At 64.8% G+C, this 57,671-nt stretch carries 46 protein-coding genes, 1 tRNA gene and 1 pseudogene (1 of these 48 running past the window's edge); 36 read left to right on the top strand and 12 right to left on the bottom strand.

The annotated features are described in order from the left end of the window. A protein-coding gene (locus tag AC0KVN_RS00240) for an SDR family NAD(P)-dependent oxidoreductase (RefSeq protein ID WP_435567519.1) crosses the window boundary here: on the bottom strand, positions 1–570 show its 5' portion. It extends 165 nt beyond the left edge of the window; only the first 570 of its 735 coding nucleotides appear in the window; the start codon lies at positions 568–570; the stop codon falls past the left edge of the window. A 136-nt stretch (positions 571–706) separates the two neighbouring features. Here AC0KVN_RS00240 and AC0KVN_RS00235 point away from each other — a divergent pair, with 136 nt between their 5' ends. The 14 genes from AC0KVN_RS00235 (at position 707) to AC0KVN_RS00170 (ending at position 19,023) form a co-directional block, all read left to right on the top strand. Further along, the gene (locus AC0KVN_RS00235; protein ID WP_435567520.1) at positions 707–1,612 is read left to right on the top strand and encodes a dihydrodipicolinate synthase family protein; all 906 of its coding nucleotides are present in this window, start codon (positions 707–709) and stop codon (positions 1,610–1,612) included. After that, on the top strand, positions 1,582–2,802 hold the full coding sequence (locus AC0KVN_RS00230) for a mandelate racemase/muconate lactonizing enzyme family protein (RefSeq protein WP_483655205.1): 1,221 nt from the start codon (positions 1,582–1,584) through the stop codon (positions 2,800–2,802). The genes AC0KVN_RS00235 and AC0KVN_RS00230 overlap by 31 nt, the downstream gene beginning before the upstream one ends. A 46-nt stretch (positions 2,803–2,848) precedes the next feature. Continuing rightward, the gene (locus AC0KVN_RS00225) at positions 2,849–3,571 is read left to right on the top strand and encodes an IclR family transcriptional regulator (protein WP_004207194.1); all 723 of its coding nucleotides are present in this window, start codon (positions 2,849–2,851) and stop codon (positions 3,569–3,571) included. A gap of 163 nt (positions 3,572–3,734) precedes the next feature. Beyond that, positions 3,735–6,386, top strand: a complete 2,652-nt coding sequence (locus AC0KVN_RS00220) for a TonB-dependent receptor (RefSeq protein ID WP_435567522.1) — start codon at positions 3,735–3,737, stop codon at positions 6,384–6,386. A 7-nt stretch (positions 6,387–6,393) separates the two neighbouring features. Further along, positions 6,394–7,344: a 2-dehydro-3-deoxygalactonokinase gene (locus AC0KVN_RS00215; protein WP_483655204.1), complete on the top strand. Its 951-nt coding sequence runs from the start codon at positions 6,394–6,396 to the stop codon at positions 7,342–7,344. Further along, a complete protein-coding gene (locus AC0KVN_RS00210) occupies positions 7,341–8,576 on the top strand; it encodes an MFS transporter (RefSeq protein WP_435567524.1) in 1,236 nt (411 codons plus the stop codon). Before AC0KVN_RS00215 ends, AC0KVN_RS00210 begins: the two co-directional genes overlap by 4 nt. 19 nt (positions 8,577–8,595) lie before the next feature. After that, positions 8,596–10,017 carry a BNR-4 repeat-containing protein gene (locus AC0KVN_RS00205; protein ID WP_435567525.1) on the top strand — a complete coding sequence of 474 codons (1,422 nt, stop codon included), beginning with the start codon at positions 8,596–8,598 and terminating at the stop codon, positions 10,015–10,017. Positions 10,018–10,029: 12 nt separating this feature from the next. Continuing rightward, the gene (locus tag AC0KVN_RS00200) at positions 10,030–10,986 is read left to right on the top strand and encodes an alpha/beta hydrolase (RefSeq protein ID WP_435567526.1); all 957 of its coding nucleotides are present in this window, start codon (positions 10,030–10,032) and stop codon (positions 10,984–10,986) included. Positions 10,987–11,108: 122 nt separating this feature from the next. Beyond that, on the top strand, positions 11,109–13,328 hold the full coding sequence (locus tag AC0KVN_RS00195; RefSeq protein WP_483655203.1) for a S9 family peptidase: 2,220 nt from the start codon (positions 11,109–11,111) through the stop codon (positions 13,326–13,328). Between the two features lie 157 nt (positions 13,329–13,485). Continuing rightward, on the top strand, positions 13,486–14,511 hold the full coding sequence (locus tag AC0KVN_RS00190) for an aspartate-semialdehyde dehydrogenase (protein ID WP_435567528.1): 1,026 nt from the start codon (positions 13,486–13,488) through the stop codon (positions 14,509–14,511). A gap of 8 nt (positions 14,512–14,519) precedes the next feature. Beyond that, positions 14,520–15,203 (top strand): DUF2238 domain-containing protein, encoded by a 684-nt coding sequence (locus tag AC0KVN_RS00185; protein ID WP_435567529.1) that lies wholly within the window; start codon positions 14,520–14,522, stop codon positions 15,201–15,203. After that, positions 15,200–15,961, top strand: coding sequence for an alpha/beta fold hydrolase (locus AC0KVN_RS00180; RefSeq protein WP_435567530.1), 762 nt, complete (start codon positions 15,200–15,202; stop codon positions 15,959–15,961). The genes AC0KVN_RS00185 and AC0KVN_RS00180 overlap by 4 nt, the downstream gene beginning before the upstream one ends. 58 nt (positions 15,962–16,019) lie before the next feature. Then, a complete protein-coding gene (locus AC0KVN_RS00175; protein WP_483655202.1) occupies positions 16,020–17,843 on the top strand; it encodes a M2 family metallopeptidase in 1,824 nt (607 codons plus the stop codon). Between the two features lie 31 nt (positions 17,844–17,874). Beyond that, entirely contained in the window at positions 17,875–19,023 is a 1,149-nt protein-coding gene (locus tag AC0KVN_RS00170) for a GGDEF domain-containing protein (protein WP_004207181.1), read from the top strand. 36 nt (positions 19,024–19,059) lie between these two features. Here the strand turns inward: AC0KVN_RS00170 and AC0KVN_RS00165 are convergent, their stop codons facing one another. Continuing rightward, the gene (locus AC0KVN_RS00165) at positions 19,060–20,514 is read right to left on the bottom strand and encodes an AMP nucleosidase (protein ID WP_010338771.1); all 1,455 of its coding nucleotides are present in this window, start codon (positions 20,512–20,514) and stop codon (positions 19,060–19,062) included. A 93-nt stretch (positions 20,515–20,607) separates the two neighbouring features. Further along, on the bottom strand, positions 20,608–21,090 hold the full coding sequence (locus AC0KVN_RS00160; protein WP_010338770.1) for a peroxiredoxin: 483 nt from the start codon (positions 21,088–21,090) through the stop codon (positions 20,608–20,610). Between the two features lie 144 nt (positions 21,091–21,234). Between AC0KVN_RS00160 and AC0KVN_RS00155 the strand changes: the two genes are divergently transcribed. The 10 genes from AC0KVN_RS00155 (at position 21,235) to trxA (ending at position 35,518) form a co-directional block, all read left to right on the top strand. Next, positions 21,235–21,795, top strand: a complete 561-nt coding sequence (locus AC0KVN_RS00155) for a YqgE/AlgH family protein (protein WP_435567531.1) — start codon at positions 21,235–21,237, stop codon at positions 21,793–21,795. A 185-nt stretch (positions 21,796–21,980) separates the two neighbouring features. Next, positions 21,981–22,571: a hypothetical protein gene (locus tag AC0KVN_RS00150; RefSeq protein ID WP_235654749.1), complete on the top strand. Its 591-nt coding sequence runs from the start codon at positions 21,981–21,983 to the stop codon at positions 22,569–22,571. A gap of 119 nt (positions 22,572–22,690) precedes the next feature. Beyond that, positions 22,691–24,109 carry an adenosylhomocysteinase gene (ahcY, locus tag AC0KVN_RS00145; RefSeq protein ID WP_004207176.1) on the top strand — a complete coding sequence of 473 codons (1,419 nt, stop codon included), beginning with the start codon at positions 22,691–22,693 and terminating at the stop codon, positions 24,107–24,109. Positions 24,110–24,289: 180 nt separating this feature from the next. Continuing rightward, positions 24,290–26,638: a sensor histidine kinase gene (locus AC0KVN_RS00140; RefSeq protein WP_435567532.1), complete on the top strand. Its 2,349-nt coding sequence runs from the start codon at positions 24,290–24,292 to the stop codon at positions 26,636–26,638. A gap of 7 nt (positions 26,639–26,645) precedes the next feature. Beyond that, on the top strand, positions 26,646–27,089 hold the full coding sequence (gene tsaE, locus AC0KVN_RS00135; protein WP_376745008.1) for a tRNA (adenosine(37)-N6)-threonylcarbamoyltransferase complex ATPase subunit type 1 TsaE: 444 nt from the start codon (positions 26,646–26,648) through the stop codon (positions 27,087–27,089). Beyond that, a complete protein-coding gene (locus AC0KVN_RS00130; protein ID WP_435567533.1) occupies positions 27,086–28,072 on the top strand; it encodes an aminoglycoside phosphotransferase family protein in 987 nt (328 codons plus the stop codon). Before tsaE ends, AC0KVN_RS00130 begins: the two co-directional genes overlap by 4 nt. Continuing rightward, positions 28,069–28,776: a nucleotidyltransferase family protein gene (locus AC0KVN_RS00125; protein WP_435567534.1), complete on the top strand. Its 708-nt coding sequence runs from the start codon at positions 28,069–28,071 to the stop codon at positions 28,774–28,776. Before AC0KVN_RS00130 ends, AC0KVN_RS00125 begins: the two co-directional genes overlap by 4 nt. Then, positions 28,769–31,747: a double-strand break repair protein AddB gene (gene addB / locus AC0KVN_RS00120; protein ID WP_435567535.1), complete on the top strand. Its 2,979-nt coding sequence runs from the start codon at positions 28,769–28,771 to the stop codon at positions 31,745–31,747. The genes AC0KVN_RS00125 and addB overlap by 8 nt, the downstream gene beginning before the upstream one ends. Beyond that, a complete protein-coding gene (addA, locus tag AC0KVN_RS00115; RefSeq protein ID WP_435567536.1) occupies positions 31,728–35,138 on the top strand; it encodes a double-strand break repair helicase AddA in 3,411 nt (1,136 codons plus the stop codon). Before addB ends, addA begins: the two co-directional genes overlap by 20 nt. 32 nt (positions 35,139–35,170) lie before the next feature. After that, positions 35,171–35,518 (top strand): thioredoxin TrxA, encoded by a 348-nt coding sequence (gene trxA, locus AC0KVN_RS00110; RefSeq protein ID WP_257011054.1) that lies wholly within the window; start codon positions 35,171–35,173, stop codon positions 35,516–35,518. A 52-nt stretch (positions 35,519–35,570) separates the two neighbouring features. Here the strand turns inward: trxA and AC0KVN_RS00105 are convergent, their stop codons facing one another. The 4 genes from AC0KVN_RS00105 to AC0KVN_RS00090 are packed head-to-tail and all read right to left on the bottom strand — an operon-like array spanning position 35,571 to position 39,805. Next, positions 35,571–36,182: a glutathione S-transferase family protein gene (locus AC0KVN_RS00105; RefSeq protein WP_435567537.1), complete on the bottom strand. Its 612-nt coding sequence runs from the start codon at positions 36,180–36,182 to the stop codon at positions 35,571–35,573. Positions 36,183–36,199: 17 nt separating this feature from the next. Beyond that, positions 36,200–36,997 carry an inositol monophosphatase family protein gene (locus AC0KVN_RS00100; RefSeq protein WP_069336035.1) on the bottom strand — a complete coding sequence of 266 codons (798 nt, stop codon included), beginning with the start codon at positions 36,995–36,997 and terminating at the stop codon, positions 36,200–36,202. A 12-nt stretch (positions 36,998–37,009) separates the two neighbouring features. After that, the gene (argJ, locus tag AC0KVN_RS00095; protein ID WP_435567539.1) at positions 37,010–38,236 is read right to left on the bottom strand and encodes a bifunctional glutamate N-acetyltransferase/amino-acid acetyltransferase ArgJ; all 1,227 of its coding nucleotides are present in this window, start codon (positions 38,234–38,236) and stop codon (positions 37,010–37,012) included. A gap of 51 nt (positions 38,237–38,287) precedes the next feature. Further along, the gene (locus AC0KVN_RS00090; RefSeq protein ID WP_435567540.1) at positions 38,288–39,805 is read right to left on the bottom strand and encodes a glycosyltransferase family 39 protein; all 1,518 of its coding nucleotides are present in this window, start codon (positions 39,803–39,805) and stop codon (positions 38,288–38,290) included. Between the two features lie 254 nt (positions 39,806–40,059). Here AC0KVN_RS00090 and secA point away from each other — a divergent pair, with 254 nt between their 5' ends. Together secA and AC0KVN_RS00080 are read left to right on the top strand one after the other, a co-directional pair. After that, the gene (gene secA / locus AC0KVN_RS00085) at positions 40,060–42,792 is read left to right on the top strand and encodes a preprotein translocase subunit SecA (RefSeq protein ID WP_435567541.1); all 2,733 of its coding nucleotides are present in this window, start codon (positions 40,060–40,062) and stop codon (positions 42,790–42,792) included. A gap of 159 nt (positions 42,793–42,951) precedes the next feature. Then, positions 42,952–43,464: a glycine zipper 2TM domain-containing protein gene (locus tag AC0KVN_RS00080; RefSeq protein WP_435567542.1), complete on the top strand. Its 513-nt coding sequence runs from the start codon at positions 42,952–42,954 to the stop codon at positions 43,462–43,464. A gap of 75 nt (positions 43,465–43,539) precedes the next feature. On the opposite strand, the gene AC0KVN_RS00075 is transcribed toward AC0KVN_RS00080, so the two are convergent. Continuing rightward, positions 43,540–43,629 (bottom strand) — tRNA-Ser (locus AC0KVN_RS00075). Between the two features lie 135 nt (positions 43,630–43,764). Here AC0KVN_RS00075 and AC0KVN_RS00070 point away from each other — a divergent pair. From AC0KVN_RS00070 to AC0KVN_RS00025, 10 genes are read left to right on the top strand one after another with little or no spacing between them, the layout of a single operon-like run. Beyond that, positions 43,765–44,817 (top strand): lytic murein transglycosylase, encoded by a 1,053-nt coding sequence (locus AC0KVN_RS00070; RefSeq protein ID WP_435567543.1) that lies wholly within the window; start codon positions 43,765–43,767, stop codon positions 44,815–44,817. Then, positions 44,801–45,772 (top strand): septal ring lytic transglycosylase RlpA family protein, encoded by a 972-nt coding sequence (locus tag AC0KVN_RS00065; protein WP_435567544.1) that lies wholly within the window; start codon positions 44,801–44,803, stop codon positions 45,770–45,772. Before AC0KVN_RS00070 ends, AC0KVN_RS00065 begins: the two co-directional genes overlap by 17 nt. Before the next feature lie 47 nt (positions 45,773–45,819). Continuing rightward, a complete protein-coding gene (locus AC0KVN_RS00060) occupies positions 45,820–46,983 on the top strand; it encodes a D-alanyl-D-alanine carboxypeptidase family protein (protein WP_004207133.1) in 1,164 nt (387 codons plus the stop codon). Further along, positions 46,980–47,606, top strand: coding sequence for a dTMP kinase (tmk, locus tag AC0KVN_RS00055; protein WP_435567545.1), 627 nt, complete (start codon positions 46,980–46,982; stop codon positions 47,604–47,606). Before AC0KVN_RS00060 ends, tmk begins: the two co-directional genes overlap by 4 nt. Next, positions 47,603–48,574, top strand: a complete 972-nt coding sequence (locus tag AC0KVN_RS00050; RefSeq protein WP_270093294.1) for an AAA family ATPase — start codon at positions 47,603–47,605, stop codon at positions 48,572–48,574. Before tmk ends, AC0KVN_RS00050 begins: the two co-directional genes overlap by 4 nt. A 43-nt stretch (positions 48,575–48,617) precedes the next feature. Beyond that, positions 48,618–50,186: a methionine--tRNA ligase gene (gene metG / locus AC0KVN_RS00045; protein WP_435567546.1), complete on the top strand. Its 1,569-nt coding sequence runs from the start codon at positions 48,618–48,620 to the stop codon at positions 50,184–50,186. 3 nt (positions 50,187–50,189) lie between these two features. After that, positions 50,190–50,978 carry a TatD family hydrolase gene (locus AC0KVN_RS00040; protein ID WP_333884195.1) on the top strand — a complete coding sequence of 263 codons (789 nt, stop codon included), beginning with the start codon at positions 50,190–50,192 and terminating at the stop codon, positions 50,976–50,978. Next, positions 50,975–51,763 (top strand): MBL fold metallo-hydrolase, encoded by a 789-nt coding sequence (locus AC0KVN_RS00035; RefSeq protein WP_435567547.1) that lies wholly within the window; start codon positions 50,975–50,977, stop codon positions 51,761–51,763. The genes AC0KVN_RS00040 and AC0KVN_RS00035 overlap by 4 nt, the downstream gene beginning before the upstream one ends. Then, positions 51,763–52,422 carry a retropepsin-like aspartic protease family protein gene (locus AC0KVN_RS00030; protein WP_435567548.1) on the top strand — a complete coding sequence of 220 codons (660 nt, stop codon included), beginning with the start codon at positions 51,763–51,765 and terminating at the stop codon, positions 52,420–52,422. The genes AC0KVN_RS00035 and AC0KVN_RS00030 overlap by 1 nt, the downstream gene beginning before the upstream one ends. Continuing rightward, positions 52,419–53,723: an MFS transporter gene (locus tag AC0KVN_RS00025; protein WP_435567549.1), complete on the top strand. Its 1,305-nt coding sequence runs from the start codon at positions 52,419–52,421 to the stop codon at positions 53,721–53,723. The genes AC0KVN_RS00030 and AC0KVN_RS00025 overlap by 4 nt, the downstream gene beginning before the upstream one ends. Before the next feature lie 78 nt (positions 53,724–53,801). On the opposite strand, the gene AC0KVN_RS00020 is transcribed toward AC0KVN_RS00025, so the two are convergent. From AC0KVN_RS00020 to tnpC, 4 genes and pseudogenes are all read right to left on the bottom strand, one after another. Beyond that, positions 53,802–54,863, bottom strand: a complete 1,062-nt coding sequence (locus tag AC0KVN_RS00020; protein WP_483655201.1) for a phosphotransferase family protein — start codon at positions 54,861–54,863, stop codon at positions 53,802–53,804. After that, on the bottom strand, positions 54,860–55,834 hold the full coding sequence (locus AC0KVN_RS00015; protein ID WP_435567551.1) for an acyl-CoA dehydrogenase family protein: 975 nt from the start codon (positions 55,832–55,834) through the stop codon (positions 54,860–54,862). Before AC0KVN_RS00015 ends, AC0KVN_RS00020 begins: the two co-directional genes overlap by 4 nt. A 61-nt stretch (positions 55,835–55,895) precedes the next feature. Then, positions 55,896–56,135: pseudogene (locus AC0KVN_RS00010) on the bottom strand (transposase); the annotation flags it as partial. A 46-nt stretch (positions 56,136–56,181) separates the two neighbouring features. After that, a partial coding sequence (gene tnpC / locus AC0KVN_RS00005; protein ID WP_483655200.1) for an IS66 family transposase occupies positions 56,182–57,671 on the bottom strand: 1,490 nt, incomplete at its 5' end.

The raw sequence follows: 57,671 nt of genomic DNA, 5'->3' as shown, positions 1-57,671 counted from the left end.
ATCGGGCTGTTGGTCGAAGGAGGCGCGCAGCATTGCCGTGTCGATCGAGGCCGGGGCGACGCAATTGGCGCGCAGGCCGTCGGCCGCGACGTCCAGCGCAAAGCCCTTCATGAAGGTTTCGAGGCCGCCCTTCGATGCGGCATAGGCGGCAAGGCTGGGCGCGCCCATGCGGGCATTGATCGAGGAAATGAAGACGAAATTGCCCCGGCCCGCGTCCTGCATGGCGGGTGCGAAAGCCTGGACCAGGCGGACCGCGCCACCGACATTCACGTCATAGATCGCATTGAAGGCTTGCGGTGAGGAGGCGAAGATGTCCGCCTGTTCGGTCGCGGCGCCGGCATGGACGATGATGTCCGTCGGCCCAAGCCGTGCCAACAGGTCGGCCGCGCCCTGCGCAATGCCGGCGTCGTCCGCCAGGTCGCAGACCCACGCCTCGTCCCCCGCATCGGGGGCGATCCGGTCCATCGCGACGACATGGGCGCCCTCCGCCTTGAAGCGGACGCAAATGGCCGCGCCGATGCCGCCGGCGGCACCGGTGACGAGGGCGATCTTACCGGACAGGCGGGGCATATCTTCTCCATTCGTATTTATAAAAGCAACATATCATCTAGAGATGTGCTCGCAATGGCATAATTCTGATAATGTCAGATTGACGTGTTGCTAAATGAGCGATAATTAAAACGGAAACAGGAGAGGAAGGGGTTCCATGAAGGTCAGTGGCGTATATCCGGTTCTGCCCACGCCGTTCGACGCGTCGGGCGCTATCGACGATAGCGGCATGGATGCGATTGTCGATTTCGTCGTCGATTGCGGTGTCGACGGCGCAGTCTTTCCGGGCCTCGCCAGCGAATATGACATGCTCTCGCTCGACGAGCGGATCGGCCTCATTACCCGGATCGCCGCGCGCATCGATGGCCGCATCGGCTTCATCATCGGCGCGTCCAGCCCCGATATCGAAGAAAGCCTGGCGCTGATCCGTGCGGGCAAGGAAGCGGGGGCCGCTGGCGCGATGGTGATGACGCCGGGCGTGCTGGCCGGCGACAATGACGCGCTGGCCGCCCATTACCGCAAGCTTGGCGAGGCCGGCCTTCCACTGATGCTGCAGAACGCGCCCCGGCCGATGGGGGCGGGCCTGAGCGCAGAAGATGTCATCGCCGTCGTCGGTGCCGTCCCCGCCATCCACTGGGTCAAGGAAGAGAATATGCCTTGCGGCCAGCGGATCAGTGCGATCCGCGCCGCCGCGCCCGATCATCTGCTGGGCGTGTTCGGCGGTGCCGGTGGACGTTACATCACCGACGAACTGGCGCGCGGCGCGATCGGCACCATGCCGGCGGCCGAACTGCCCGAAGCGCATGTCGCGCTGATGGCCGCCCATCTGGCCGGCGACGGCGACGCGGTACGCACCCATTATGAACGGATGCTGCCGCTGCTGATGATGCAGGCAGTGTTCCGCTGGCGCCTGACCAAGGAAGTGTTGCGCCGCCGCGGCCTGATCGTAGACGCCTTCACCCGCGCGCCCGGCCCGGAACTGGACGAGGGCGACCAGCGCGAGCTTGACCGCATCCTTGCGCGGATCGACGATTGGACCGGTATCGGCGTGGTGCAGGGCTGAAGGATATGGGCGCGATGGATGATGTGATCGAGCGGCTGGACGTCTTCACCGTCACCATACCTCGCGATGTGCCCTATCTGGGCGCATTGGGGCCGGGCGAGGAAGTCAACGCGGCCGGCTATATCGTCCGGCGCCGCAATGGCACCATCTATCCGACGGTCGACCGATCGGTGGTGGTGCGTGTCACCAGTCGGTCGGGACTGGTCGGCTGGGGCGAGACCTATGGCCTGGTCGCGCCGGGGGCGATCCACGAACTGGTCGACGATGTCATCGCGCCGATCCTGGTCGGCCGATCGGCCCATGATGTCGAGGTGATCTGGGAAGATCTTTACGACCTGATGCGGGTGCGCGGCTATCAGGGCGGTTTCTGGCTGGACGCGATGGCTGCGGTCGACATCGCCCTGTGGGACATTCATGCCCGCGCCGTCGACCTGCCGCTCTGCCGCATGCTGGGCGGCCAGCGGCGCGAGACCATTCCAGCCTATGTCTCCGGCCTGCCCGAACCGACATTGGAGGCGCGCTGCGCGCTGGCGAAGCGCTTCGTCGACCAGGGGTTCGACGCGATCAAGTTCGCCGGCGTGGTCAGCTTCGACGGGATCGAGGCGGAGGCGCGGGCCTTGCGCGCGGCGATCGGCCCGGACGTCAAGCTGATGGTGGATCTTCACTGGATGTATTCGGCGGCCGAGGCAGTGGCGCTCATCCGCCGGCTGGAACCGCATGACCTTTATTTCGCCGAGGCGCCGGTCAAGCCCGAGGATGTGGCGGGGCTGGCCGATGTCGCCGCCCGCGTCGCGACGCCGATCGCGGCGGGCGAGGAATGGCGCAGCGTGTTCGATGCCCGGCCAAGACTGGAAGCGCGCGCGGTATCGATCGTGCAGCCCGAAATGGGGCATACCGGCATCACCCAGTTCATGCGTATCGCCCGGCTGGCGGAGGCGCATCATATCCGGGTGATGCCGCATGCGACCATCGGCGTCGGCATCTTCGCGGCGGCCAGCCTGCATGCCGCCGCAGCGGTGCGCGACCTGCCCTATCATGAATATCAGCATTCGATCCTGCCGCGTTCGGCGCAATTGCTCGACGGGCGCCTGTCCTGCACGGCCGGCGCCTTTGCCTTGCCCGAAGGGCCGGGGTTGGGGGTGGCGCCGAACGCGGCCTTCTGGAACCATGTAACGCGGGGGCGGCAATGAAAGATCTGGGCTGGCTAAACGCCATGGTCGGACGCTAGAAACGGCCATGCGCACGAAAATCAACGCCCAGCCCAACCAGAGCCTGATCGATGGGATCACCACGCTTCAGGCGCTCGCTTCCTCGCCCGAGCCGATCGGCTGTCGCGAACTGGCGCGGCAACTGGATTCCGATCCGACCAAGATCAACCGGTTACTCAAGACGCTCGCCTATCTGGGCATCGCGCGTCAGACCGCGAACCGCAAATATACCGCCGGGCCGGGCATGCATGTGCTGGCGGCGCAGAGCCTGTTCGCGTCGGGCCTGATCCGTCGCGCCCTGCCGGAGTTGGAGCAACTCCGCCGCTACGGTCATACGGTGGCGATGGGCGTGCTGTGGAACGACAGCGTCTCCTATCTCTTCCACGCCCCGCCGGGGATCGAAGCGTCGCGCGGCCTGGGCCGTATCGGCCTGTTGCCCGCGACGACCAGCGGCATCGGGATCGCGCTGCTCGCGGAACTGGAGGATGCCGATGTGCGCGAGCTGTATGAAGGGCGCGACATTCCGATGTTCCCCGACGGCATCGACAGCCTGCTCGCCAAGCTGAGCGAGGTTCGTGCGCTGGGCTATGCGCGCGTCCATGTGGCGGATGAGCGCGACCATCATATCGTGTCCGTGTCGATGGGCGATCCGGTCCATGCCGGCATCGCCATGTCCGGCTGGATTCCCGAGGGGGCGACGGCGCCGCTGGTCGAGGCCCTGCGCGAGGCGGCGCAGCGCATCGGGGAGTAAATGTTGCTTCATGTGATACAAATATGCCGCCATATCGATTTTATTCCGCAAAATTGGCCAATTAGATCGATATAAAAGCAACAAATTTCAGATTTCGGGATTGACACGTCGCTAATTGTGCAACAATTTCTCTCTCAGAAGCACAATGCTCGCACAGGAGGGGATGAAGATGCGCAAGGTAGCAAAATGCGCGAGCCTGTTGGTACTGGCCACCACGGCTGCGTTTCCGACGATCGTAGCCGCCCAGGACACCGCAGAGCCGCAGCCCGCCCAGGCGGCGGACGGCGCGGTCGCCGATATCGTCGTCACCGGCATTCGCCAGAGCCTGAGCAAGGGCATCGAGACCAAGCGCCAGGCTGTCACCTTCGTTGACTCGATCGTGGCCGAGGATGTCGGCAAGCTGCCCGACCAGAATATCGCGGAATCGCTCCAGCGCGTGTCGGGCGTGCAGATCCGCCGCTCGCTGGGCGATGGCACCAGCGTGTCGATCCGCGGCCTGCGTCAGAACCGGACCGAGGTGAATGGCCGGTCGCTGGTCAGCCCCTTTGGTCGTGGTCCCGGTGTGCCGGCCGATGCCGATTTCAATCCGCTGTCGCTTTATCCCGCCGAACTGATCAGCCGCCTGGAAGTCACCAAGCTGCTGTCGGCCGACCAGATTGACGGGTCGCTGGGCGGCACGGTCAACATCATCACCCGCAAGCCGCTCGACGCGCCGAACACGATGGTCGCCGGCCGGATCGAGGGCAGCTATGCCGACATGCTCGACCGCAAGGGTGTCAGCGGTTCGCTGCTCTATTCGCGCAATTTCGATGACCGGTTCGGCGTGCTGGTGAATGTGACCGCGTCCGACCGGCCGATCCAGGAAGACAGCTTCAACAGCTTCGCCGGCTTCCTGCCGCTGACCGGCGCGTTCGACCCCAATGGCGATGGCGTGGCCGACAATGATCCCAATGGCGACGGCCTGGCCGGCACCTATATTGCCGACCTCCGCTATCAGCGGCTGCGCGAACGCCGCAAGCGACTGGGCGCCAATGTCGTACTGCAATGGCGGCCGACCGACGAACTGGAGCTGTCGCTGGACACCGTCTATGCCGCCGGCAAGGCCAAGCGTCGCCGCAACTGGTTCGCCGTCGCGCTGACCAGCAATGGCGCGGACTATGTCGACTACAGCTTCTCGCCCAATGAGGTGCTGGTCGCGGGCACGGTCCGCCGGCCGCTGCAGGGCAATGACGAGCGGCTGACGATCAAGGATGACTCGCTCTCCAGCGCGCTCAACCTGCGTTATGAGAAGGGGCCGTGGACGATCAAGGCGGAGGGCAGCTATTCGGACGCCCAGCTCAATTACAACCAGACCTATGTCCGCACCCAGACGCGGGCATCCTATCTGACCTCGTTCGATTTCACCGGTGGCGGCGTGCCGCAACTGACCCTGCCGTCGGGCGTCGACCTGCTCGATCCGTCGCTCTACAATTATTCCAACTTCTTCGATAACCGCTTTGAATCCAATGCGAAGGAATATGCCGGCCGGGTTGACCTGCGCTATGCGATCGAAAGCGGCGTGCTCGACTCCTTCGAGGTCGGCGGCCGTATCGCCAAGCTCAAGACCGCGCGCAATTCGCTGCTGTCACAGCTCACCTCCTCGGTCCGCCTGACCGATCGGGATGCGGCGCTCTATGAGGTCGGCAGCTTCCCCGATCTGCTCGGTGGCAAGGCGCCCTTCGCCCAATCCTATCTGGTCGGCAATCCGTTTGGCACCGGCGCGGACTTTGCCTGCGAGGCAATATTGGGCAGTTGCACACCGCGCGTGCTGGACCCCACCGCCTCCTACAAGCTCGATGAAGTCACCAAGGCGGGCTATGTGAAGCTCAATCTGAAGGGTGACCTGGGCAGCATTCCCTTCTCCGGCAATATCGGCCTGCGTTACACCCGCACCGATCGCGATGCGGTATCCGCGCTGCGCCGCGCCGACGGGACGTTCCAGCCGGTCACTGCCTCGCCCTCCTATGAGGACTGGTTGCCGAGCGCGGTGCTGAAATTCGACCTGACCGACAAGCTGGTGGCCCGTGTCGGTGCGGCCAAGGTCGTCGGCCTGCCGGACTCGCAGGATCTGAGCCCTGGCCTGCTGCTCAACCGCATCGTCTATACCGGGACCGGCGGCAATCCGAACCTCAAACCCTTCCGGGCGGATCAGTATGACGTGTCGCTGGAATGGTATTTCCGGCAGGGTTCGGCGCTGACGGTCGGCCTTTTCTACAAGGATATCGGCTCCTTCCTGACCACCCGCTCGACCTTCGAGGATGTGCCGGGCGAGACCCAGCAATTCCTGGTCACCCGCAAGGTCAATGGCGAGGGCGGCAAGCTCAAGGGCGCGGAAGTGATGCTGCAGTTGCCGTTCAACTTCCTGGATGGCTTTGCCAGTGGCTTCGGCATTCTGGCGAACTACAGCTATATCGACAGCAGCACGCCGTTCGTGAATGCCCGCACCGGCGCTACCCTGCCGCTGGAAGGGCTGTCCAAGCATAATGCCAATCTGGTCGGCTATTATGAAAAGGACGGGTTCGGCCTGCGCGTCGCCTATAATTATCGCTCGGGCTACCTCGACAGTGTGACGGCGGGCGGCGAAGGCTCCTTCTTCAAGCCCTATGAGACGATCGACGCATCGATCCGCTATGATTTTGGCGCCTTCGGTATCTATGCCGAGGCCGGCAACCTGACCAACGAGAAGCAGATTCGCTATACCGGCGCGCCCGAAGCGATCGCCCTCTATGCCGAGCAGGGCCGCCGCTTCGCCATCGGCGCCAACTTCAAGTTCTGAGGACGGGATGACTATGCTGATCGCGGGCGATTGGGGATCGAGCAACATGCGCCTTCACCTGTGCCGGGTGGAGGAGGGGCGGCTGATCCCGGTCGAGACGGTGCGTGGCGAGGGCGCCAAGGATGTGGCCGATCATGAAACCGCCTTCCGCGCGGCGGCAGGCGACTGGATCGATCGTCATGGTCCGATGCCGGTGCTGTTGTCGGGCATGATCGGGTCGACCATCGGTTGGCGTGAGGCAGCCTATCTGCCTTGCCCGGCCGGACCGGAGGCGATGGCCGGGGCTCTGCTGCGGTTCGAGGCGGCGGGATGCCCTATCGCGATCGTGCCGGGCCTGTCCTGCCGCAACATGTTCGGCCAGCCCGATGTGATGCGCGGCGAGGAAGTGCAATTGTTCGGCTGGCTGGCGGGCGTGGCGGACGATGATGCCGAACGGCTGATCTGCCTGTCGGGCACCCACGCCAAATGGGTGCGGACGCGGGGACGGACGGTGCTGGATTTCGTCACCTCTATGCAGGGGGAAATGCGCGAGTTGCTGCTTGCCTATGGCCTGCTCGGTCGGTCGCTGGCAAAACCCTATGATCCGGCCGCGCCGACCGACATCGCCGCCTTCGATGTCGGAGCCGGGCTGGTGGTCGATGATCCGACCTTGGCGATCGAGCATGGATTGTTCGCGCTGCGCAGTCGCATCCTGATGGGGGAACTGACCAGCGACGCCGCGCCATCCTTCCTGTCTGGATTGATGATCGGTGCGGAGGTCCGCGACGCGGTCGCCGCCCATCGCGCGCGCGGCATGGCGGTGGAGACGATCGTCCTGGTCGGCGCGGAACTGCTGGTCAATCTCTATTGCCGGGTCTGCGACCGGCTGGGGATCGCGACCGAGAAGGCGGCGGGCGACGGCACCGCGCTTGCCGGCCTGTCGGCGATCGCCACGCGCATAGAGGCCGCCGCCGCATGATCGAGGGGAAGGCCCGCAAGATCAGATGGGCGATCCTGGCGATGCTGTTCGCCTCGACCGTGATCAACTATCTCGACCGGCAGGCGCTTTCGATCCTGGCGACGACGGTGCAGCAAGACCTGCATATGGATGACATCGCCTATGCGCGCGTCGTCCAGGCTTTCCTGATTGCCTATACCTTCGCCTATCTGATGGCCGGCCGGGTGACCGACTGGCTGGGCACGCGCCTGTCTTTGGCGCTGTTCGTGGGCTGGTGGTCGCTGGCGAACCTGCTGACCGGCTTCGTCCGGTCGGCAGGGGAGCTAGGCGCAGCGCGTTTCGCGTTGGGGCTGGGAGAGGCCGGCAATTACACCGCCGGGCCCAAGGCGGTTTCGGAACATTTTCCGCCCAAGGAACGGGGTATAGCGCTCGGCATCTATACGGCCGGCGCGATGATCGGCGCGACGCTGGCGCCACCGCTGATCGCCGGCATCGCGCTGCATTTCGGCTGGCGCGCGGCGTTCATCGCCACCGGTGCGGCGGGGCTTGTCTGGCTGGTCGTCTGGCTGATCGTCTATCCGCGCAGCACGCCGGAAGCCAAGGATGAGCGGATCAGCGAGGGGGCGCTGTGGGGCCGCATCCTGCGCGACCGGTCGGTCTGGCTGCTCGCCGGTGCCCGCGCGGTCGCCGATCCGGTCTGGTATTTCTACCTCTTCTGGTTCCCCAAATATCTGACCGATATCTATGGCCTGACCCTGATCGCGGTCGCCTCCATGGCGTGGATCGTCTATCTCGCGGCCGACCTTGGCAGCATCGGCGGCGGCTTCTTCTCCAGCCGGTTGATCGCGCGCGGCGTGGCACCGGCAACCAGCCGCATCATCGTGATGGGGGCCGCCGCGCTGGTGGCGCCGCTGGGCGCGATCGCGGCCAGCCATCCGGCCCTGCCGGTCCTGTTCGCGCTCGCCTCGGCCGTGGCCTTCGCCCATCTGGTGTTCCAGATCAATATCAGCACGCTGATCGTCGATCTCTATCCCACCCGCATCGTCGCCACCGTGTTCGGCGTGGTGGCGGCGGGCAGCGGGCTTGGCGGTCTGCTCTCCACGCAATTGGTCGGCCAGCTTGTCGCGGGCGGCGCGTTCGAACGCAGCTTCCTGCTGATGGCGCTGCTCCACCCGATCGCCTTTCTGCTTGCCTTCCTGGCGCTGCGCAGCGCGCGCCGATCCAACCGGGAAGGCCAACTCGTCCACGCATAACAACAAGTGGGAGAGGAAGATGAAGCGTTTCTATGGACTGGCAGGGGGACTGGCCCTTGCCGGAACGGCGTCGGCCGCGCTGCTACTGAGCGATGCGACGACGACGGGCGACGGCACGGGATCGACCAGCGCCGTCGCCAACTGGGTCAGTCTGGGCAGCCCGCTCCAGGCGACGGCGGAGGAGCCGATGGCCGCCGCGCTCGCCGCCAGCATCACCGTCGAACGGGTGCCGCGCGACGCGGATTCCTCCAACCAGGCGGCCTGGTGGGTACCGATTGCGCTGGCCCCCGACGGCACGCTCTATGTCGCCTTCGACAGTCCGCCAGCCTCCGGCGCGGCCGGTAGCCATGAGGTCAAGATCGGCAAGCGCGACAGTAGTGGCACCTGGACCTTCGCCGTGCTGCGCAATCCCGATGGCACAGTGTGGACCGAGGCGGACGATATCGGCCACAAGCAGCCGACCATCGCGGTCGACGGCGCGGGCGTGCTGCATGTCTGGGCAGACATGCACAATCTGTCGGATGGCATGCGCTATTTCCGCGCCGATGCGCCCGGTGGCATGAGCTTCAGCCGCCAGACCGATATCCCCGCTACCGGCCTCTATACCTATCCGGTCGCCAAGCGGGCGCCCAATGGTGACGTCTATCTGATGATCCGCAGCTATGATGCGGCGACCTATGATGGCGAAGGCGAACTGTTCCGCTGGGCGATGTCTGGCAGCAGTGGCAGTTGGAGCCATGTCGGCACCTTTGCCGCCGCCAATGACGCGGTCGTCTATCCCGACGACATGACATTCGGCAGCGACGGCAGCGTTCATCTGCTGTGGGAATGGGCCAAGTCGCTGCCCCGGTCGCTGCGCCATTATGGCAGCTATCTGCGCTATTCGCCGACCGGCGGCGGCTGGAGCTATGCCGATGGCACGGCGGCGACACTGCCGGTGGGCCTCGCCAATGCCAAGCTCTTCTTCCTGCCGCTTCAGTCGGGCGAGGTCTTCACCACCAACCAGACGCTCAAGGGGCTGCAGAGCGCCAAGCTGGCGCTCGACGATTATAACCAGCCGACAATCGCCTATCGCTATCGCCCGACCGACGGCAGCGGGGACGCCAATTTCGACGTCTGGCGCGTGCGCTGGAGCGGCACCGGCTGGACCAGCCGGGAAAAAATCTACACGGCCAGCAACAATGTGCCCGCGGCGCTGGGCATATCGCGCACGGCGGCGCAGGTCCGCGTCTATTTCGCTACCACCGGCGAAGGGCTGCGCCAGGGGCTGAAGACATCGACGGCGTCGGGCTGGACGATTACCGACCTCGCGCCCGGCAAGGCGATAACCCGGCTTGCCACGGTGCCGCTCTCGGCCGACACCGATATCATTTATGGCGTCGCGCCGACCGATGTGAACAGCACCACCGGCAGCATCTATCTGACGCAGGTCACGAACTGAAAGGGAGACGGGATGATCGGCAGTCGACGCGAATTTCTGGCGGCGGTGGCAAGTTCACCGTTGTTCGGCCGCTTTTCCGCGGCCACCGACGAGCCGACGCAGATCATCCCGCTCTGGCCCGATGGCGTGCCGGGCGGCAAGATACCGGCCATCACCGAAGTGGTGGACGACCAGATCGACACGCTGGGCTATCGCTACCGCGTCGGCATCCATGTGACGCGGCCGACCCTGTCCTGGTTCGCGGCGGCCAAGCCGACGGGCGCGGCGGTGCTGATCATACCGGGCGGCGGCTATTCGCGGGTCGGCATCGATCGGGAAGGCTATGAATGCGCGCGCTGGATGGCCGACATGGGTATCCATGCCTTCGTCCTGCGCTATCGCCTGCCGGCCGACCGCTGGGCAGCGGGCGCCGATGTCGCGTTGCAGGATGCGCAGCGGGCGATGCGGCTGATCCGGGCCGGGCGCAGCGGCGGCTGGACCGTCGATCCGCAGCGGGTGCTGGTGCTGGGCGGATCGGCCGGCGGCCATCTGGCCGGAAGCCTGTGCATGCGGCCCAATGACCGCATCTATCCGATGGCGGAAAGTGCGGACCATCTGTCGGCCCGGCCGGACGGGGCGATCCTGCTCTATCCGGTGGTGACGATGGCCGGCGCCACCAATGGCGGGAGCCGAAGGTCGCTGATCGGCGACAATCCGACCGACGCCCAGATTACCGCCTATTCGCTGGACAAGATCGTGGCGTCGACCACGCCGCCGATGATCCTGTTCCATTCGGTCCATGACCGCACCGTACCGGTCGACCAGTCGCTGACACTGTTCGGCGCAGTGCGCGCGGCGCAGGGCGCGATCGACATGCATCTGTTCGACGAAGGCAGCCATGGCGTCGGCCTGCGCGGCGACCCGGCCCAGCCCTTTGCCGACTGGCCGGTGATCGCGCGCAAATGGCAAGTGCGGAATGGACTGGTCTGAGTGTCAGAGGCTCCCGTGGAAGGAGGACATATTCTTCCAACCGATTGATCTTTTCCGTCGCATCGCGCTAAGCCCGGCCGATACTGTGGCGCCCGATCGGGTGCTGCCCCGAAAGGATGAGCATGTCCCCATATCTGAAGGCCGGCGCTGCGTTGGGCGCCTTGCTGCTGTTTCCCGTCACAGCCGCGCAGGCGCAGCAAAAGCTGACGCTGGAGCGGGTGTTCGCAAGCCCCGACCTTGCCGGTCCGCAGCCGCGTGCTCTCAAGCTCTCGCCCGACGGCAAGCTGGTGACCCTGCTCAAGCCGCGCGCCGATGAGAAGGAGCGGCTCGACCTGTGGGCGATCGACACCGCAACCGGCGCCGAACGCATGCTGGTGGATTCGAAGAAGACCGGCAGCGGCGCGGAACTGAGCGAAGCGGAAAAGATGCAGCGCGAACGCGACCGCTCGGTCGCTGGCAGTACCGGCATCACCAGCTATGACTGGTCGCCCGATGGCAAGACCATCCTGGTTCCGGTCGACGGCGATCTCTATCTTGCCGCGCTCGATGGTAAGGTCACCCGCCTCACCGACACGCCGGATGGCGAACTCAACGGCGTGGTCAGCCCCAAGGGCGGTTTCCTGTCCTTCGTGCGTGGCGGCAATTTGTTCGTGCAGCCGATGACCGGCAGCGAGAAGCAACTGACCCAGGGCGCCAGCGATACGGTCAGCTGGGGCGTGTCGGAATTCGTCGCGCAGGAGGAAATGGATCGGCGCACCGGCTATTGGTGGTCACCGACCGACGCGATGATCGCGGTCGCGCGGGTTGATGAAAGCCCGGTCGGCATCGTCACCCGCACCGCGATTGGCGGGGAGGGCACCAAGGTCTATCAGCAGCGCTATCCCGCAGCCGGCACGCCCAATGCGATCGTCGACCTTTTCGTCATGAAGGCGGACGGTTCGGGCCAGGTGCAGGTCGATCTCGGCGCGGACAAGAACGTCTATCTCGCCCGTGTCGACTGGTCGAAGGATGGCAAGACCCTCTATGTCCAGCGCGAAAGCCGCAACCAGCAGCGGCTTGACCTGCTTGCGGTCGATCCGGCGACCGGCAAGGCGAAGATCGTCCTCACCGAAACGTCGAAAAGCTGGATCAACCTCAGCAATAATTTCACGCCGCTGAGCGATGGCAGTTTCCTGTGGTGGTCGGAAAAGACCGGCCATGGCCACCTCTATCATGTGCGGGGCGGCAAATGGACCGCGCTGACCAGCGGCGAATGGGAAGTACGCGATATCGTTGGCGTGGATGAGGGCAAGGGCCTGGTCTATTTCACCGGCAATCGCGACACGCCGCTGGAACAGCAGCTCTATGTCGCATCGCTGGCCAAGGCCGGCCCGCTCAAGGCGCTGACAGCCAAGGGCTGGTGGAACGACGCGGTGATGGATGGCGCGGCGAGCCGGATCGTCGTCACCCGCCAGAATGCCGATCAGCCCAAGCAGGTCTATCTGGCCGATAGCAGCGGCAAGCAGGTGCAGTGGATTTCGGAAAATGCGCTGAAGGGCGATCATCCCTATGCGCCCTATCTGGCGAGCCACGCCAGGACCGTTTTCGGCACCGTCAAGGCGGCCGATGGCAGCACCCTCTACACCAAGATGCTGACCCCGCCGATGCAGCCGGGCAAGCGCTATCCTGTCTTCATGATCCATTATGGCGGTCCGGGTGCCGGGCGCCAGGTGACCAATACTTGGAGCGGTGCGCTCAACCAGTATCTGGTCGACCGGGGCTGGATCGTCTTCTCGATCGACAATCGCGGCACGCCCGATCGCGGCAAGGCGTTCGAGGACCAGATCCATCGCGCCATGGGCACCGTCGAGGTCGACGATCAGCTGAAGGGCGTCGAATGGCTGAAGGCCCAGCCCTTCGTCGATCCCGAGCGGATCGCCACCTATGGCTGGTCCTATGGCGGCTATATGTCGCTCAAGCTGGCGGAAAAGGCGCCGGGTACGTTCGCCGCGATCGTCTCGGGCGCGCCGGTGACGAAGTGGGAGTTTTACGACACCCATTATACCGAACGCTATCTGGGCCAGCCGCAGGACAAGCCGAGCGCCTATCCGGGCTCCGATGCGGTCGATGATGCGGTGAAGATCAAGGATCCGCTGCTGCTGATCCACGGCATGTCGGACGACAATGTCGTGTTCGATAATTCGACTGCGTTGATGGCCAGGATGCAGGGCGCGGCCGTGCCGTTCGAACTGATGGTCTATCCGGGGCAGACACACCGCGTCGGCGGGCCGAAGATCGGTGTTCATCTGTGGACCACGATCGAGAATTTCCTGCGCGATCAGGGTGTCGATCCGGCCAAGTGAAGGCTGGGCTTAGAGAGTAACGGATGGGTGGCGTCGGCCGTGCTGACGCCACCTCCCACCCCGTGACTATCGCTGGCAATAGCCCTTCTTTCTGGACAAATCGCGCCACTGCGCTATGCGCCACCCCGCAATACTGCATGGAGTGGAGTGTTAAGTCATGGGTTATAAGGTCGTCGTCGTTGGTGCCACCGGTAATGTGGGCCGCGAGATGCTGACCATTCTCGCCGAACGCGAATTCCCGATTGACGAGATCGCGGCGGTTGCATCGCCCCGGTCGCAGGGCACCGAAATTGATTTCGGTGACACCGGCAAGACACTCAAATGCAAAAATATTGAACATTTCGATTTCACCGGCTGGGACATCGCCCTGTTCGCGGCCGGCTCCGGCCCGACCGCCCAATATGCGCCCAAGGCGGCGGCTGCCGGCTGCGTCGTGATCGACAATTCGTCGCTCTATCGCATGGACCCGGACGTGCCGCTGATCGTGCCCGAGGTGAACCCGGACGCGATCGATGGCTATGTGAAGAAGAACATCATCGCCAACCCCAACTGCTCGACCGCGCAGATGGTCGTGGCGCTGAAGCCCTTGCATGACGCCGCCAAGATCAAGCGCGTCGTCGTCGCCACCTACCAGTCGGTGTCGGGCGCGGGTAAGGAAGGCATGGACGAGCTGTTCGAGCAGTCGCGGAACATCTTCGTCGGCGATCCGGCCGAGCCGAAGAAGTTCACCAAGCAGATCGCCTTCAACGTGATCCCGCACATCGACGTCTTCCTGGACGATGGTTCGACCAAGGAAGAATGGAAGATGGTCGCGGAAACCAAGAAGATCCTTGATCCCAAGATCAAGCTGACCGCGACCTGCGTGCGCGTGCCGGTGTTCGTCGGTCATAGCGAAGCGATCAACATCGAGTTCGAGAATGAGATTTCGGCCAAGGAAGCGCAGGACATCCTGCGTGAGGCACCGGGCATCATGCTGGTCGATAAGCGCGAGGATGGCGGTTACATCACGCCGATCGAATGCGTCGGCGATTTCGCGACCTTCATCAGCCGCGTGCGTGAGGATTCGACCATCGAGAACGGCATCAACCTGTGGTGCGTCAGCGACAATCTGCGCAAGGGCGCAGCGCTGAACGCAGTGCAGATCGCCGAACTGCTGGGCCGTCGCCACCTCAAGAAGGGCTGAGCCCGAAGATGATCTCTGGCGCTGTCGCGACGTGGAAGTCCCTTCCCGCTGCGCAGCGCCGGATGATCACTATCTTGCTGGTGGCGATCGGGCTGGCCAATGTCGCGCAGCCCTTTCCCGATCTCGCGCCGCTGCAGCATGGGCCGACGTTGCTGCTGACGTTTGCCACGCCCTGGCTGCTGCGGCGCTGGCCGCTCTCGACCGGATCGGTCGGCTGCATCTGGCTGTTCCTGCTGCTCCACACCTTCGGCGCGCGCTGGATCTATTCCTATGTGCCCTATGACGACTGGGCGCGGATGCTCAGCGGTCATGATATTTCCAGCCTCCTGGGACTTCGCCGCAATGCCTATGACCGGCTCGTCCATTTCGCCTTTGGGGCATTGCTGACGGCGCCGGTGGCGGAGGTTGCGCGACGCAAGGGTGACCTGCGCCGTGGCTGGAGCCTGGCCTTCGCCTTTACCGCGATCGGCCTCGGCAGCGCGCTTTACGAGATATTCGAATGGCTGCTGACAGTGATCGCCGCCGGCGAGACCGCCGATTATTATAATGGCCAGCAGGGCGATGTCTGGGATCCGCAGAAGGACATGGCCGCCGCCCAGATCGGCAGCGCCCTTGCCCTGATCGCGCTCTTGCGCGGGCGCGGCGGAGATCCTATCGGCGAGGCCCCAAGCCCCGAAGGACCAGCACAATGACCGACCTGCAGATCGAACGCCATGATATCAAGGGCCTGGGCGGCCTGCCGATCGCGGTGCATGTCGTGGGACAGGGGCGCGATCTGGTGCTCATCCATGGCTATTTTTCCAACGCCTGGACCAACTGGATTCGTTACGGCCATGCCGCCAAGCTGGTGGAGGCGGGTTTCCGCCTGATCATGCCGGACCTGCGCGGTCATGGTGAAAGCGGCAAGCCGCACGATCCAGCCGCCTATCCGGCCGATGCGCTGACCGACGACAATCTCGCGCTGGTCGAGCAGATGGGGCTCACCGACTATGATCTGGGCGGTTATTCGCTGGGCGCGCGCACGACCGTGCGGATGCTGGCGCGCGGCGCGACCCCGCGCCGGGTGATCCTGGCCGGCATGGGCCTGCGGGGGCTTACGAAGACGCTCGACAAGGGTGGCTATTACAAGAAGGTGCTGACCAATCTCGGCACGTTCGAGCGCGGCACGTCGGAATGGATGACCGAGGTGTTCCTCAAGACCACCAAGGGCGACCCGGTGGCGATGCTGCATATCCTCAATACCTTCGTCGATACCGACGAGGCGATCATTGCCGGCTTCCAGCAGCCGACCGAGGTGATCTGCGGCGCCGACGATCAGGATAATGGCATTGCGCAGGAACTGGTCGATGCGCTGCCCAACGGCCGCTATGTCGAGATTCCGGGCAATCATATGAACGCCGTGACCCGCAAGGAGATGGGCCAGGCGATGGTCGATTTCCTGACCGCTTGACTGTCTCGTCCGCCTAATCCACCTTGGCCCCATAAGAAGACCTGAGGGGCCAAGTTCCATGAAAATCGCCATTTCGATCGCCGCGCTTGCGGCTGCCCTTGTTGCATCGCCGGTGCTGGCGCAGCAGGCGCCGGCCATGCAGCAGCCGACCGCGGCCGAAGCCGAAGCCTTCCTGACCAAGGCGGAGAAGGCGCTGTTCGATCAGTCGCTGATCAGCAGCCGGGCCGCCTGGATCAACGCAACCTACATCACCGACGATACCGACGCGCTCGCTTCCTATTTCGGCGCGATCGATACGACGATGCGGGTCGACTATGCGCTGGAGGCAGCCAAGTTCGCTACCGCGCCGGGCCTGACCGAAGAGACCAAGCGTCGCCTGACGCTGTTGCGCACCGCGCTGACCCTGCCTGCGCCGACCACGCCGGGCGCCTCGCAGGAACTGAATGACCTCGCGACCAAGCTCCAGTCCACCTATGGCAAGGGCAAGGGCACGCTGAACGGCCAGCCGATCAACGGCAGCGACATTGAAGAGAAGATGGGCACGGACCGCAATCCGGACGAACTCAAGGAAATGTGGGTCAGCTGGCACGATAATGTCGGCGCCCCGATGCGCGGCGACTATGCCAAGCTGGTGACGATCGCCAACCAGGGGGCCAAGGAACTGGGCTTTGCCGACACCGGCGCGATGTGGCGGTCGAAATATGACATGCCGGCCGATGACTTCGCCAAGCTGACCGACAAGATCTGGGCCGAAGTAAAACCGCTCTACGATGACCTGCACTGCTACACGCGTACCAAGCTCAACGAGAAATATGGCGATGCGGTTCAGTCCAAGACCGGGCCGATCCGCGCGGACCTGCTCGGCAATATGTGGGCACAGGAATGGGGCAATATCTATGACATCGTCGCGCCCGCCGGTGCCGGTGACCTGGGCTATGACATCACCGACCTGCTGACGGCCAAGAATTACGATCCCATCAAGATGGTGAAGACGGGGGAGGGCTTCTACAGCTCGCTCGGCTTCGCGCCGCTGCCCCAGACTTTCTGGGATCGCTCACAGATTACCAAGCCGCGCGACCGCGAAGTGATCTGCCACGCTTCCGCCTGGGATCTGGATAACAAGGACGATATCCGGATCAAGATGTGTACCAAGGTGAATGGCGACGATTTCGTCACCATCCATCATGAGCTGGGCCATAATTATTATCAGCGTGCCTATAATATCCAGAAGCCGCTCTATCTCGACGGCGCCAATGACGGCTTCCACGAGGCGATTGGCGATTTCATCGCGCTGTCGATCACGCCCGACTATCTGGTGAAGATCGGCCTGCTCGATCCTGCCAAGGTGCCGGGCACCGACAAGGATCTGGGTTTGCTGCTGCGCCAGGCGATGGACAAGGTCGCCTTCCTGCCGTTCGGCCTGCTGATCGACAAATGGCGCTGGGGCGTGTTCGACGGGTCGATCCCGGAGGCCAAATATGAGTCGGCCTGGACCGACCTGCGCCGCCAGTATCAGGGCATCGTCCCGCCGGTGTCCCGTGACGAGACGAAGTTCGATGCCGGCGCGAAATTCCATATCCCCGGCAATACGCCCTATACCCGCTACTTCCTGGCGCGCGTGCTGCAGTTCCAATTCTATGAGGCAGCATGCCGCCAGTCCGGCTGGAAGGGGCCACTCCATCGCTGCTCCTTCTATGGAAACAAGGCGGTAGGCGAGAAACTTGACGCGATGTTGAAGATGGGCGCATCCAAGCCCTGGCCCGATGCGCTGCAGGCCTTCACCGGTAGCCGCGAGATGTCGGGCAAGGCGCTGGTCAATTATTTCGCGCCGCTTCAGACATGGTTGAAGACGCAGAATAAGGGCAAGTCCTGCGGCTGGTAAGTCGCCGTAAAAATTGGTAAATGGCCGGCGCATGAGCGCGCCGGCCGTTATTCTTTCCCTGCTTTTCGGTACTGCCCTGGTGATGACCATCGCCATGGGTGTTTCATGGCTGCATTTCGGCCGCCAGCGGCATGTGCTGACCTGGACCGCATCCTATGCGGTCGCCATCCTCCAATGGATCGCCAATGCCGGCGGCTATTTCCTGCACAGCCGCTGGCTGTTCATCCTGACTGGCATCGGCCTCATTGTCAGCGCGTCGCTACTGGCGATCGGCATCCGTCAGCGGTCGGGCCGCCCCTTGCAATTGCTTGCCTTTGCCGTCCCGGCTGTCCTGGTGAGCCTGGCGATGGCGATTGCGATCGGGCCGGTGGGCAGTCAGATCATGCAGGGGATGATCATTCCCGCCTATGTCGGTCTGCTCATGGCGGTCAGTGCGCTGTCGCTCTGGCCGCGCAATCGGTCCTTCACGCCGCCCGAGCTGGCCTTCTTTGCCGCGCTGCTCGCCTTTGCCCTGGGCCAGCTGGCGCTGGCCACATCGGCAGCCCTGATCCGCGGCCCGGAGGAGGGCAAGGAACTCTATCGCGCGATCCTGGGGCTGTTCATGCCGACCGTCTATGTCGGCACGGCGGTCACGGCGGTGCTGGTGGTGGCGGGCGACCTGGCCCAGCAGCTTCGGCAGCAGATGATGCATGATCCGCTGACCAATATCCTCAATCGTCGCGGCATCGAGGAAGCAGCCGAACGGGCGATCGCCAACGCCCGGCGGCAGGGGCGACCGGTTGCGCTGGTCATTTGCGATCTGGATGGCTTCAAGGGACTGAATGACGGCTATGGTCATATGGCGGGCGATGCTGCGCTGCGCGGCTTCGCCCATCTGCTGACCAACGCGGTACGGCGCGGCGATGTGGTTGGCCGCCTGGGCGGCGACGAGTTCGGTTTGCTGATGGTCGACACCGGCGCGGAAGTCGCGGCCGATGCGATGGAGCGCGTGCGGGCGGAAATCAGCTGCCTGCGCCTTGGCGAGGCGCCTCAGGCGCTGTTGCGGGCGAGCTTTGGCGTTACCGATTTGCGGCCGGATGATCGGGAACTGGACGATCTGGTCGCGCGGGCCGATGCGGCGCTCTATGCGGCGAAGCGCGAGGGCAAGAACCGGGTCACGGTATCCCGCGCCGCCGCCTGATCCGTCGGATCGGGCGACAGCACGGACATTCCGGCCTTACCGGAAGGGGGGCTCGTTGAAGGCGCGCAGCTTGCGACTGTGCAGCTTTGGCCCTTCCTGGCGCAACAGTTCGCAGGCCATCAGGCCGACACGCAGATGGCCGGCAATGGCTTCCTCATAGAAGCGGTTGGCCTGGCCGGGCAGCTTCAGTTCGCCATGGATCGGCTTGTCCGATACGCAGAGCAAGGTGCCATAGGGGACGCGGAAGCGATAACCCTGCGCCGCGATCGTGGCGGATTCCATGTCGATGCCGACCGCGCGCGACAGGCTGAAGCGCAGGGCGGAACTGGAATAGCGCAATTCCCAGTTGCGATCGTCGGTGGTGACGACCGTGCCGGTGCGCAGGCGGCGCTTGAAATCCTCCGGATTGCCGCCGCCCAATATCGCTTCGGCGGCACTTGCCATCGCGACCTGTACTTCGGCGATCGCCGGCACCGGGATTTCCGGCGGCAGCATCTCGTCGAGGACATGGTCGTCGCGCAGATAGGCGTGGGCCAGCACATAGTCGCCGATCCGCTGGCTGGGGCGCAGGCCGCCGCAATGGCCGATCATCAGCCAGGCTTCGGGGCGGACAACGGCCAGGTGGTCGCAGATGGTCTTGGCGTTGGACGGGCCGACACCGATATTGACAAGGGTGATGCCGCTGCGATCGGGCGCGATTAGATGATAGGCCGGCATCTGATGCTTGCGCCAGGCGCTGTCGGCGATCATCTGCGCGGGATCGGCGGTTTCGGGCGTAACGAAGACGCCGCCGGCACCCGATAGCGCGGTGAAGCGGCTGTCGGGGCGCTGCAGTTCCTTGCACGCCCAGTCCACGAATTCGTCGACATAACGATGATAGTTGGTGAACAGGATATAGCGCTGCACATGCTCGGCCGGGGTGCCGGTATAGTGCTTCAGGCGCGCCAGCGAGAAATCGGTGCGTAGCCCGTCGAACAGGGCGAGCGGACGGTCGCCTTCGGCATCCGGCGTGAACAGGCCGTCGGCGATCTCGTCGCCGATCTCGGCCAGTTCCGTTGCCGGGAAATGGCGCGCCAACTCGGTCGGCGGTGTGCCGTCGAGCGCATTGATGTCGAGCCCGTCGAGAACATAGGGGAAGGGGATCTGCTGATCCGACAGGCCGGTTTCGACCTCCACACCATAGTCGCGGACCAGAAGGTCGATCTGTTCGGCGAGATAATCGGCGAACATGGCGGGCCGGGTGACCGTGGTCACATAGCGGCCGGGCTTCGACAGGCGCGCGAAGGAGCGGCCCGGCGGCGGCGCCTGGCTGTCATCCTGATAGGTGACCCGCAGTTCCGGGTAGCAGAAGCGCCGGTCGGCCCGCGCCTCGGGCGGCGGGATGCTGCCGTCGCGGGCATAGGCGCGCATCGCCTCCCGCAGATTTTCGATGGATGTCTGATAGATGGCGTCGAGTTGCGCGACGATCGCTGTGCCGATGCTCTGTGTCATCACCTCTTGCTACCGCACTTGTGTGACGGAAGGAAGATGCCAGCGAAACAATCCCGCGCCCGACCGATCCGGCCGGGCGCGCGACCGGAAAATTCAGAGCTGTTCGAGCATGAAGTCAGCCGAGGAGACCTTGAAGTCGCCCGGTGCTTCGACGTTCAGTTCCTCGACGACACCGTCCTTGACGATCATCGAGAAGCGCTGGCCGCGCTCGCCAAGGCCGAACTTGCTGCCATCCATGGTCAGGCCCACGGCCTGCGCGAAGCTGCCATTGCCGTCTGCCAGCATCGTCACCTTGTCATCGGCGCCGGCCGACTTGCCCCATGCGCCCATGACGAAGGCGTCGTTGACGGCGGTGCAGGCGATCTCGTCGACGCCCTTGCCCTTGAGGGCGTCGGCCTTTTCGATGAAGCCGGGCAGGTGCTTGGCCGAGCAGGTCGGCGTGAAGGCGCCGGGCACCGAGAAGAGGGCGACGGTGCGGCCCGCGAAATAGTCATCCGAAACAACCTGTTCGGGGCCGTTTTCGGTCATCTTGGTGAAGGTCGTGCTGGGAAGGCGGTCACCCTTGACGATGGTCATATCTTGTCTCCTGGCCTGTGGCGTCGCGGAGTTCGTTGCTCGCGCCTTCGCTGTCAAGGGTGCGGGCGCGGAATATGGCACGATGCCCCTTTGTCGCGACAGTCGCCGATTGGCATTGGCGCGTTTCTGCCTATATTCCGCAGCATGACCGATCCGCGCTTCTATGGCGGCCGCTTCCTACTGGCATTGCCGGGCATGGAAGATGAGCGCTTCGACCATTCCGTGATTGCGCTGTGCGTGCATGACGAGGATGGGGCGCTGGGCATTTCCCTGAACGAGGAGGTTGAGGGGGTCGGCTTGCGCGATCTGCTCCAGAGTTTCGATATCGACGCTTCGGCCATTCCTGACCAGCCCGTCCTAAAGGGCGGGCCAGTGGAGCCGCGGCGCGGCTTCGTGCTGCATTCGCTCGATTGGGCGGGGCAGGACATGGTGCACTCCGGGCCGGACTGGGGCCTTTCCGGCTCGCTCGACATATTGAAGGCCATTGCCGAAGGACGCGGCCCGAGCCGCTATCTTGTCGCGCTGGGCTATGCGGGCTGGGGCGCAGGCCAGCTGGAACGGGAAATGGCCGGCGAAAGCTGGTTCCTGGCCGAGGGCGATGCGGCGCTACTGTTCGACACGCCTGCGCACCGCAAATGGCGCGCCGCCTATGCCGCTGCGGGGGTCGATTCGGCCCATCTGGTGAGCGGCGGCGGGTCGGCCTGACTTTTTGATCCGTTGCGCTGTCGATTTCCGGCCGTTTCAGGGACAGAACAACAACAGCCATTGGCCGCTTGTTCTGGCATCGTAACTGAACCGTTTAGGGTAAATTCGCCTTAACCATAGCGCGATAGATTGCAGCAATCGGTTCCGCCCATTCTCCGTCTCTGGGGAATATGCGGGGTTATTTCATGAAGAAGATTATCTGTGCGGCGCTTGCCGCAGCGATGCCGCTCGCGCCGGCGTCGGCGGCGACCTGCTGGAAGAAGGATCATGTCGAGGCGGCACAGGTCCGCAATTTCGAGATGATGCTGATGGTGTCGGCGCTTCGCTGCAACACCAGCGCCTATGATTTCCTGCCGGCCTATAACCAGTTCGTGCGTGAAAAGCGGACGGCCCTGGTCGAGGTGAATGACGCGCTGCGCAGCCACTTTGCGGACGTTGCGGGGCTGGAAGGCGGCCTCGATGCCTATGATGATTATGTCATAATGTTGGCGAACAGCTATGGCGCGGGTGCCGGCGGGCTGGAATGCCGGGATCTTCAGGCGATCCAGGCGGCGGCCAATGCGGTCCCGGCCAATCGGGCTGCGATCTGGAAATTGTCGGAATCTGCCGGCATCGCGCCGCGGATCGATGCGCCCCAGTGCGACATGGCGATCGCCCTCGCCAATGATCTGCTGGCCGACGAAGGCGTGAGTGGCGGCTCGACGGGTCGATCCATCGCCATGGCCGAAGGGGCAGCGCGCCTGCCGTCCGCACAGGTTCGGGGTCCGGCCAATTAACACATAAAGAAAACTTTATATTGAGTTGCCATGCTTGGCGGCGATTGGTAAAGCCCGACCATCGCCGGCGCCTTCCTTATGCCGGCGGCCGGTCAATTTCTAATGATGGAGACAGGCTCGTGGCCACCGTACCCGCTGACAAGGCGCAGGATTATGTGATCGCCGATATCGGCCTTGCCGCCTTTGGTCGCAAGGAAATCGAGATCGCCGAAACCGAAATGCCCGGCCTGATGGCTCTGCGCGCCGAATTCGGTGCGTCGCAGCCGCTCAAGGGCGCGCGCATCACCGGCTCGCTGCACATGACGATCCAGACCGCCGTGCTGATCGAGACGCTGACCGCGCTGGGCGCGCAGGTCCGCTGGGCGACCTGCAACATCTATTCGACGCAGGACCATGCCGCCGCCGCGATCGCCGCGTCGGGCGTGCCGGTCTTCGCCGTCAAGGGTGAAAGCCTTCAGGAATATTGGGACTATGTCGAGCGCATCTTCGACTGGCACAATGACGACAGCGGTGTCTGTAACCTGATCCTCGACGATGGCGGCGACGCCACCATGTTCGCCCTGTGGGGCGCCCGCGTCGAAGCTGGCGAAGAACTGTTCACGCCGTCGAACGAGGAAGAGGAAATCTTCTGCGCCGTGCTGAAGCGCGTGCTGGCCGAGCGTCCCGGCTTCCTGACCAAGACCGTCCAGTCGATCAAGGGCGTGTCGGAAGAAACCACCACCGGCGTTCACCGCCTGTATGAACTGTCGAAGAAGGGCAAGCTGCCCTTCCCGGCGATCAACGTCAACGACAGCGTCACCAAGTCGAAGTTCGACAACCTTTATGGCTGCAAGGAATCGCTGGTCGACGCCATCCGTCGCGGCACCGACGTCATGCTGGCCGGCAAGGTCGCCTGCGTTGCCGGTTTCGGTGACGTCGGCAAGGGTTCGGCCGCATCGCTGCGCAACGGCGGTGCCCGCGTTCTCGTGACCGAAATCGATCCGATCTGCGCCCTGCAGGCCGCGATGGAAGGCTATGAAGTCGTGACGATGGAAGAAGCCGCGCCGCGCGCCGACATCTTCGTCACCGCCACCGGCAACGAAGGCGTTCTGACCGTCGATCACATGCGCGCCATGAAGAATATGGCGATCGTGTCGAACATCGGCCATTTCGACAGCGAGATCGAAATCGCCGGCCTCGCCAACATGAAGTGGACCGAGATCAAGCCGCAGGTCGACGAAGTCGAATTCCCCGATGGCAAGAAGATCATCGTCCTGTCGAAGGGCCGCCTGGTCAACCTGGGCAACGCCACCGGCCATCCCAGCTTCGTGATGTCGGCCAGCTTCACCAACCAGACGCTGGCGCAGATCGAGCTGTGGACCAAGAGCGAAACCTACGGCAACGACGTCTATGTCCTGCCCAAGCATCTGGACGAGAAGGTCGCCGCGCTGCACCTGGAAAAGCTGGGCGTGAAGCTGACCCAGCTCAGCCAGCGTCAGGCCGACTATATCGGCGTGCCGGTCGAAGGCCCGTTCAAGCCGGACCACTACCGCTACTAAAAATTGAAAAAGGGGGAGGGCCATCCTCCCCCTTTTACCTTATCCGATGCCCGGACCATGCTGTGCCGGGCATTCATCATATCTGGGCGCTTTCCGCCGGCGCCAAGTTGCGTTAGGCCCGTGGCCATTGGTCTGTATGAACGATAAACAACTGGTCGCGAACGGGATGGGAATGGCGCAATGGGGTCTATGAGCCCGCTTGCCACTTTGTTGCTGGGTACGGTGATGGCCGGCTGGCTGGGGGCTGCGATATGGGCGCTGGTCACGGGTCAGCGCATGCGCCGCGCAGGGATGCAGGCGCAGGGCAAGCTGGATCGGCTGACGACGCTGCTGGCGTCGGCGCCGGCTGCGCCCGTCATCATTCATCCTGACGGCCGGATGGAGGCCGCCGATCGGCTGGGCAAATGGCTGGGCCGGGACCGTGTGCCGACCTTCGTGTCCGAACTGACGGCGCCCGATGGCGGGCTTGAGCCGGCCGATGCCGCTGCACTGGGGCGCGAGATCGGCGCCGCACAGAAAGCGGGCAAGAGTTTTTCGCTGCCGATCCGGGGCAGCGGCTCGTCGCGCACGCTGCTGGTTCGCGGTGCGCCCGCCGGGCCGGCGCTGGCCGCCAATGGCGGCGTCGTGCTGTGGATCTTCGACGCGACCGACAGCCAGGCGGAAATCCAGGCGCTAAGCGCGACCGTCGGGCAATTGCGCGAGGCGTTGGAGGCGCTCGCTGGACTGGTCGAGGCCGCGCCCTTCCCGATGTGGCACCGCACGCCCGACCTGCGCCTGAGCCTGGTCAACAGCGCCTATGTCCGCGCCGTCGACGGCGCCGGTGCCCATGACGTGATCATGAACGGCACCGAACTGGTCGAGAATGTGAACGGCTTCAGCCCGCAGGACGCCGCGGCACAGGCGCTCGACGAAGGCAATTCGCTTGCCCGTATCGTTCCCGCAACGATAGATGGCGAACGGCGGACGATGCGCGTCGTTGACGTGCCGCTGGGCGCGGCCGGGGTCGCAGGTTTCGCGATGGACCAGCATGAGCTGGAACAGGCGCGGGTCGAGCATCGTCGGCTGGAAGCGGCGCAGCGCGATCTGCTCGATCGCCTGTCGGCCGGCGTCGCGCGCTTCGGTCCAGATCGGGCGCTGCGCTTCTGGAATCAGCCTTTCATCAGCCTGTTCGGCCTGAAGCAGGACGCGCTGACCGATGCGCCGCTGTTCGAGCGCGTGCTCGATCAGATGCGCGATGCGCGCCGCCTGCCGGAAAATCGGGACTTCCCGGCCTGGCGCGCGGAGCGGCGCGACTGGTTCCTGTCGCCTGATCCGCTGGAGGAAAACTGGCTGCTGGTCGATGGCACGCATTTGCGCGTCTATGCCCAGCCGCTGCCCGACGGCGGCCTGTTGCTGATCTTCGAGGATCGGACCGAACAGGTGCAATTGTCGAGCGCGCGCGATACGCTGTTGCGGGTACGGACGGCGACCTTCGACAATCTGTTCGAGGCGATCGGTGTCTTCTCGTCGGACGGGCGCCTGCATCTGTGGAACAGCCGTTTCCGCACCATCTGGGACATCAGCGAAGAGGCACTGGGTAAGCATCCCCGCATCGATGAGTTGATGCGTGCCGTGCAGAGCCGCCTTGCCAAGCCGCAGCAGAGCAATCTGGTGCGCGAACTGGTCCGCGCGGCGACGGTCGAGCGCAAGCAGCGTGTCGGCCATGTCGGCTTTGCCGATGGGCGCATCTTCGAATTTGCCGCCATTCCGCTACCGGATGGCAATGCGCTGTTCACCATGCTGGATGTCACCGACAGCCGGCGGGTCGAGCAGATGCTGCGCGACCGCAACGAGGCGCTGGAACAGGCCGACAAGGTGAAGACCGCCTTCGTCACGAACATGAGCTATGAACTGCGCACGCCGCTGACGACCATCGCTGGCTTTGCCGAGATGATGAGCGCGGGCTATGCCGGCGAACTCAGCGACAGCGCGGTCGAGTATGTGAACGGTATCCTGCAGAGCACCGGGCGCCTGTCGATGCTGATCGACAATGTGCTCGACCTGACCCAGGGCGAGGCCGGCACCCTGCCGATCGAACGCAGCGAGGTCGATCTGGCGGCGCTGGTGCGCGCCAGCGTCGCGCGCATCGATGGCGAGGCTAAGGCCAAGGGGATCGATCTTGCCGTCACCCTGCAGGATACGCTGGGGGTGATCCAGGGCGATGCACGCCGGATCGGCCAGGCGGTCGATCATCTTTTGGAAAATGCAGTACGCTATTGCGGCTCGGGCGCACGGGTGCTGTTGCATGGCGATGGCGGCCCCGATCTCGCCCGCTTGGTCGTGTCGGACAATGGCCCCGGTATCGATGCCACCCGGCAAGCCACGATCTTCGATGCGATCAGCCGCGCCGAGCAGAACCGCAAGGGCGCGCGCGCGACGATTGGCCTGCCGTTGGTCAAGCAGTTGGCACAGGCCCATGGCGGCACGTTCGAACTGGTATCGGAGCCGGGTCAGGGGACGATGGTCGTGATTGAGCTGCCCCGTGGCTGAGCTGGATATGATGCTGGAGGGCGAGGGTGCCCAGCTCGATCTGGGGCGACGACTGGCGAGCCATGTCCGCATCGGTGACGTCATCGCGCTGGAAGGCGGCCTCGGCGCCGGCAAGACGACGTTGGCGCGCGGCCTGTTGGAGGGGCTTGGCCTGGAAGGGGAGGCACCCAGCCCCAGCTTCGCGATCGTCCAGCCCTATGACATTCCGGATGTCCGCCTGCCGGTCGCCCATGTCGATCTCTACCGGCTTGATGATGCGGAGGAAGCGGCCGAGCTCGCGCTGGACGAATATCTGCAGGACAGCCTGCTGATCATCGAATGGCCCGACAGGCTGGGCGATGGGCTCTGGTCGCACGCCCTGTTTCTGACCATCATGATCGAGCCGGATGGCGCACGGCGCTTGACAGCGCGCGTGCCCGACGCTTGGACGGATCGATGGTCACAGATATGATCCCCCCCGCAACCGCCCCCGCTTTCCTCACGCAGGCGGGTTGGGATGGCGCCGCCATCGTTCCGCTTGCCGGCGATGCGTCCTTCCGTCGCTATTTCCGCGTGGTCGACGGCGGTCGCCGTGCCGTGCTGATGGACGCGCCGCCGCCGCATGAAGATCCGCGCCCGTTCATTGCGATTGCGCAGCATCTGCTGGGTCAGGGCTTTGCCGCGCCCGCGATCCTGGCGCAGGATCTGACGCAAGGCCTCGTCCTGATCGAGGACTTTGGCGACGAGCGCCTGAAGGAGCATGTCGAGGATGATCCGGCGGGGGAACTGGCGGTCTATCGCCGCGCGATCGATCTGCTGGCCGACCTGCACAAGCTGCCCGCTGCCGATGTCCCGCCCTACGACCGCGCGGTCTATCAGCGCGAGGTCGGGCTGCTGACCGAATGGTATTGCCCGGCGCTGGGGCTGGACGTCGATGCCGACGCCTATCATGCAGCCTGGGACGCGGTACTGCCCATCGCCGAACAGTCGGCAAGTCCTGTCGTCACCGTGCTGCGCGACTATCATGCCGAAAACATCATGCTGATCGACCGCCCCGAAGTGCGTGGTCTTGGCCTGCTCGATTTTCAGGACGCGCTGGCCGGCCATCCGGCCTATGATCTCGTCTCGCTGCTGCAGGATGCCCGGCGCGACGTGTCGTCCGAACTGGAGGCGGCGATGCTCGCCCATTATCATGCGGTCGCCAATCCGCCGGCCGATTTCGATGCCGCCTATGCGGTGCTGGGCGCTCAGCGCAACGCCAAGATCATCGGCATCTTCACCCGCCTTTGGAAGCGCGACCACAAGCCGCGCTATCTGTCCTACCTGCCGCGCATGTGGGGGCTGCTGGAACGCGATCTCGCCCATCCGGCGCTGGCGCCGGTGAAGGTCTGGTTCGACGCCAATATCCCTGCCGACAAGCGCCATCGTGCGCTCGCGGAGTTTGCCCAGGCATGATCAATACCGCCATGCTCATGGCAGCAGGCCTCGGCAAGCGGATGCGGCCATTGACTGCAACGCGGCCCAAGCCGCTGGTCAAGGTCGCCGGCAAGGCGCTGATGGACCATGCGCTCGATCGCCTGGCGGCCGGCGGCATCAAGACGGTGGTCGTCAACGTCCATTATCTTGCCGACACCGTCGAGGCGCATCTGAGGACGCGCAAGGACATGGACTTTCGCATTTCCGACGAGCGGGCCAAGCTGCTGGAAACCGGCGGCGGGCTGATCCACGCCAGGCCACTGCTCGGCGACAAGCCTTTCATCTGCGCCAATAGCGACAATCTGTGGATTGATGGCCCGGCCGAGACGCTGGGCATGATGCAGCGGCTATGGGATCCCGAACGGATGGACGCGCTGCTGCTGCTGGTGCCGCTGGCGCGGGCCAATTGTCATAGCGGGCCGGGCGATTTTCACATGGATGCCAATGGCCGTTTGACCCGGCGCAAGACCGCCCATGTCGCGCCGTTCGTCTTCACCGGCGTACAGATCCTCTCGCCCCGCCTGCTGGTTGATCCGCCGGCGGATGTCTTTTCGACCAATATCTTCTGGAACCGCGCGATCGCGGCCGGGCGTCTCTATGGCGCGGTGCATCAGGGGCTGTGGTTTGACGTGGGCACGCCGCAGGCCATTCCCGTCGTGGAGTCGATGATCGCCCATGGGTGACCGGGCCAAGCCGGCGCTGTACACCATCCCGGCGCATCGCGCCTTCGCCGACGCGCTGGTCGCCGGCATATTGGCGCAGCAGGGGAGCGATCCGGTCCGCCTGGCGCAGGGCATGATCCTGCTGCCCAGCAATCGCGCGGTTCGCGCTGTCAGCGACGCCTTTGTCCGCCGGGCCGAGGGCGGCCTGCTGCTGCCCCGTCTGGTCGCGCTGGGCGATCCGGAACTGGGCGAGGAAGTGGGCGGTGCGCTCGATCCGCTGTGGGAAGGCGATGCCGTTCCGGCCGCCATCCCGCCGATGCGGCGCCAGATGATCCTGGCGCGCATGGTCCAGGATGCTGGTGGCGCGGCCGATGCCGGCCAGGCGCTGCAACTGGGGCAGGCGCTCGGCGCCGTGCTCGACCAGATGCAGGTGGAGCGGGTGCCCCTCGATGCGCTGTCGAAGCTCGACCTGATCGAGGGGCTGTCGAGCCATTGGGAAAAATCGCTCGACCTCTTCTCCATCCTGATTGCCCGCTGGCCGGCCGAACTGGCGCGGCTTGGCCTCGTTGACCTGGCCGACCGGCGCAATCGGTTGTTCGACCGGGTCGCAGCGCGCTGGAGCGAAGCGCCACCACCGGGGTTCATGGTCGCGGCTGGCATCAGCGCCACCGCGCCGGCGATCGCGGGGCTGCTGCGGCGGATCGCCGAGTTGCCCAACGGCCAGGTGGTGTTCGCCGGGCTCGACCAGAATTTGGACGAGGACGCCTGGGCCGCGATCGGTCCGTTCCCGCCCGATCCCGTCACCGGCCGCAGCGCTGCGGGACATGAGACCCATCCCCAATATGCCTTGAAGCGCCTGCTCGACCGGATGAGCGCCAGCCGCGAGGATGTCGCCCAGTGGCGCTGGGGCAGTGAACATGATGCCCGCGCCGTGCGCGGCCGCAACATTTCCAACGCGATGCTGCCGCCGCGCCTGACCAGTCGCTGGCGTGACCTCAAGACCGCTGACCGCTCGCTGGCCGGAGTGGAGGCGCTGGAGGTGGCCACGCCGGGCGAGGAAGCGCAGGCCATTGCCATCGCGCTGCGCGAGGCGCTGGAAACACCCGAACGCACCGCCGCGCTGGTAACGCCCGACCGGCAGCTCGCGGTGCGCGTCTCCGCCCATCTGCGCCGCTGGGGCATAGAGGCCGACGATTCCGCCGGTCAGCCGCTGTCCCGCCTGCCGCCCGGCACCCTGCTGATCGCCATGGCGGAGGCGGCCGCCGAGCGCTTTGCGCCGGTGGCGCTGCTGACCCTGCTCAAGCATCCGCTGGTGATGCGCGGCGAGATGCGCCTGCCCTGGCTGGAGGGGGTGCGCCAGCTCGACCTGCTGCTGCGGGGGCCGCGCCCGCAGGCGGGGCTGCGGGGCATCGACCTGCTGCTGGAGCCGCGCGAGGGCGAGGACCGACAGAAGGATCTGCGCGCGCAGGCCCGTGCCTGGTGGCCCTGGGCGCGCGATCTGCTCGAACCGCTGGAGGCCGCCTTCGCGCTCGCGCCCGATCTGGCCGGGCAATTGACGGCGGTGCGCGAACAGGCCGGGGCGCTGACCAACGACGCGCTCTGGGCCGGGCATCAGGGCCATGCCGCCGCCGACCTGTTCGCCGAGATGGAGGCCGCCGCGACCGAAGGGCCGCGCCAGGCCGATATCCGATCGCTGCCGGCGCTGCTCGACCATATGCTGGGCGGCGTGTCGGTGCGCCCGCCGCAAGGCGGGCATCCGCGCATCGCGATATTGGGTCTGGTCGAGGCGCAGCTGGTGCAGGCGGACCTGATGATCCTGGGCGGCCTCAACGAAGGCAGCTGGCCGGGCCTGCCGTCGCCCGACCCCTGGCTGGCGCCGCGCATTCGCCGCGAACTGGGCCTGCCGGGCCTCGAAACCCGGATCGGGCTTGCCGCGCATGATTTCGCGAGCGCGCTGGGTGCCCCGCATGTCCTCATCACCCGCGCCCGGCGCGGCAGCGGCGGCCCGGCAATCGCTTCACGCTTCTGGCTGCGGCTGAAAGCGATGGCCGGGCCGCAATGGAAGACGGCCGATCGCTATCGCCTGCTAGCCGACGCGCTGGACCTGCCGCCCAGCCACCGGCCGTCCGCGCGCCCCGCGCCGGTGCCGCCGCTCGCCGCCCGGCCGACCCGCATCCCCGTCACCGATGTGGACCGTCTGAAGGCCGATCCCTTCGCCTTCTATGCCCGGCGCATCCTGAAGCTCAATCGCCTCGATCCGGTCGATGCCGATGCCGGGCCGGCCTGGCGCGGCACAGTCGTGCATGAGATATTGGAGCATTGGGCGCAGGGTGGCAGCCGCGATCCGGCCGATCTGGAGGCGCGTGCCCGCGCCATGTTCGCCCGGCCCGATGTCCATCCTCTGCTGCGTGCCCTGTGGCAGCCGCGCCTGATTGAGGCGATCCGCTGGATCGCGGCCGAAGTGGCGAAGGATCAGGCTGCGGGCCGCCATATCCTGGCGGTGGAGACGGAAGGGAAGGCGGAGATTGCCGGCGTGCTGCTGACCGGCAAGGCCGATCGCATCGATCGGATGCCGGACGGCAGCATCGGCATCGTCGACTACAAGACCGGCAAGCCGCCCAGCGCGCGACAGGTGCGCGGCGGCTATGCGCTGCAATTGGGCCTGCTCGGCCTGATCGCGGAATCCGCCGATGGCGCCTTTCCCGGCGTTGCCGGCGCGCGGGTGGCGGGCAGTTTCGAATATTGGTCGCTGGCCAAGAAGGGCGACGCTTTCGGCTATCGCGAGAGCCCGGTCGATCCGATGGGCAAGCGCGACAAGATCGTCACCGCCGATTTCACTGCCTTCGTCTATGACCAGTTCCGCGACGCAGCCGAAACCTGGCTGACCGGTGCTGCGCCCTTCGCTGCGCAGGTCAATCCGGAAGTGGTCAATTATGGCGATTATGACCAACTGATGCGGCTGGAGGAATGGTATGGGCGCGACGATGGCTAAAGGCTCCAGCCCTTTGCAACCGCTGGCCGGCGCGCAGGCGCTGGCCGCTGCGCCCGACGCCCATGTCTGGCTGTCGGCCTCCGCCGGCACCGGCAAGACCCATGTGCTCACCGCCCGCGTCTTCCGCCTATTACTGCAGGGGGTGCGCCCGGAAAATATCCTGTGCTTGACCTTTACCAAGGCCGGCGCGGCGGAAATGGCCGACCGCATCCATGACCGGCTCGCCACCTGGGTGCAGGCCGAGGAACGCGACCTGTTCAACGATCTGGAGGCACTCGGCGAAGAGAGCGGGCCAGAGGCGCGCGATCGCGCCCGGCGCCTGTTCGCCGAAGTGCTGGAATCGACCGGTGGCGGCCTGCGCATCCAGACCATCCATAGTTTCTGCCAGCAATTGCTCGCCTCCTTCCCGCTGGAGGCGGACCTCGCCCCCGGCTTTCGTCCGCTCGACGCACGCGAACAGGGTGTGCTGGCCCGCCAAACGCTGGCCGATATGGTCATCCGGGCCGAAGAGCAGGGCGATGGCGACCTGATTGACGCCTTGCAGGCTTTGAGCCTGCGACTGGGAGAGGGCGCAGCCGAGACGTTCCTGCTGCGCTGCGCCGCCCGCCTTTCTGCGCTGGCCGAATTGCCCGGCGATATCGAGCCCTGGCTGGCGCGCGAACTGGGCCTGCCCGAAGGTGATATCGACGCCTGGCTGGCGGACCAGTGCAGCGACGACATGTTCGACATGCGCAGCCTGGCCTGGGTGGCGCAGGCCAATGCCGATTGGGGCACGGGCCGGGCGCTGGAACGCTGCGACCGGATCGCCGCCTGGCGCGGCCGCGATCCCGCCGCGCGTGCCGAGACCCTGACCGACCTGCACAGCGCCTGGGCCAAGGCGGATGGCGACCTCATCTCCGCAAAGGGCTGGGTGCCACCGATCGACGGCTATGGCGAAGCGACCGCGCGCCTCCATGCCCGTTGCGCCGAACTGATCGGCGTCAAGCTGCAGGCCGATTATGCCGCGTTGCTGGCCCGCGCGCTACATGCCGGGCGCGCCTATGCCCGCGCCTATGACGAAGCCAAGCGGCTCGCCGGTGCGGTCGATTTCGACGACCTGATCGCGCGCACGGCGTCCCTGCTCCAGAAGGAGGGGATCGCCGAATGGATACGCTACAAGCTGGACCAGCGGATCGATCACATCCTGGTCGACGAAGCGCAGGACACCAACGTCCATCAATGGGCGATCGTCGGTGCGCTGGCCGCCGAGTTCTTCGCTGGTGACGGTGCCAAGGCCGACAAGGTTCGCACCATCTTCACCGTGGGCGATTTCAAGCAGGCGATCTTCGGTTTCCAGGGCACCAGCCCGCAGGCGTTCGCCGCCGCGCAGATGGTGTTCGCCCGCCATGCCGATATGGCCGGTCATGCCTTCCACGACCTATCGCTCGATCGCAGCTTCCGCTCGACGCCGCCGGTGCTCGACCTGGTCGACCGGACGATCGCGACCTTGCGAGCGCAATCGCTGGGCCTGACCGAGGGCGAAGTGCGGCATATCAGCGCCAATCGGCATCCGGGCGAGGTGCTGCTGTGGAAGCCGACGATCGCGGGTCTTGCCGACGAGGTCGAGGGCGAGGAGGATTGGGTCGCCGATCAGGAACGGGAACTGGCCGGTAAGATCGCGCGCCAGATCCGGCAATGGATCGACGACAAGATGATGCTGGAGGCGCGGGGGCGCCCGGTCCGCCCTGGCGACATCATGATCCTGGTCCGCCGCCGCAGCGAACTTGCGCGGCTGATCGTCGCGCGCCTCTATGAGGAAAAGGTGGCGGTTGCCGGCATCGACCGCCTGCGCCTCAATGCGCCGCTGGCGGTGCGCGACCTGCTGGCCGCGCTGCGCTTTGCCACGCAGCCCGACGATGACCTGAACCTTGCCGCCCTGCTGGTGTCGCCGCTGATCGGCTGGACCCAGAACGAACTGATGGAGCGGGCCATCGGGCGCAAGGGTGGCCTGTGGCGCCATCTGCTCCAGCGGCTGGACGACGCGCAATTACAGCCGCTGCGCCAATTGCTGGGGCAGGCGGACTTCACCACCCCCTATCGCTATCTGGAGGCGATCCTGTCCGGCCCGATGGACGGCCGTCGCCGGCTGATCGAGCGGCTGGGGGCGGAAGCGGCCGACCCGATCGAGGAATTGCTGAATGCCGCGCTCGGCTTCGAGGCGGACGACCATCCCTCGCTGCAGCGTTTCATCGACTGGTTTGACCGGGGCGAGGTAGAGATTGTCCGCGACGCGGCGGCGCAGGGCGATGCGCTGCGGCTGCTGACCGTGCATGGCGCCAAGGGCTTGCAGGCACCGATCGTTATCCTGGCCGATGCCTGTCTCGATCCCGATGCCGGCAACCGCATGGATTCGCTCGAATGGAACGGCCTGCCGATCCTGGCCCCGCGCAAGGGCGAGCGGCTTGGGCCGATCGGTGAGGTTGCGGCCGATGCCGCCGCGATCGAGCGCGAGGAGCATTGGCGCCTCCTCTATGTCGCGCTGACCCGTGCCGAGGAAAAGCTGATTGTTGCCGGATCGCTCGGGCCAAGGGCCAAGGGCGAGGTCAAGCCGCAAAGCTGGTATGGCGCGGTCGATGCGGCGATGGTCGACATGGGCTGCGACTGGGAAGCCGATCCGCTCTGGGGCGCCCGCCGCCGCTGGCGCGGGACCGAGGTGCTGACGCCCAAGGCCGCGCAGCCCGAAAGCGCCGAAGACAAGCCCGTGGTGGTCGAGCCGGACTGGTTGCGCGCGCAGGCGCCGGCGGAACAGCGTCCGCCCCGGCCGCTGGCGCCGTCCGCGCCGGTCGAGGATGATGTCCCCAACCCGCCGCCGACCGCCGCGATGCGGCAGGCGGCCGAGCGCGGTCGCTGGCTCCATGCCCTGTTCCAGCGCCTGCCCGACCTGCCCGCCGAGCGGCGGCGCGAGGGGGCGGAGCGCTGGCTGGAACAGCAGGGGGCAGGGGATGCCACTCTGCGCCGGGATGTGATCGATCATGCACTGCGGGTGATCGAGGATCCGCATTTCGCCGCCCTGTTCGCGCCGGGTGCGCTGGCCGAAGCGCCGATCGCAGCGGTCGTGGGCGAAGCGGTGATTGCCGGCACCGTCGACCGGCTGAGGGTCGAGGCAGACCGGGTCCAGCTGGTCGATTTCAAGACCGGCCGGATGACGCCGCGCGATGCGGAGGAGGTGCCGGTCGCCCATGTCCGGCAGATGGCCGCCTATGTCGCCGCGCTGGAAGTGATCTTCCTCGGTCGCAAGGTGGAGGCGGCCCTGCTCTATACCAGCGCGGCGCGGCTCATCGCGTTGCCGGCGGCGCAACTGGCGCCCTACAAGCCGGGCTTTTCGCCCACGCAGCAATATTTGCTGCTGTGACCCGTTGAGCCACGGGCGCAGCCATCCTAGATATCGACCAACTTAAGGAGTTTGCAGTTATGGCCACCAAGGCAGTTACCGATGTCAGCTTCAAGCAGGACGTGATCGACGCCGACAAGCCCGTCCTTGTCGACTTCTGGGCCGAATGGTGCGGCCCGTGCAAGATGATCGGCCCGGCTCTGGAAGAGATTAGCGAGGAACTGGCCGACAAGGTCACGATCGCCAAGATCAACATCGACGAAAATCCCGATGCGCCGGGCCAGTATGGCGTGCGCGGCATCCCGACGATGATCCTGTTCAAGAATGGCGAAGTCGCCGCGACCAAGGTCGGCGCCGCACCCAAGAGCGCGCTCAAGGGCTGGATCGAAAGCGTCCTCTAAGTCGCTGGTAAATCTAAAAAAGGGACGGCAGCCGGGCTGCCGTCCCTTTTTATTAACTGAGCGGGATCATTACCAGTTCGGCATAGGCCGGCTTTTCGCGCAGCCGATCATACCAGGCGCGCAGATGCGGCAGGGTGGGCCGCGGCATGTCGAGCGTGAAATAGGTATGGGCGTAGACACCCATAGGCACATCCGCGACACCGAAATTGACACCCGAAAGCCATTCTTGATCCGCCAGCGCCCGGTCGAGGATCGTCATCGCCGCGCCGGACGCCTGCGCCGATTGCTCGACGACCTGTAAATTTCGCTGTCCATCTTGGCGTCGGACCAGCTGGATGAAGGCGTCGCGCTGGGCATCGGCAAAGCTGAATTGCCAGTCCATCCATTTGTCGCCCTGCGCCCGCAATGCCGGGTCGGCAGGATAGATATCCTCCGGCGCATAGCGATGGGCAAGATAGCGCAGGATCGCGTTGGACTCCCACAGCACGACATCGCCATCCTCGATCGTCGGGATCAGGCGATTGGGGTTCATCGCCAGATAGGCGTCGGACATGCCATGTTCCATGCCGACATCATGGCGGACGAAGGGCAGGTCGATTTCCTGCGCGAACCAGGCGACCTTCTTCACATTATGCGAATTGAGGCGGCCCCAGATCGTCAGCATGTTCGGTCTTCCTTCGGTCAGGCGTAATAGGTCTTGGCCGCCAGATCCCACAGGCGCGGCGAGGATGCGCCCATCAGGCCCCGACGCTGTTCACCGACCCGATAGGCGCTGCCGTCGAGCCGCTGGCAGCAGCCCCCTGCCTCATTGACGAACAGGGTGCCGGCCGCATGGTCCCAGGGCAGCACGCGCGCGAAGATCGACACGTCATTCTGGCCCAGCACCAGCCGGGGATATTGCTCGGCGGCGCAGCGGGGAATGTCCACCATGGTGAAAATGGCCTGCGACTTGCGCTCCATTTCGGCCCGTTCCTCCGCCTCCATGAAGATGGTGGAGATGGCAGCGATCGGCAGGTCGCCGCTACTTTCCTTCGCCATAATCCGTTCGCCATCGACATGGCTGCCGCCGCCCAGGGTCGCATGGCACAGCCGCCCGGTCAGCGGATCGAGGATCCAGCCGGCCAAAGTGGCGCCATTGTCGGCCAGCGCGATCATGATGCCGAAGGGCGGCTTGCCCGACGCGAAATTGCCCGTGCCGTCGATCGGATCGATAATCCAGTTGAGGCCGTCGCCGGCGCGGTCGAGGATCGACGGGTCGGCTGCGCAGGCCTCTTCGCCGATGACCCCGGCTTCGGGCAGGATCGACGTCAGCCCTTCGGCCAGCCGGATTTCGCTTTCCTTGTCGGCGATGGTGACGAAGTCGTTCGCCGCCTTCTCGCTAATCTCTTCCGCTGCCAGATTCTGGTAGCGGGGCATGACGATGTCGCGCCCCACCTGCCGCATCAGCGCGACGACGGGATCATGCAGTTCCACCATCATGCGCCGGTCCCCTTAGCTGCGATAGTCCGCGTTGATCGAGATATAGCCATGGGTCAGGTCGCAGGTCCACACCGTGGCGCGGCCCTCGCCCAGGCCGATATCGACGCCGATGACGATATCCTGCCCCTTGAGATGCGCGGCAACGGGGGCCTCGTCATAGCCGTCCAGCGCCAGGCCGCCGGCGGCGACCTGCGTCGCGCCGAAGCGGATCGCCAGCTTGTCGCGCTCGGCCGGTTCGCCCGCCTTGCCGACGGCCATGACGACGCGACCCCAATTGGCGTCTTCGCCCGCGATCGCGGTCTTCACCAGCGGCGAATTGGCGATGGAGAGGGCAATGCGATGGGCGCTGGCGTCGCTCTCGGCGCCCTCGACCGTGATCTCGATGAACTTGCTGGCGCCTTCGCCGTCGCGCACGACCAGATGGGCGAGTTGGCGGCACAGATCGGAGAGCGCGGCGGCGAAGGCGTCGGCGCCGGCATCTTCCATCGAAACGAGTGGCGCATTGCCGGCCTTGCCGGTGGCGAAGGCCAGCACCGTATCGCTGGTCGAGGTGTCGCTGTCGACGGTGATACAGGAGAAGGTCCGCTTGTTGGCGGCCGACAGCATCTGCTGCAGCAGCCCCGGATCGATCGCAGCGTCGGTGAAGATATAGCCGAGCATCGTCGCCATGTCGGGCGCGATCATGCCCGATCCCTTGATGATGCCGACCAGATCGACGCGAGTGTCGCCGATCATCGCCGAAACATGGGCACCCTTGGCATAGGTGTCGGTGGTGCCGATCGTGTTGGCCGCATCCTCCCAGCCGCAGGGCGCGGCGGTGAAGGCGGCGTCCAGGCCGGCCTCGGCCTTGTCGATCGGCAGCGGCACGCCGATCACGCCGGTCGAGGAAACGAAGATATTGGAAGGCTGGCAGGACAAGTGATTGGCGACCTTGGCCGCGATCGCCTCCACGGCGGCGCGGCCGCGATGGCCAGTGAAGGCGTTGGCGTTGCCGGCATTGACGACGACGGCGCGGGCCTGGCCCATGGGGATGGCGTCCCGGCACCATTCGACCTCGGGCGAGGGGCATTTGCTCTGCGTCGTCACGCCGGCGACCGCCGTGCCTGCGTCCAGCTCGACATAGGTAAGGTCGCACCGGTCCCAATTCTTGTATCGCGCCTTTGCGACACGCAATGTCACGCCAGCAATGGCGGGCAGGGCGGGGAAGGCGGCGGGGGCGAGGGGGGAACGGTCGGTCATGGGGCGCGGCATGAGCGAAATCCCCCCTTGCGTCAATGGCCCGATCGGGCGCTAGTCCTGCAGATAGAGGCGCCCGACGCCATCGGGCATCGGGACCATGCGATAGCCATGGTGGCGGGCGTAATTGTCCAGACCGTCGTCAGGGCGCAGCGGCAATTTGCGCGTGCCATTTTCATAGCCGGTAAGGATCGCTGCCGGCATGGCGCGACCCAGGTCCGGCAGGGTGGCAGGCGTCAGCGCATGGAGCCGGCGGGCCTGCTCGGGGCGGAGCGTCCAGCCGGTGCGATAGACGAACGGGCCGGTCGCCAGGCGCGGATCGAGCGTCAGGCCGCTGTCGATCGCGAGATGCGGCGAGAGGGTCAGGATATCGGCGCCGCCCGCGGCGCGCACCGTCATGCCCAGCCAATGGGCATTGGCCTGCGCGGCCAGCAGCGGCGATCCGGTACGGGCGGCTGTTACCAGATCCCGGATCGAGGGAATGAGACCGGGGATCGCTGCCAGGCCGAGCAGCGTCAGCATCACCTTGCGCCGCAGCGGCCCCCAGTGACGGGCGTCGTCGAGCAGATAGCCGAGGGCAAGGGCGAGCGGCGGCAGCAATGGCATCAGATATTGCAATTGCGTCGGGGTCGGCAGTGCGGCGCCGATCAGCGCGCCGGCGGTCATCCATATCGCCAGCCGGCGCGTTGATGAGCGCGCATGGCCACGGGTCGCGATCCAGTTGGCGATGAGCAGCAGCAAGGCGACAAGGGCTGGGCCCTTCCAGAGATATTTGAGAAGGTCGCGCAGCTTTTCGGCGATCGCCAGTTCCTGCGCGGCGCCGTTGGCGGCATACCAGGCGTGGGGCGCGGTCATGCCATAGGTCAGGACGCCGTAGAGAAATCCGTCTGGCCCCGATGTCCAGGCGATGGCCATGGGCGCCATGCCCAGCAGTGCGCCGAGCGCCAGGCACAGGGGCGCGCGAATAGCCTGCCGGCCGCCGCTGGCGATGACGAACAGGCCGACGGTCGCGCCGAGCGGGGCGAAATTGAGCTTTGTCGCGATGGCAAGACCGTAGAGGATCCCGGCTCCAAGCCAGTGGCGGTCCGAGCGATGACGCAGGCCAAGCAAGGTCAGCAGCATTGCGGCGGAGGCCAGCAGGGTCGCCAGCATATCGTTGCGGACCACGGAGCCGCTGAACTGGAACGCGGCTGTTGCCGCCATCAGTAGCATGGCCAGGGTAGCGCTGGAGCGCGATATGCCTGCCGCACGCTGGGCCGCCCAGATGAGCGCAAGCGTCGCGAGCGCCATGACGGCGGTGGCAAGGCGCATCGCCAGTACCATATGGCCCGATGCGATCAGGCTCAGCGGTGCCAGCCCCCAGGCGTGCAGCGGCGGCTGAAGATAAAGAAAATCGCGAAACATGACCGCATGGCCGCTGAAATAGGCACCGGCGACATATTGGCTTTCGTCATGATCGAAGGGCGCCGCAATCGCGGCGATCAGGAACCAGCCGATCAATGCGCTGACCAGCAGCGCCGCCAGAGGCAGGCGCAATCGGCGCGACGGCGCCATGGAAATGGAACGATACACCCTGTTTGCGACCCTTGTTGTCGTGGCGCTCTTGCGGCGGCGTGCGCCCAAACGCAAAATATTTTCGGCGGCGCGTCGCGCCTGCACGACGGCAGGACGGCGCGGCTACGGCAAAACCGCATCGGGCAAAGCCGTTACAGCCGTGCGACAGTCCGTCGCATTGATTGACTATCGGCTGTGCCGTGCCTAAATCGCGGCGCATATCTGCCCATGTGTCCGTTGGACCCATGGCCCCCTCATTGTCAGGAATTTGCATGTTCGGCGCACTCGCCAAGTCTATCTTCGGATCGTCCAACGAACGTTATGTGAAATCGCTGGGCAAGGTCATCGACCAGATCGCCGCCTTCGAACCGACGATCCAGGCGATGAGCGATGATGAACTGGTGAGCCAGACGGCGCGCTTCCGTGAGCGCCTGGCCAATGGCGAAACGCTGGACGGCCTTCTGCCCGAAGCTTTTGCGACCGTCCGCGAAGCGTCGGTCCGCGTGCTGGGCATGCGTCACTTCGACGTCCAGATGATCGGCGGCATCGTCCTGCATCGCGGCGAAATCGCCGAAATGCGCACCGGCGAAGGCAAGACGCTGGTGGCGACGCTCGCCACCTATCTGAACGCGCTTGAGGGCAAGGGCGTCCATGTCGTCACCGTGAACGACTATCTGGCCAGCCGTGACTGCGAATGGATGGGTCAGGTCTATCGCTTCCTGGGCCTTACCACCGGCGTGATCGTGCCCAACCTGTCGGAAGACCAGCGCCGCGAGGCCTATAATGCCGACATCACCTATGCGACCAACAATGAACTCGGCTTCGATTATCTGCGCGATAACATGAAGTTCGATCGCGGTGCGATGGTCCAGCGCCCGTTCAACCATGCGATCGTCGACGAAGTCGATTCGATCCTGATCGACGAAGCGCGCACGCCGCTGATCATTTCCGGTCCGACCGACGACAAGTCGGAGCTGTATGTCGCGGTCGACGCGATCGTGAAGCAGCTGGTCGAGGAGGATTATGAGAAGGACGAGAAGCAGCGCACGATCACGCTGACCGAAGACGGCACCGAGAAGATCGAGCGCCTGCTGGAGGCCGCCGGCCTGCTCCAGGGCAATAATCTCTACGATTTCGAGAACACCCAAGTGGTCCATCACGTTAACCAGGCGCTGCGCGCGGTGGTGATGTTCCGCCGCGACATCGACTATATCGTCAAGGACGGCAAGGTCGTCATCATTGACGAATTCACTGGCCGTATGATGGATGGTCGTCGCTGGTCGGATGGCCTGCACCAGGCGGTGGAAGCCAAGGAAGGCGTGCAGATCGAGCCGGAAAACCAGACGCTGGCGTCGATCACCTTCCAGAATTATTTCCGCATGTACCCCAAGATTTCGGGCATGACCGGCACCGCGTCGACCGAAGCGACCGAATTCTACGAAATCTACAAGATGAACGTCGTCACCATCCCGACCAACCGACCGGTGCAGCGCGTCGACGAGGAAGACACGTTCTACAAGAATCTGGAAGACAAGTTCCGGGGCATTGCGCGCACCATCAAGGAACATGCCGAAAAGGGGCAGCCGGTGCTGGTCGGCACCGTGTCGATCGAAAAGTCGGAAATGCTGTCGGAATTCCTCAATCAGGAAGGCGTCAAGCATGCGGTCCTGAACGCGCGCTTCCACGAGAGCGAAGCCCATATCGTTGCTCAGGCAGGCCGCAAGGGCGCGGTGACGATCGCCACCAACATGGCTGGCCGCGGCACCGATATCAAGCTGGGCGGCAATCTGGAGATGCGGGTCGAGGACGAACTGCGTGATATGCCGGAAGGCCCGGAGCGCGATGCGGCGATCGCCCGCATCGAGGTCGAGATCGAGGCGGAGAAGCAGGAAGTGCTGGCCGCCGGTGGCCTGTTCGTTCTGGCGACCGAGCGGCACGAAAGCCGCCGTATCGACAATCAGCTGCGTGGCCGTTCGGGCCGTCAGGGCGATCCCGGCCTGTCGCGCTTCTACCTCAGCCTCGACGATGACCTGATGCGCATCTTCGGGCCGGACACGATGTTCGCCAAGATGATCCGTTCCAACCTGGAAGATGGCGAGGCGCTGCCCCCGTCCAAGTGGCTGAGCAAGGCGATCGAGACCGCCCAGCGCAAGGTCGAGGCCCGCAACTACGACATCCGCAAGCAGGTCGTCGAATATGACGATGTCATGAACGACCAGCGCAAGGTGATCTACGAGCAGCGCAGCGACATCATGGACGCCGAAACGGTGGACGATGTCGTCACCGACATGCGCCATGAAACGGTCAATGACCTGGTCGGCGCATCCTGCCCGCCGGGCACCTATCCCGAACAATGGGATATGGAGCGGCTGAAGCTGCGCACGGCCGAAGTGCTGGGCCTGGATCCCGATTTCGACGCTTGGCTGGCTGAAGATGCCGTCGATCCGGAAATGATCGAGGAACGGCTTGCCGGTCTGGCCGACGCGGCCATTGCCGAGAAGACGCAGGAAGTTGAGGCGGCCGACTGGCACATGATTGAGAAGAGCATCATGCTCCAGAGCCTCGACCATCACTGGAAGGAGCATCTCTCGACGCTCGACGCGCTGCGCCAAGTGGTGCATCTGCGCGCTTATGCGCAGAAGACGCCGATCAACGAATATAAGCAGGAAGCCTTCGCCCTGTTCGAGCGCATGCTGGAAAATATCCGCGAGGACGTGACCAGCTCGATCGCGCGGGTGCAGTTCCGTATGGAAGCGCCGCAGCCGCAGTTCGACCTGCCGGTACTGCCGGACTTCATCACCACCCATATCGACCCCTTCTCGGGCGAAGATAACAGCGCGGATATCGATGGCAGCCAGTTGGCGGGGATCACCACTACCATTCCGCGTGCGCCGGTGGACAATGTCGCACCGGGCGAGTTCGCCAATCTGGACATCAGCCGCAATGCGCTGTGCCCCTGCGGTTCGGGTCAGAAATACAAGCATTGCCATGGTGCGCTGAGCTGAGGCGCAATCACGGCCGAGAAACAGGGAAGGGCGTTGCCGACGGCAGCGCCCTTTTTTGTTTTGACCCTGCAATGATAAGGCGGAACTCTTGCGCTTACAGGCCGTTGCGCATTGCGCCTGTGCGATGCGGACCGGATGTTCCGGCGGAAGGAGAAGGGCATGAGGAAATTTGCGATGCTACTGGCCTTGGCTGTGATGGCAGCCCCGATGGCGGTAACGGCCCAGCCGCCCGGTCACGGACAGAACAAGCCTTCGCATAATAATGGCAACGGTCCGGGTAACCGACCGCCGGGCCATAATGGCGGGCCGAGCGCGGGCACATCCCACGGCAAGCCGTCACATAATAATGGACGCCCGCCGGCACCGGGCAAGCCATCACATTCCGCCTCCCATGGCGGAAAATATTATCCTGACCAGCATTATCGCCCCGGTTCCTCGCGGGATCGTTATCGCATCGATCGGAACACGCGCATCTATCGCGGTGGGAATGGGCGCTATTATTGCCGCCGTAACGATGGCTCGACCGGTCTGATCGTCGGTGCGGCCGTCGGCGGCGTTCTGGGCAATGCGCTGGGCGACGGCGATTCCGGCGTGCTGAGCACGATCCTGGGCGCCGGCGTCGGCGGCGCGCTGGGCCGCGAGATCGACCGCGGCAACGTCTATTGCGAATGAGCGATCATCAAGGATAGAAAGATAGCGCCGCGGGTCTCTCGATCGGCGGCGTTTTTTGCATGATTTGCATGGTGATGGCGGAAGCGGTGGGATTCGAACCCACGGTGAGCTTGCACCCACGGCGGTTTTCAAGACCGCTGCCTTAAACCACTCGGCCACACTTCCGTTGCGACGCTTCCTAGCGAAGCCGGCGAACAAGCCAAGGGCAAAAATGACAATATTGAGGCTAATGGTCGTCCATTCGCGACTTCGTATCGGATAGGGGTTTCGCCGGTCGCCCTGGCTGTGCCACAAAAGGTCATGGCAGATTCTCGGTTCAATTCGCTGGCCATTGCGCTGATGATGGGTTTTTCGACGGTTGTGGCGGGATTGGCCGCGCCGCAGGTCGCGGTTGCGCAGGATGATGGGGATTTTCGCGCCTATCTGGAATCCTTGCGCCCCAAGGCACGCGCCATGGGCATTCGCGACGCGACGCTGGACGCCGTCTTCCCGACCCTGACGATCAACCCGCGCGTCGTGGCGCTCGACCAGAGCCAGCCGGGCGGGGGCGCCTATTCGCCCATTCCCAATTTCGAACCCTATCGGGTCAAGCATGTCGATGCCGCGCGGATCAGCCGCGGGCGGGCAGTCTATGCCGCCAATCGCGCACGACTGGCCCGGATTGAGGCGGAAACCGGCGTGCCCGAGGAAATCATGGTCGCCATTTTCGGCCACGAAACCAACTACGGCTCCTACACCGGCGATTTCGACCTGATCCGGTCGCTGGCGACGCTCGCGCACGAAGGGCGCCGCCGCACCTTGTTCGAGCCGGAATTGCTGGCGACACTCAAGATGCTGAACGATGGCGTGCCGCGCAGCCGGCTGGTCGGCAGCTGGGCCGGGGCGACCGGCTATCCGCAATTCCTGCCCTCGGTCTATCTCAAGCTCGCCAAGGATGGCGACGGCGATGGCCGGGCGGATATCTGGACCAGCCAGGCGGATGCGCTGGCGTCGATCGCCAATTATTTCGTCGCGGCGGGATGGCGGCGGGGCCAGCCCTGGGGCGTGGCTGTCAGCGTGCCGACCAGCTTCAACCGCGCCTCGGTGGCGGCGCGCACGACGGCGCCGCGCTGCCCGCGGGTGTTCAACCGCCACAGCCGCTGGCTGACCATGGCCGAGTGGCGCAAGCTGGGCCTGTTCCCGGCCAGTGGTATCTGGCCGGCGGACACTGTCATGGCGACCCTGCTGGAGCCGGATGGGCCGGGCAAGACCGCCTATCTGCTGACCAGCAATTATCGCGCGATCCTCGACTATAATTGCTCCAATTTCTACGCTCTTTCCGTGGGGTTGCTGGCCGATGCGGTCAAGCAATAGGAACTGGCTCGCGCTTGGCGGCGCGGCGTCTCTGCTGGCCTCCTGCGGCAGCGAGCAGGCGGTTGCGCCGCCGGCGCCACGCCCCGCGCCACCTTTAACGGCGCCAGCGGTTGCGGACGAACCGGTCAAGATCGGCGAACCCTATAGCGTGGGCGGCAAGACCTATGTCCCCGCCGATCCGGTCAATTATGACGAGGTCGGCTATGCCAGCTGGTATGGCGAGGAGGCTACGGGCAAGCCGACGGCCAATGGCGAGGATTTCGTGCCGTCGGCGATCAGCGGCGCCCACAAGACCTTGCCCCTGCCAAGCTATGTCGAGGTGACGGCGCTGGGCAGCGGTCGCACCATTCTGGTCCGGCTCAACGATCGTGGTCCGTTCAGCGACGACAAGCTCATCGACCTGTCGCGTGGCGCGGCCGAACAAATGGGCATTACCGGCGACGGCGCTGCGGCCGTTCGCGTTCGCCGGGTCAATCCGCCCGAGCAGGAAAAGGCGCTGCTGCGCGCTCATCACCGCGCGCCCGAGCGGATCGAGACGCCGCAGCCCTTGCTCAAGGTGCTGCGCGGGCGTCTGGCGCAAGTGCCGGCAAGCCCGCCAGCGCAGGTTCAGACCGCACGCCCCGTCGTTCAGGCGATCCCGGTCGCGAGCAGTTCCAGCCGTGCCGGCGCCTCCTTCGATACGCCCGCGCCACCCGTTCCCAAGCCGGTCCCGAAGGCCTCGACACCGGCAAAACCGGTATCAGGTAGCTATGTCGTTCAGGTTGCGGCTCTTTCTTCCCAGAGCCGGGCCGAGGCGCTGGCCAGGCAGATCGGCGCGCGCGCCGTTGCGGCCGGCTCGGTCTGGCGGGTGCGCTATGGTCCTTATCCCTCGCAGGAGGCGGCGCAGGCCGGCGTGAAGGCAGCGGCAGCGAAGGGCTTTGCGAATGTCCGTGTCATGGCTAATGACGCGCGCTAATCATAGCGATGCGTCCAGCGAATCTATCCAGTCGAAGGCTTGAGTTCATGAAGAAAACCGTTGCCGCCACTCTCTTCGTCGGTCTGCTGGCCCAGCCGCTGGTTGCCGCGGCCCCGCCTTATACGAGCGAGGCGCCGATCGCCTATCTCAAGGATCTTTCCTCGGGCGCCGTCCTCTATGACAAGGGCGGCGAGACCCGGATGCCGCCGGCGTCGATGGCCAAGATGATGACGGCGCATGTCGCCTTCCGCCTGATCCAGAAGGGCGAGTTGAAGCTCGACACCAAGTTCACGGTTCGTCCGGAAACCTGGCAGCAATGGCACGGCCCCAAGGCCGGTTCGACCATGTTCCTGTCGGTGGGCGAGCAGGTGTCGGTCGAAAATCTGCTGCACGGCATCGTCACCCTGTCGGGCAATGACGCCTGCGTCGTGCTGGCCGAGGGCATTGCCGGCACCGAGCAGGCGTTCGTCGCGCTGATGAACGAGGAGGCCAAGCGCATGGGCCTCAAGAACAGCCATTTCGGCACCAGTAATGGCTGGCCTGACGAGGGCGTGACCTATGTCACCGCCGAAGACCTGGCCAAGCTTGCCGAAGCCACGATCGTAGAAACGCCGGATCTCTACAAGAAATTCTACGCCACCCGCTCCTTCACCTGGGGCAAGACCATGGGCGGCTCCGACATTGCGCAGGCCAATCGCAATCCGATCCTGGGTAAGATCGCGGGCGCCGACGGCCTCAAGACCGGCCATACCGAAGAAGCCGGTTTCGGCTTCACCGGTTCGGCCGAACAGGATGGCCGCCGCCTGGTGATGGTGGTGGCCGGCCTGACCAGCTTCAACGGCCGGATTACCGAATCCGTCCGCTTCATGGACTGGGGCTTCCGCGCCTGGAAGGCGCAGCCGCTGTTCAAGAAGGGGCAGACGGTCGAGACCGCGGCGGTCCAGTTGGGCAGCGCATCGACCGTGTCGCTGGTCGCACCGCAGAATATGGCGGTCACCATGCCGCGCACCGCATCGGCCAATGTGAAGGTGAAGGTCGTCTATACCGGCCCGATCAAGGCGCCGATCGCCAAGGGCCAGCAGATCGCCCAGCTCATCGTCCAGACCCCGGATACGCCGCCCCAGGTGCTGCCGCTGGTCGCTGGTGAAGATGTCGCGGAAGCGGGCATTTTCGGTCGTCTCTGGAATGGTCTGAAGTCCTTCTTCGGGTGATAACAGGCCGTTTCATCACGCTCGAAGGCGGCGAGGGCGCCGGCAAGTCGACCCAGCTTCGTGCGCTGGCGGCGGCTCTGCGCGCGCGCGGGCTGGAGGTTGTCGAGACCCGCGAGCCGGGCGGCAGCGAAGGGGCGGAAGCGATCCGTGCCATGCTGCTGACTGGCGGCGCTGACCGCTGGAATCCCCGCGCCGAAGCTCTGCTGTTCGCCGCCGCGCGCGCCGACCATATCGAAAAGACGATCCGACCGGCGCTGGCCCGTGGCGCCTGGGTTCTGTCCGATCGCTTCCTCGACAGCAGCCGTGCCTATCAGGGGCAGGGCGAACTTAGCGATGCCGACATATTGGCGCTGCACCAGATCGGCAGCGCCGGATTCCTGCCCGATCGCACCTTGTTCCTGACCCTGCCGGAAGCCGAGGCGGAAGCCCGCGCCCATGCCCGTGACGGCGACGTGTCGGACCGGATCGGCGGCCGCGATCGCAGCTTCCACCGTGCCGTGGCCGATGCGTTCGTCCGCTTTGCCGCCGATGAGCCGGCACGGGTCCGCGCGATCGACGCGTCGGGCACGGCTGAGGATGTCACGGCCCGGCTGCTCGCGGCACTGAACGACCTGCTGTCATGACGTCGCTGGTCGGGCATGACGCCCAGGCGCAGACCCTGCTGGCGGCGGCAAGCAGCGGTCGCATGCATCATGGCTGGATATTGACCGGCCCGCGCGGCATCGGCAAGGCCAGCTTCGCCCGCGCCATGGCGATGCGCCTGCTGGCGGATGCGGCCGGCCCGAAGATCGAGGGCGAGGGTCTCGCCGTTCCCGAAAGCCACCCGATCCGCCGCCTGATCGAGGCGAGCGCGCATCCCGATTATGCCGAACTGGCGCCGCTGGAAAAGGATGGTGTTACCGCGCGCAACATCAGCGTCGACCAGGTGCGCGGCCTGCAACGGCTGATCCAGTCGGCGCCCTCGCTCTCTTCGCGGCGCATCGTCGTGATCGACAGTGCCGATGATCTGGAGCGCGGCGCCGCCAACGCCCTGCTCAAGACGTTGGAAGAGCCGCCGGCGGACATGATCTTCCTGCTGGTCAGCCATGCGCCCGGCCGGCTGCTGCCCACCATCCGCTCGCGCTGCCGCACGATGCGCTTCGATCCGCTGTCGGACGGCGCCATGGCGACGGTGCTCCGGCGCGAGGATGAAAGCCTGTCCGGGCCGGAACTGGACGCACTGCTGCGCGCCGGGGAGGGCTCGCCCGGTCGCGCGCTGCGCTATGCGGGCCTCGACCTTGCGGGCCTTGAAAAATCGCTGCTGGCGATCGCTGCCGATGGTGATCCGGGCAATCGGGAACGGCTGCGCCTGGCCAAGGCGTTGGCGGGCAAGGCGGCCAAGCCGCGGTACGAAGCCTTTCTGGAGCGCGCGCCTGCCTTCATTGCCCAGGCCGCCCGGACCCGCCATGGCCCCGCACTGGGCAGCGCGCTCGATCATTGGGAAGCTGCGCGGCATCTGGCGGGCGGTGCGGTGATCCTGTCGCTCGATCCGGCCTCGGTCGTTTTCGAGCTGGGCGGCCATGTCGCGGCATTGGCTGAGGCCGCGACCTGAAAAGCGGCTTTGCGACGACGCGAACAGCCGCTAGGGAGGCTGCATGTCGCAGCCTTACACCATCACCACCGCCATTTCCTATCCCAACGGCCGTCCACATATCGGCCATGCCTATGAGGTGATCGCCACCGACGCGATCGCCCGTTTCCAGCGGATGATGGGCCGCGATGTCTTCTTCCAGACCGGAACCGACGAACATGGCCTGAAAATGGCCCAGACGGCGCGCAACCGGGGCATCGAGCCGCGCAAGCTGGCCGATGAGATGTCGTCCTATTTCAAGCAGATGAACGATAGCCTGAATATCAGCTATGATCGCTTCATCCGCACCAGCGAACCCGATCACCACCGCGCCAGCCAGGCGATCTGGCAGGCGATGGAGGCCAATGGCGACCTGTATCTGGGCCGTTACGAGGGCTGGTATTCGGTCCGCGACGAAGCTTTCTATGATGAGAAGGAAATCACCGAGGGCGAAGGCGGCGTAAAGCTGTCGCCGCAGGGAACGCCGGTCGAATGGACCGTCGAGGAAAGCTGGTTCTTCCGCCTGTCCAAATATCAGGACAAGCTGCTCGACCTCTATAACAGCCAGCCCGATTTCATCCGCCCGGAAAGCCGTCGCAACGAAATCCTGCGCTTCGTCGAGGGCGGCCTGTCCGATCTCAGCATTTCGCGCACCAGCTTCGACTGGGGCGTTCAGGTGCCCGGCGCCGACGGCCATGTCATGTATGTCTGGGTCGATGCGCTGACCAACTATATCACCGGCTGCGGCTATCCTGACGATGCGGAACGGATGGCGCGCTATTGGGCCGAGGGTGGCGATATCACCCATATCATCGGCAAGGATATCGTGCGTTTTCATACGGTGTACTGGCCGGCGTTCCTGATGAGTGCGAAGCTGCCGCTGCCCCGTCAGGTGTTCGGCCATGGCTTCCTGCTGAACCGCGGCGAGAAGATGTCCAAGTCGGTCGGCAATGTCGCCGATCCGATGGAATTGGCCGAACGCTTCGGCGTCGATCAACTGCGCTATTTCCTGCTGTCCGAAGTGACCTTCGGCAATGACGGCAGCTATAGCGCCGAAGCGATTGTCCAGCGCTCGAACAGCGATCTGGGCAACGCGTTCGGCAATCTGGCCCAGCGCACGCTGAGCTTCATCGCCAAAAATCTGGAAGGTCGCCTGCCGGCCGTGAACGGCCATGACGCCGCCGATACGGAGCTGTTCGCGCTGATCGACAAGGTCGTGCGCAGCGATATGCCCGCCGCCATGGCCGATCTGGCGCCTTCGGTGGCGATCGATGCTTGGCTGCGCGCGGCCTTTGCCTGCAACCAATATATCGACGCGCAGGCACCCTGGTCGCTGCGCAAGACCGATCCCGAGCGGATGGAGACAGTACTGGCGACGCTCTATATCGCCATCGCCCAGCTGGCGGTCGCGATCCAGCCGGTGATCCCGGCGAGCGCCACCGCGCTGCTCGACCATATGGGCGTGCCGGCGGACAAGCGCAGCTATGGCGCGATCGGCGATCATTGGTATAGCGATCTGGCCGAAAGCGATTTCGGGCTGGCCGCGCCCAAGCCGCTCTTCCCGCGCCTGGAACTGACCGAAGCGGACGCCTGACGGATGTTGATCGACAGCCATTGTCACCTAAATTACAAGGGGTTGATCGAAGATCAGCATAATGTGCTGGAACGCGCCCGTGCGCGCGGCGTCGACCTGATGCTCAACATCGCCACCCGCGAAAGCGAGTGGGACGATGTGCTGGGCACGGCGGTGCGCGAGGCGGACGTGTGGGCGACCGTCGGCATCCATCCGCACGAGGCAGACGAGCATCCCCATGTCGACACCGCCAAACTGGTCGAGCGCGCGGCCCATCCGCGCGTCGTCGGCATCGGCGAAACGGGCCTCGATTATTATTACGACCATAGCGATCGCGAGCGGCAGCAGAAAAGCTTCCGCAGCCATATCGCCGCCTGTCGCGAGACCGGCTTGCCGCTGATCGTCCATACGCGCGAAGCGGAAGAGGATACGCTGGCGATCATGCGGGACGAAATGGGGAAGGGGGCCTATGGCGGCGTCATCCACTGTTTCACCGCCAGCGGCGCCTTTGCCGATGCGGCGATGGAATTGGGTTTCTATATCAGCATTTCGGGCATCGTGACCTTCAAGAGCGCGAAGGATCTGCAGGAAACCGCCGCGCGCCTGCCGCTCGACCGGCTGCTGGTGGAAACGGACTCGCCCTTCCTCGCCCCGGTGCCCCATCGCGGCAAGCCGTGCGAACCGGCCTTCGTTGCCGACACGGCCCGCTTCCTTGCCGATCTGCGCGGTGAAAGCATCGAGCATCTGGCAGAAGCCACCTCGGCCAATTTCCTGCGCCTCTTTGCCAAGATCGAGGGCCGGCCGCAGGCATGAGCCTCAAGCTGACCATCCTTGGCAGCGGCACATCCTCCGGCGTTCCCCGGATCGGCAATGATTGGGGCACCTGCGATCCAACGGAACCGCGCAACCGCCGCACCCGCGTCTCGATCCTGGTGGAAAGCGCGACGACCCGGATATTGGTCGACACATCCCCGGACCTGCGGACGCAATTGCTGGCGGCCGACGTGATCGACATCGACGCGATCCTGTGGACCCATGACCATGCCGATCACAGCCATGGCATCGACGATGTCCGCCAGTTGTTCCATCATCGCGGCAGCCCGATCCCCGGCTATGCCCGTGCCCAGACGATGCGCCTGCTCCAGGCCCGCTTCGCCTATGCCTTTGCGGGGAGGGGGGGCTATCCGCCGATCATCGTCCCGCATGATCTGCCCGATGGGCTGCGGATCGGCGATATCGACATTGCCTGCACCGACATGCCCCATGGCGACATTTATTCGACTGGATTTCGTTTCAGTCATGATGATAGTCATGTCGGATATGCGACGGATTTTCATGCCATAACCCCGGATATGCTGGCGCTGTTCGATGATCTCGACATCTGGGTGGTCGATGCGCTGCGCGCCCGGCCGCATCCCACCCATGCCCATCTGGAGATGACGTTGGCGGGGATCGCGGCGACCCGGCCCAGGCGCGCGATCCTCACCCATATGGACCAGAGCATGGATTATGCCACTCTGTGCGCCACGCTCCCCAAAGGCGTGGAGCCGGGCTATGACGGGCTGGTCATCGACCTCAACGACGGAGCACCCCACTGATGGACGGCACGGATCAGGCGATGTCCAGCATCTGGTATCTGCTCGCCCTGGTCCTGGTCGGCTCCGCGCTCATCGGCCGCCGCATCGCGCTGGGCAGCTTCGTGCGGATGGCGCTGCTCTGGGTGCTGATCTTCGGCGCCCTGCTCGGCCTCTTCACCTTCGCCCAGAAGGCGGGGCTGATGCCGGCACGGTTCGCAGCGGAGGAGGGGGCCTTGCTCCAGCCGCAGAACAGTGCCGAGCCCATATCACAGCCCGCGCCGCCGCCGGCCCCACCGCCGATCCAGTCCGATGGTCAGGTGGTGCGCATTCCGGTCGCGCGGGACGGCCATTATTGGGTGGAGGGCATGGTCAACGGCATGTCCGCGCGCTTCCTGATCGACAGTGGCGCGACCATCACCGCCCTTTCGGAGAATACCGCCCGCGCCACCGGCCTCAATATCGACATGAACGCGCCCCCGATCCCGCTCAACACCGCCAATGGCAAGATCGACGCGCGCCGCGCCAGCATCTCGACCCTGACGGTCGGGCCGCTGCGCGCCAATGATGTCGAGGTCGTCGTCTCGCCGGCGCTGGGCGACGTCAATGTCATCGGCATGAACATGCTGTCCCGTCTCAAAAGCTGGAGCGTTGAAAATGGTGAAATGGTGCTGACGCCATGACGTCACATGAGAGGCAGGGTGCCGCACCCGACAAACGGGCCCGGCTCAAGGCGATCATCGGTGGTTCCACCGGCAATCTGGTCGAATGGTATGACTGGTATGCCTATGCTGCTTTCACCCTCTATTTCGCGCCGCATTTCTTCCCGAGCGAGGATCGCACCGCCCAGTTGCTGAGCGCAGCCGGCATCTTTGCCGTGGGCTTCCTGATGCGACCGATCGGCGCCTGGCTGATGGGCGTCTACGCCGACCGTCACGGCCGCAAGAGCGGGCTTACCCTGTCAGTGTCGTTGATGTGCGCCGGATCGCTGCTGATCGCGGTGACGCCGGGCTATGAGGTGATCGGCGTCGGCGCGCCGCTGCTGCTCGTGCTGGCCCGGTTGATGCAGGGCCTGTCGATTGGTGGTGAATATGGTGCCAGCGCGACCTATCTCACCGAAATGGCCGGCAAGGACCGACGCGGTTTCTATTCCAGCTTCCAATATGTGACGCTGATCGCCGGGCAGTTGGTGGCGATCTGCGTGCTGCTGCTGCTCCAGTCTATCCTGACGGAGGCGCAGCTTGACGCCTGGGGCTGGCGCATTCCCTTCGCCATTGGCGGCGCACTGGCGGTGATCGTCTTCTGGCTGCGGCGCGGCCTTGCCGAAACCCAGAGCTATGAAGTGGCCAAGGCCGAAGGCGCGCCCAAGTCCGGCTTCATCGAACTCATCACCAACCATCCGCGCGAAACGCTGACGGTGATGCTGCTGACCGCCGGCGGCACGATCGCCTTCTATGCCTATTCCATCTACATGCAGAAATTCCTGGTCAATACGGCTGGCTTCGGTCGTGAAACAGCGTCGGAAATCAATGGGATAGCATTGTTTATTTTCATGCTGTTACAACCGGTGGCCGGCGCCTTGTCCGACCGCATCGGGCGCAAGCCGCTGATGATCGGCTTCGGCGTCATGGGCATGCTCTGCACCTATCCGATCTTCGCCACGCTGGCGGTGACGCGCGATCCGCTGGTCGCCGGGCTGCTGGTGATGGCGGGCCTGGTGATCGTCACCGGCTATACCTCGATCAACGCGGTGGTGAAGGCTGAACTGTTTCCCGCGCATATCCGCGCGCTCGGCGTCGCGCTACCTTATGCGCTCGCCAATACCTTGTTCGGCGGTACGGCCGAGTTCGTCGCGCTCTGGTTCAAACAGTCCGGGATGGAATCCGCTTTCTATATTTATGTCAGTGTCATGATCGCGATCTCGTTGACGGTCTATGTCCGCATGCGCGACACCAAAGCCCATAGCCGCATCCTAGAGGATTGATCCGGCAAGGACTTCACAGCCAACATAAGTTTAACATAATATATATTATCAGACTTTTTTGTCGCATAGTTAGGCTGTTCAGACAGCCCCTTCTGCATATCGCCGTGCGATGCTGGCAAGCTCCGGCAAAATAGCGACCATCGTCGAAGCGTTGGGCGAGGCTGCCGTTCCGCGCGCAAGCCGACCCTTTATGCCGTGAACGATCGCGGCAAAGCGGAACAGGTTGAATATGATGTGGAAGTCCAGGTCGGAAAGCTCCGCCTGCTCCGCCCGACGGGCATAGGCCGCCACATAGGCCTGCTCGGATGGCAATCCCTGCGCCACCAGATCCATACCGGCCAGCCCCGACATGATGTGACGCGGCAGACGATACATCATCAGATGATAGGCAAAATCGGCAACCAGATCGCCCAGCGTCGACAATTCCCAGTCCAGCACCGCTAGCACTTTCGGCTCGGTCGGATGGAAGATCATATTGTCGATGCGGAAATCGCCATGGATGATGCGGGCCGGACGCTCGGGCGGCAGATGCGCCGGCAGCCATTCGATCAGCCGGTCCATGTCCGCCAGCCGCCCCGCCGCCTCATCCTCGCGATATTGGCGTGACCAGCGCGCAATCTGGCGCGCGACATATCCGTCCCGGCGGCCATAATTCCCCAGGGCGGCGACATCGGGTTCGATCCGATGCAACTGCGCCAGCGTCGCGTTCATCGCATCGAAACAGGCAGATCGCTCGTCCTTCGGCAAGTCGGGAAGTGCGGGATCCCAGAATATCCGCCCTTCCACCATCGCCATGACATAGAAGGGCGTGCCGATGACTGCCGTATCGGCGCAATAGCCATGAATGCGGGGCACGGGAAAGCCCTGGCCAGCCAGCGCCGTCATCACCCGCGCTTCCCGATCGATCGCATGCGCGCCGGGCAGCAAGGCACCGGGCGGCTTGCGCCGCAACACATAATCGCGCCCGCCAGCGGACAGATGATAGGTCGGGTTGGATTGGCCGCCCTTGAACTGGCGGACGGTCAGCGCGCCGCCATAGCCATCGACATTGTCGGCCATCCAGGCCGCCAGGCGGGCCTCGTCGAAACGATGGCCATCACGCACAGCACCGATATCGGCCTGATCGACGATCCCGCTCATCCCAGTGCCGCCAGCGTCTCGCGTTTGATGCGCTTGGCGAGGCTCCATTTATGCACCTCGGTCGGGCCGTCATAGATGCGGAAGGCGCGGATTTCGCGGAAGATCTGCTGGACGATCGTGTCGCCTGAAACGCCGGTGCCACCCATCACCTGCACGCAGCGATCGGCGACGCCGAACAGCAGGTCGGATACCGCCACCTTGGCCATCGAGCTTTCCGCCGTTCCCGCTTCGCCCGCATCGAGAATGCCGGCGCACCAGTCCACCATCAGCGCCGCCTGCTGCAAGGCGATGCGGTTGTCGGCCAGCATGAAGCCGACCCCTTCATGATCGATCAGCGGTTTGCCAAATGCCTGGCGCCGAACGGCATAGGCGCAGGCGATTTCGTGCGCACGGCTCGCAGCGCCCAGCCATCGCATGCAATGGGTAAGCCGCGCCGGCGCCAGTCGGAGCTGCGCATAGTCGACCCCCTTGTGTGGCGCGCCCAATATCTGGCTGGCCGGCACCCGCAGGCCGTCAATCGCGATGATCGCATGGCCGCCCGGCATGACAGAGTCGATCGTGTCGAGCACCCGCTCGATCCGCACCGCAGGGTCGGGCAGGTCGACCAGGAACATGGTCGCCCCCTGCTCCGTCCGCGCCATGATGATGCCGATGCGCGCGCCGTCGGCACCGGTGATGAACGCCTTGCGCCCGTTGATGACCCAATCATCGCCGTCCTGTGATGCCATGGTCTGCATCATCAAGGGATCGGACCCGGCACCGCCCTCGTCCGCCGGTTCGGTCATGAAGAAGGCGGAGCGCGCCTGCCCCGCCAGCAGTGGCGTCAGGAAACGGGCCTTCTGCTCCGGCGTCGCCACCCGCCCGAGCAGGTACATATTCCCCTCGTCCGGCGCGGCGACGTTGAGTGCGACGGGGCCGAGCGGCGACAGGCCCGCCGGGCAGTCGAGGAGCATCCCGATATCCCCGTCCATGCCACGACACCCGAAGGTGTGACGATCGAGGTGGGTTCAGGCCGATATCATTTCATCAGGTTCAGGCCCATGACCTGAACAAGTGGGGGCACCGGTCATAGCGGGTGGGGACGCGCCGCCAGTCTTTGGAGCGACCGAACATGATTTCGAGGCGGTTGGGATTCCTCTTATACCGACAGGTGCCGTATTTGACGGCCTTATTGCGGGATTTCCGAGCCGGACAGGGGGCAATCCCTTTTTCCTGCACCGCATTGCGGAACCTGTCGGTGTCATAGCCCCGATCGCCCAGCAGCGATTGGGCTTTGTCGCTGTTTTGTAAGCGCTAAAACACCCCCACGGGGGAGCGCTCAGGCGGCCTGATCGATGACGGGGCTGGTGGCAGCGCGACTATCTACCCAGTTGCATGGGAGCAGATCATCGATGGGATCTGCATCGCCGCGCAGGACGATGCGGGCGAGGACATCGGTGAGGTAGGCCTGAGGGTTGATGCCGCCCAGTTTGCAGGTTTCTATCAGGCTGGCAAAGGTCGCCCAGTTTTCAGCCCCCAGGTCATGGCCTGTGAACAGGGCATTTTTCCGCTGGAGGGTAATTGGCCTGATTGAGCGCTCGACGGTATTGTTATCCAGCTCGATCCGTCCATCCTCAAGGAAGCGGACGAGGCCCTTCCAGTGGTTGAGGGTGTAACCGATGGCCTCGGCTGTATGGGAGCCGCGGGGTAGTTTGGGCAGCATTTCCTTGAGCCATGGCAGCATGTCCGTGATGATCGGAGCGGCTTCAGCCTGGCGCACCGCCAGTCTGTGTTCGGGGCTGGAGCCTCGGATACGAGCCTCGATCTTGTAGAGCCCGGCGATCCGCCGCAGGGCCTCATCGGCGACCGGTGCGTTGCCGCCCTTGGCATCGTCGAAGTAGCCCCTCCTGACATGTGCCCAGCAGAAGGCGAGCGTTCCGGGACCGGCCCTTCGGTCCGGCGCCTCGATATGCTTGTACGCGCCATAGCCGTCGCACTGGACGATGCCGGCGAAGTCCCCGAGCAGCTTTTCCGCCCAGACTTTCCCGCGACCTGGCATGTAGGTGTAGGCGACAGCCGGTGGATCGGTGCCGCCATGCGCGCCATCATCACGAGCGATCGCCCAGAGATATCCCGTCTTCACCTTGCCGGTACCGGGAGCCAGGACCTTGGCCGTGGTCTCGTCAACGAACAGCCTCGCGCCCGATAGGAGGTCGGCCTTCATCCGGCTGGTCAGGCGGCAGAGCCAGGCGGCGGCTCTGCCTGCCCAGTTGCACATTGTTCCCCTGTCGATCTCGATACCCTGGCGCCGCATTGCCTGTGCCTGCCGGTAGAAGGGAGTGTGATCGGCATATTTCTTGACGAGAACATCGGCGATCAGCGCCTCGGTGGGCAGGCCGCCTGGCACCACATGCTTGGGCGCAGGCGCCTGGAACACGCCATCGCTGCATGCCCGGCACGCCATTTTCGGTCGGGACGTCACGATAACGCGATACTGGACAGGGATGACATCGAGCCGGCTTGATATGTCGCTGTCGATGCAGTGCAGCGCGCCTCCGCAGCAGGGGCATTCCGTCTCGTCAGGGAGGATCACTTCCTCAACGCGGGTCAGATGCGCTGGCAGCGACGCCCGTGCTGTCCCAGGCTCCCTTCGCGCCCGCTCCTTCTTTTGGCCCGCTGCGGCCGCAGCCTGCTCGGCCAAGGCTTCCAGTTCAGCGCGGGCAACATCGAGGTCGTCGAGGCCCAGCGCCAACTGATCCTCGTTCAGTTTCTCCGACCGTTTTCCGAATGTCGTCCGGGTGATCTGGTCGATGATATGCTGCATCCGAG

The sequence above is a fragment of the Sphingobium sp. SG1 genome, from assembly GCF_057063145.1.
The sequence above is the reverse complement of the archived record's forward strand: the minus strand, read 5'-3'. Positions and strand labels throughout refer to the sequence as shown.

What these genes read in the sequence shown, in the direction of transcription:
- AC0KVN_RS00210 (WP_435567524.1), top strand. Translation starts at nt 7,341, where the DNA reads ATGATCGAGGGGAAGGCCCGCAAGATCAGATGGGCGATCCTGGCGATG.
- addA (WP_435567536.1), top strand. Translation starts at nt 31,728, where the DNA reads ATGGGCGCGACGATGGCTAAAGGCTCCAGCCCTTTGCAACCGCTGGCC.
- AC0KVN_RS00215 (WP_483655204.1), top strand. Translation starts at nt 6,394, where the DNA reads ATGACTATGCTGATCGCGGGCGATTGGGGATCGAGCAACATGCGCCTT.
- AC0KVN_RS00165 (WP_010338771.1), bottom strand. Translation starts at nt 20,514, where the DNA reads ATGACACAGAGCATCGGCACAGCGATCGTCGCGCAACTCGACGCCATC.
- tsaE (WP_376745008.1), top strand. Translation starts at nt 26,646, where the DNA reads ATGATGCTGGAGGGCGAGGGTGCCCAGCTCGATCTGGGGCGACGACTG.
- AC0KVN_RS00175 (WP_483655202.1), top strand. Translation starts at nt 16,020, where the DNA reads ATGAAAATCGCCATTTCGATCGCCGCGCTTGCGGCTGCCCTTGTTGCA.
- AC0KVN_RS00100 (WP_069336035.1), bottom strand. Translation starts at nt 36,997, where the DNA reads ATGATGGTGGAACTGCATGATCCCGTCGTCGCGCTGATGCGGCAGGTG.
- AC0KVN_RS00065 (WP_435567544.1), top strand. Translation starts at nt 44,801, where the DNA reads ATGCGGTCAAGCAATAGGAACTGGCTCGCGCTTGGCGGCGCGGCGTCT.
- secA (WP_435567541.1), top strand. Translation starts at nt 40,060, where the DNA reads ATGTTCGGCGCACTCGCCAAGTCTATCTTCGGATCGTCCAACGAACGT.
- AC0KVN_RS00140 (WP_435567532.1), top strand. Translation starts at nt 24,290, where the DNA reads ATGGGGTCTATGAGCCCGCTTGCCACTTTGTTGCTGGGTACGGTGATG.
- AC0KVN_RS00235 (WP_435567520.1), top strand. Translation starts at nt 707, where the DNA reads ATGAAGGTCAGTGGCGTATATCCGGTTCTGCCCACGCCGTTCGACGCG.
- AC0KVN_RS00105 (WP_435567537.1), bottom strand. Translation starts at nt 36,182, where the DNA reads ATGCTGACGATCTGGGGCCGCCTCAATTCGCATAATGTGAAGAAGGTC.
- AC0KVN_RS00160 (WP_010338770.1), bottom strand. Translation starts at nt 21,090, where the DNA reads ATGACCATCGTCAAGGGTGACCGCCTTCCCAGCACGACCTTCACCAAG.
- AC0KVN_RS00180 (WP_435567530.1), top strand. Translation starts at nt 15,200, where the DNA reads ATGACCGACCTGCAGATCGAACGCCATGATATCAAGGGCCTGGGCGGC.
- AC0KVN_RS00155 (WP_435567531.1), top strand. Translation starts at nt 21,235, where the DNA reads ATGACCGATCCGCGCTTCTATGGCGGCCGCTTCCTACTGGCATTGCCG.
- AC0KVN_RS00225 (WP_004207194.1), top strand. Translation starts at nt 2,849, where the DNA reads ATGCGCACGAAAATCAACGCCCAGCCCAACCAGAGCCTGATCGATGGG.
- AC0KVN_RS00020 (WP_483655201.1), bottom strand. Translation starts at nt 54,863, where the DNA reads ATGAGCGGGATCGTCGATCAGGCCGATATCGGTGCTGTGCGTGATGGC.
- AC0KVN_RS00040 (WP_333884195.1), top strand. Translation starts at nt 50,190, where the DNA reads ATGTTGATCGACAGCCATTGTCACCTAAATTACAAGGGGTTGATCGAA.
- AC0KVN_RS00035 (WP_435567547.1), top strand. Translation starts at nt 50,975, where the DNA reads ATGAGCCTCAAGCTGACCATCCTTGGCAGCGGCACATCCTCCGGCGTT.
- AC0KVN_RS00070 (WP_435567543.1), top strand. Translation starts at nt 43,765, where the DNA reads ATGGCAGATTCTCGGTTCAATTCGCTGGCCATTGCGCTGATGATGGGT.
- AC0KVN_RS00060 (WP_004207133.1), top strand. Translation starts at nt 45,820, where the DNA reads ATGAAGAAAACCGTTGCCGCCACTCTCTTCGTCGGTCTGCTGGCCCAG.
- AC0KVN_RS00185 (WP_435567529.1), top strand. Translation starts at nt 14,520, where the DNA reads ATGATCTCTGGCGCTGTCGCGACGTGGAAGTCCCTTCCCGCTGCGCAG.
- AC0KVN_RS00170 (WP_004207181.1), top strand. Translation starts at nt 17,875, where the DNA reads ATGAGCGCGCCGGCCGTTATTCTTTCCCTGCTTTTCGGTACTGCCCTG.
- AC0KVN_RS00025 (WP_435567549.1), top strand. Translation starts at nt 52,419, where the DNA reads ATGACGTCACATGAGAGGCAGGGTGCCGCACCCGACAAACGGGCCCGG.
- metG (WP_435567546.1), top strand. Translation starts at nt 48,618, where the DNA reads ATGTCGCAGCCTTACACCATCACCACCGCCATTTCCTATCCCAACGGC.
- AC0KVN_RS00015 (WP_435567551.1), bottom strand. Translation starts at nt 55,834, where the DNA reads ATGGACGGGGATATCGGGATGCTCCTCGACTGCCCGGCGGGCCTGTCG.
- AC0KVN_RS00080 (WP_435567542.1), top strand. Translation starts at nt 42,952, where the DNA reads ATGAGGAAATTTGCGATGCTACTGGCCTTGGCTGTGATGGCAGCCCCG.
- AC0KVN_RS00125 (WP_435567534.1), top strand. Translation starts at nt 28,069, where the DNA reads ATGATCAATACCGCCATGCTCATGGCAGCAGGCCTCGGCAAGCGGATG.
- AC0KVN_RS00190 (WP_435567528.1), top strand. Translation starts at nt 13,486, where the DNA reads ATGGGTTATAAGGTCGTCGTCGTTGGTGCCACCGGTAATGTGGGCCGC.
- AC0KVN_RS00050 (WP_270093294.1), top strand. Translation starts at nt 47,603, where the DNA reads ATGACGTCGCTGGTCGGGCATGACGCCCAGGCGCAGACCCTGCTGGCG.
- AC0KVN_RS00130 (WP_435567533.1), top strand. Translation starts at nt 27,086, where the DNA reads ATGATCCCCCCCGCAACCGCCCCCGCTTTCCTCACGCAGGCGGGTTGG.
- AC0KVN_RS00200 (WP_435567526.1), top strand. Translation starts at nt 10,030, where the DNA reads ATGATCGGCAGTCGACGCGAATTTCTGGCGGCGGTGGCAAGTTCACCG.
- addB (WP_435567535.1), top strand. Translation starts at nt 28,769, where the DNA reads ATGGGTGACCGGGCCAAGCCGGCGCTGTACACCATCCCGGCGCATCGC.
- argJ (WP_435567539.1), bottom strand. Translation starts at nt 38,236, where the DNA reads ATGACCGACCGTTCCCCCCTCGCCCCCGCCGCCTTCCCCGCCCTGCCC.
- AC0KVN_RS00150 (WP_235654749.1), top strand. Translation starts at nt 21,981, where the DNA reads ATGAAGAAGATTATCTGTGCGGCGCTTGCCGCAGCGATGCCGCTCGCG.
- AC0KVN_RS00030 (WP_435567548.1), top strand. Translation starts at nt 51,763, where the DNA reads ATGGACGGCACGGATCAGGCGATGTCCAGCATCTGGTATCTGCTCGCC.
- AC0KVN_RS00205 (WP_435567525.1), top strand. Translation starts at nt 8,596, where the DNA reads ATGAAGCGTTTCTATGGACTGGCAGGGGGACTGGCCCTTGCCGGAACG.
- AC0KVN_RS00195 (WP_483655203.1), top strand. Translation starts at nt 11,109, where the DNA reads ATGTCCCCATATCTGAAGGCCGGCGCTGCGTTGGGCGCCTTGCTGCTG.
- AC0KVN_RS00220 (WP_435567522.1), top strand. Translation starts at nt 3,735, where the DNA reads ATGAAGATGCGCAAGGTAGCAAAATGCGCGAGCCTGTTGGTACTGGCC.